Here is a 56,961-nt window from a genome sequence, read left to right as displayed (position 1 = left end):
ATGCCGGCGATCACCTCGGGCAACACGGCGGTGCCGACGATGATGATCGCCGAGAAGGCGGCGGAGATGATCCGCGCGGACCGGCGCGCCTGAGCCTCGACGTTCTGGCCTGTTGCCCCGCGTCCGTGGAGGGGGCGGTGTCGATGGTTCGCTTGCGCTGCAGGAGCAGAGCCGAGTCTCAAACGCAAAGACCCCGGCGATGCCCTATCGCCGGGGTCTTTTGCGCGGGGGCGAGATCTGCTCTCGCCCCGTGTGCGGCTGCTTCAGACGATGCTGCCAAGCTTCATGGCGACGCCCATGTCGCCGGCAACCTTGATCTTGCCGGTCATGAAGGCGGTGGTCGGATTGAGGTTGCCGGCAAGCAGCTCGGCGAGATTGGCCTGCGAGATCGAGATCGTGCAATCGGCGTCCTTGTCCTCGTTGGAGACGCTCGCCCCCTCCACATAAATCACCCCGGCATCGCCGCAGTTGAACTTCACGCTGTCGGAAATGCCGCCGCCGGCCACCTTGCCGCGAATGGTCTGCGTCAGTTCGTCCATCGTCATGCTGTATCCTCCTGTCGACGGTTCGTCCGGTGCCTGCACACAAGCATGACGCTTACGTAATCGTCAAGATGTAACGAGAGACTGGAACCTCTCCGCTGCCGCCGAGCGGTCTGATCGTTCAGTGATTGTCGCGCGGCAGCCCCTTGGTGGCGGCGATGTCACGATAGTTGACGGCCGGCTTCAGGACCATGCCCCTGTCGAACTGGTCGACGATGCCGCGCTGAATCTCCTGCCAGGGGGTCTGGTGCTCGGGAAAGGCAAAGCCGCCAGATGCGGCAAGCTCCGCCCGTCGCCGCTCCAGTTCCGTCTCGTCGATGAGGATATCGGCGGTGCATTTGCGCAGGTCGATGCGCACGCGGTCGCCGGTTTTCAGCAACGCGAGGCCGCCGCCGGCCGCCGCTTCCGGCGAGGCATTGAGGATCGAGGCCGAACCGGAGGTGCCCGATTGCCGCCCGTCGCCGATGCAGGGCATCGCGTGGATGCCGCGCTTGATGAGGGCTGCGGGCGGCTGCATGTTCACCACCTCGGCGCCGCCCGGATAGCCGATCGGGCCGGTGCCGCGGATGAACAGCAGGCAATGCTCGTCGATCTGAAGATCCGGATCGTCGATGCGGCGGTGATAGTCCTCGGGTCCCTCGAAGACGATCGCCCGCCCCTCGAAGGCGTCGGGATCGTCGGGATTGGAGAGATAGCGGTCGCGGAACTCCTTCGAGATCACGCTGGTCTTCATGATCGCGCTGTCGAAGAGGTTGCCCTTCAGGTTCAGGAAGCCCGCCTTGTCGACCAGCGGATCGCTTACCGGCCGGATGACCCGCGTATCGAGGTTCTCCGCCTCACGGCAGTTGTCGCCGAGGCTCTTGCCGTTGACGGTCAGCGCCTGCGGGTGTGGCAGGCGGTTCGCCTTCATCAACTCGCCGATGACCGCCGGCACGCCGCCGGCATGGTGATAATCCTCGCCGAGATACTCGCCGGCCGGCTGCATGTTGACGATCAGCGGAACGTCGTGGCCGAGCCGCTGCCAGTCGTCATTGTCGAGCGGCACGCCGAGATGCCGGGCAATGGCGTTCAGGTGGATCGGCGCGTTGGTCGAACCGCCGATGGCCGAGTTGACGACGATGGCGTTCTCGAAGGCTTCGCGGGTCATGATGTCGGCGGGCTTCAGGTCCTCCCAGACCATGTCGACGATCCTGAGGCCCGTCTGGTAGGCGAGTTGTGCGCGCTCGCGATAGGTGGCGGGAATGGCCGCCCCGCCGGGAAGCTGCATGCCGAGGGCCTCGGCCAGCGAGTTCATCGTCGTCGCCGTGCCCATCGTGTTGCAGTAGCCGACGGAGGGGGCCGAGGAGGCGACGAGGTCCATGAAGCCGGCATAGTCGATCTCGCCGGCCGCCAGCATCTCTCGCGCTTTCCAGACGATGGTGCCGGAGCCGGTCCGCTCGCCCCGGTGCCAGCCATTGAGCATCGGCCCGACCGACAGCGCGATGGCCGGAATGTTGACGGTCGCCGCCGCCATCAGGCAGGCGGGGGTGGTCTTGTCGCAGCCAATGGTCAGCACCACGCCGTCGATCGGATAGCCGTAGAGCAGTTCGACGAGGCCGAGATAGGCGAGGTTGCGGTCGAGCGAGGCGGTCGGCCGCTTGCCGGTCTCCTGGATCGGGTGCACCGGAAACTCGAAACAGATGCCGCCGGCCTCGCGGATGCCTTCGCGCACCCGCTTGGCCAGTTCGATGTGGTGGCGGTTGCAGGGCGACAGGTCGGATCCCGTCTGGGCAATTCCGATGATCGGCTTGCCGGACTGCAATTCCTCCCGCGTCAGCCCGTAGTTCAGGTAGCGCTCGATATAGAGCGCCGTCATGCCCGGATCGTCCGGATTGTCGAACCAGGCGCGGGAACGAAGGGTCTTGGGATCTCTGGTTCTCATGCCGGTCTCCGGTGGCGTGTGGCTACCTATTTGTAATACAATAATCGCCGGATCAATGCCGAGCCCGATGTTTTCAGCCGTCTTTTGCCCGCCAGCGGCGCAACAGCGCGGCATTGGTCACCACCGAGACCGAGGACAGGGCCATCGCCGCACCGGCCAGCGCCGGCGTGAGCAGGCCGAACGCCGCCAGCGGAATGCCGACGACATTGTAGATGAAGGCCCAGAACAGGTTCTGGCGGATCTTGCGGACCGTGGCACGCGAGATGTCGATGGCGTCGGCGACGAGATCCGGGCGGGCGCGCATCAAGGTGACGCCGGCGGTTTCCATCGCCACTTCCGTGCCGCTGCCCATGGCGATGCCGACGCTGGCTGCGGCAAGGGCGGGGGCGTCGTTGACACCGTCGCCGACCATGGCGACGGTGCGGCCCTTGCCCGTCAGTTCGGCGACCGTCTCGGCCTTGCCTTCGGGAGCCACGCCGGCAATGACCCGGGCGATGCCGGCTTCCGCCGCGACCGCTTTTGCAACGGCTTCCGTGTCGCCGGTGAGCATCACCGTTTCGATCTTCATGTCGGCGAGCCGGCGCAGCGCGGTCGGCGTCTCGGCACGCAGGGTGTCGGCCATGGCGATCACGCCGACCGCCCGGCCGGCAATGGCAATGCCGGCGCAGGTCTTTCCCTGGGCCTCGAACTCCCGGAAAATCTGCTGCACGAGGAAGGTGTCGACCGCGTGAGTCTCGAGCAGCCGGCGATTGCCGATGAGGACCTGTTCGCCGGCAATGTCTGCGACGATTCCCTGGCCCGCGATGGCGCGGAACTGTCCGGGACGCGCAAGCTGGTGGCCGCGCTCGCGGGCGGCCGCGACGATGGCCCCGGCCAAAGGATGCTCGCTCGGCAACTGGGCGCTGGCGGCGATCAGCAGCAGTCGATCCGGATTGCCGTCGAAGGGGCGAATGTCGGTGACGGCCGGAGTGCCGCGGGTCAGGGTTCCGGTCTTGTCGAAGACGACGGTGTCGACGGAGTGCGCGGTCTCCAGAGCCTCGATGTCGCGGATCAGGATGCCGGCGCGGGCCGCCGCCCCGGTGCCGGCGACCAGCGCCGTCGGCGTGGCAAGGCCGAGCGCGCAGGGGCATGCGATCACAAGAACCGCCACGGTGGCGCCGATGGTTGCGTCAAGCCCCGCGCCCGAGACCCACCAGGCGGCGAAGGTTGCGAGCGCCACGACGACGACGATCGGCACGAACACCGCCGACACCTGGTCCACCAGCTTCTGGACGGGGGCCTTGGAGCTCTGCGCGTTCTCGACGAGGCGAATGATCGCCGCGAGTTTGCTGTCGCCGGCGACGGCGGTCACTTCCACGGTGAGCCCGCCGGACCCGTTGATCGTGCCGCCGATCACCTGGTCGCCGGGCGTCTTCGCCACCGGCAGGCTTTCACCGGTCAGCAACGCCTCGTCCACCTCGCTTGCTCCCTCGCGGACTGTCCCGTCGACAGGCACGCGCTCGCCCGGACGCACGAGGATGGTGTCGCCGGGAAACAGGCTCTCGACGGCAACGGTTTCGATGTCCTGGCCGGAAATAAGATGGGCGACCTGGGGCTTCAGCTCGCTCAAGGCGCGGATGGCGGCAGTGGTCGTGCGCTTGGCGCGCATTTCCAGCAGCTTGCCGAACAGGATCAGCGTCAGGATGACCGCCGAGGCCTCGAAATAGAGATGGCCGGGTTCCTGCGGCCAGGCCAGCACGGTCAGGATCAGGCTGTAGCCATAGGCGGCGGTGGTTCCCAGAACGACGAGGACGTCCATATTCGCACCGCCGCCGGCAAGGGCTTTCCACGCCCCGACATAGAAGCGGCGGCCGACAAGGACCTGCACGAAACCGGCCAGGATCGCCTGAGCCCAGGCCGGCGGCATCAGCATCATGCCGAAGGGTGCTGCCGCCATCGAGGCGACCATGGGGGCGGACATCAGCGCGGAGAAGACCAGAAGCAGCAGGGTGCGCCGTTCGTCGCGGCGGGTGCGGGCGTCGGTCTCGTCCTGCCGGCGCTTCTCGTCCTGCCAGCCGGTCGAGCGCTCGCTGGCTGAATAGCCCGTCGCTTCGATGGCGGAGACGATGTCACCGGTGGACACGCTGCCATCCGTCTCGATCACCGCGGTTTCGAGCGGCAGGTTGACCGAGGCGCGCAGGATGCCGGGCTTGCGCCGCAGCACCTTCTCGACGCGGGCGGAGCAGGCGGCGCAGGTCATGCCGCCGATGTCGAGATGGACAAGGGCACGGGTGTCGGTCGCTGGCGCGGCGGCCATCGGGGCGATGTCGGGGGCGGCCTGGGTCATCCGCGTGTCTCCGTTGCGGGCGCCCGACCGCTGGGAGGGCGGCGGCGCCGATGATCTCGACACCGGGTATAGGCCTTCCGGTCGCTGGAAGGTCAAGGGGGCGTCAGGTGCGCCCTTCCTCGACCGCATGGCATGCCACGCCGGTACTGCCGATCTCCCGCAACAGCGGCAGATCCCGCTTGCAGCGGTCATTGGCCAAAGGGCAGCGGGGATGGAAGGCGCAGCCGCTCGGCGGATTGATCGGGTTGGGAATCTCGCCTTCCACCGGGCGCCGGGGCGTGCCCGTCATCTCCAGGTCCGGGATCGCGGCCAGCAGCATCCGGGTGTAGGGGTGGCGCGGATTGCGGAAGAGCTCCCGGCTCTCCGCCACCTCGACCAGGCGGCCGAGATACATGACGCCGATGCGCCTGGCCATGTGGCGGACGACGGCGAGATCGTGACTGATGAACAGGTAGGTCAGTCCGAACTCGTCCTGCAGGTCGCGCATCAGGTTGAGGATCTGCGCCTGCACGGAGACGTCCAGCGCCGAGGTCGGCTCGTCGCAGACGAGGAACTCCGGCTTCGAGGCGAGCGCGCGGGCGATACAGATGCGCTGGCGTTGCCCGCCGGAAAACTCGTGCGGATACTTGGCGCCGTCGCGCGGATGCAGGCGCACCAGCTCGAGAAGTTCGCCGACGCGGGCCGCAATCGCGTCCTCGGAGCTTTCCAGGCGGAAGGCGCGGATCGGCTCGGCGATGATCCGGTCGACGCGCCAGCGCGGGTTGAGGCTGGCATAGGGGTCCTGGAAGATCATCTGGATGCGCCGCCGCAACTCGCGCATCTCCTGCCCCGCCTGGTGGCGGGACCGCATGTCGACGCCGTCGATGCGGATCTCGCCGGCGCTCGCCTCCAGAAGGCCCACCACCATCTTCGCGACCGTCGACTTGCCCGATCCGGATTCGCCGACGAGCGCGAATGTCTCGCCCTTGGAGATGGAGAAGGAGATATCCTGCGCGGCTTTCAGAAAGGCCCTGGGCGAGCGCTCCAGCACCCGGTTCAGCCAGGGCTTGGAGACATCGAAGGTGCGCGACAGGGAGCGGACCTCGACGACGGGACCCGTGTCCGCCACGGCGGGCTGCGCGGCTGTGCTCATCGGCTTGCCTCTTCGCTCTCGAGCAGTTTCCAGCAGGCGGCCTGGCTTTCGCCGGCCGGAATGAGGTCAGGCCGCTCCACCCGGCAGCGGTCCATGGTCAGCGCGCAGCGCGGGTTGAAGGCGCAGCCGGTGGGAATGGAATCGAGCCGCGGCATCGAACCTGGGATCTGCGTCAGCCGGTCGTGATCGCCGGTGAGCGAGGGAATCGCGCCCATCAGGCCGATCGTGTACGGGTGGCTCGGCGACTTGATGACGTCCCTGACCGGCCCGATCTCGGCAATGCGGCCGGAATACATCACCGCCACCCGGTCGGCGGTCTCGGCGATGACGCCCATGTCGTGGGTGATCAGCATCACCGCCGTGCCGTGATCGCGGCAGACGCGCTGCAACAGGCGGATGATCTGCGACTGCACCGACACGTCGAGCGCGGTGGTCGGCTCGTCCGCGATCACCAGTTCCGGCTCGGCGCACAGGGCAAGGGCGATCACGACGCGCTGGCGCATGCCGCCGGAGAACTGGTGCGGATAGGCGGACAGGCGCTGTCCGGCCGCCGGGATTCCGACTTCCTCCAGCAGCGCCACTGCCCGGTCCCGCGCCTGCCGCTCGGAGACCGGCAGATGCGTCATGATCGTCTCGATGATCTGGTCGCCGATGGTGAAGAGCGGATTGAGGCTGGTCAGCGGGTCCTGGAACACCATGCCGATGCGCTTGCCGCGCAGCTTTCGCATCGCCGCCGGCGGCAGATTGTCGATACGCTCGCCCTTCAGGCGGATCTCGCCGCCGGCGATGCGGCCAGGCGGCTCGAGCAGGCCGATCACCGCGGTTCCGGTGAGCGACTTGCCCGCGCCGGATTCGCCGACGACGCCCAGCACCTCGCCTTCGCGCAGGTCGAAGGAGATGCCGTCGATCGCCGTCAGCACGCCGCGGCGGGACGGGAATTCGACCCTGAGGTCTTTCACGGAAAGGAGGGGTTGTCCGGTCATGATCCGCCGTCTTCGTCCGTGTTGATGTCAGCGCAGCTTCGGGTTCAAGGCATCGCGCAACCAGTCGCCGAGCAGGTTCACCGCCAGCACCAGGATGGCGAGCGCGCAGCCGGGGAACATGGCGATCCACCATTCGCCCGAGAACAGGAAATCGTTGCCAATGCGCACCAGCGTCCCCAGCGAGGGCTGGGTGGGCGGAATGCCGACGCCGAGGAAAGACAGCGTCGCCTCGGTAATGACGGCAAGACCCAGGTTGATCGTCGCGATCACCAGCACCGGCCCGATGACGTTGGGCAGCACGTGGCGGATCATGATCAGGAAGGGCGGGATGCCGATCAGCCTTGCGGCCTGGACGTATTCCCTGTTGCGCTCCACCAGCGTCGAGCCGCGCACGGTGCGGGCGAACTGCACCCAGAAGGACAGCGCGATCGAAAAGACCAGGATCCAGAAGGCATAGCGTTCCCGGTCGAGATTGCCGACGAGGGCGCGGGCGACGCCGTCGACCAGCAGGGCGATCAGGATGGCGGGGAAGGTGAGCTGGACCTCGGCGATGCGCATGATGATGGCATCGACCTTGCCGCCGACATAGCCGGCGATCAGGCCGAGCAACACGCCGACGACGGCGGCGAAGAATACCGACAGGAAACCGACGGCGAGCGAGATGCGGGCACCGTAGAGGATACCGGAAAAGACGTCGCGGCCCTGGTCGTCGGTGCCGAGCAGATAGCTCGGATCATGATACTCCATGCCGATCGGCGGCAGCCGCGCATCGAGGATCGAGATGGTGGCAAGGTCGAAGGGATTGTGCGGAGCAAGCCAGGGAGCGAAGGCGGCACCGATGATGAAAAGAAGCGTGATGAACGCCGACAGCACGGTCACCTTCGACCGCCAGAAGGAGTGGAAGATGTCGCTGTCGAGGACGCGGGCGATCCGGCCGGGAGCGGCCGGCTCTTGCCTGTCAGGCGTCTTGTCGGTGACGGTGGTCATCGTCGCCTCCTAATGGGCTGCACGCTCGACCCGCAGGCGCGGGTCGACGCGGAAATAGAGCAGATCGACGATCAGGTTGATGGTCACGAACAGGAAGGCGATCAGCATGAGGTAGGCCGCCATGATCGGGATATCGACATTCTGCACCGCCTGCAGGAACAGCAGGCCCATGCCCGGCCACTGGAACACCGTCTCGGTGATGATGGCGAAGGCGATGATCGAGCCGAGCTGCAGGCCGGTGATGGTAATCACCGGAACCAGCGTGTTCTTCAGCGCATGGCGGAAATTGATGCTGCGCTCCCGCAGGCCGCGTGCCCGGGCGAACTTGATGTAGTCCGTGCGGATCACCTCGAGCATTTCGGAACGGACGAGCCGCATGATCAGCGTCATCTGGAACAGGCCAAGGGTGATGGCCGGCAGGATCAGCGCCTTGATGCCGCTCCAGGTCAGAAGGCCGGTCGACCACCAGCCCAGTTGCACGACCCCGCCGCGCCCGAAACTCGGCAGCCATTGCAGGGTGACCGCGAAGACGAAGATCAGCAGGATGCCGATGAAGAAGGTCGGCAGCGAGATGCCGATCAGCGAGATCGACAGGAACAGCTTGGACAGCCAACTGTCGCGATGCAGGCCGGTATAGACGCCCATCGGGATGCCGACGAGCAGGGCAAGGACCGCTGAGACGAAGGACAGCTCCAGGGTCGCCGGCAGGCGGCGCCCGATCAGTTCGGCCACCGGCTGGCGAAACTGGTAGGAGGTGCCGAAATCGAACCGGGCGGCCTTGGTGATGAAGCGGCCGAACTGAACGAGGACCGGGTCGTTGAGGCCGAGACGCTCCCGCAGCGCCTCGCGCTGCTCGGGTGTCGTCTCGACGCCGACCATCTGGTTGACAGGGTCGCCGACGAAGCGGAACAGGGTGAACGAGATCAGGGCCACGACAAGCATGACCAAGACGGCCTGCAGGAGGCGGCGGATGGTGAAGGCGAGCATGGGGCCTCTGCGTCAGGTGCCTCGGCCTTTGGCCGTCGGTTCCGGTTTGGCTACGGCGATGGACCCGGTCAGCCGGGCCGATCCCGTGCGCCATCGGTCGGGTTTACCGAAAAAGCTGCAGCCCGGAACAAGGGTCCGGGCTGCAGGACTGGCGGAGGCCGATGCTACTTCTTCACGACCCAGCGGTAGTGGAACTGATCGTCCGCGCGCTGTACGACGTCCACATTCTCGGCAACACCCCAGGCCAGGGCCTGCTGGTGCAGCGGGATGTGGGACACATCCTCGTGGACGATCGTATAGGCCTGGGCGATCAGCTCGTCGCGCGTGGTCGGGTCGTTCTCGACCAGGATCTGGGCCGACAACTCGTCCACCTTCGGATTGCAGTATCCGCCAAGGTTGAAGGGACCACCCTTGCCCTTGTCGTCGCGGCAACCGGTGATGTTGGTCAGCACGTTCCAACTGTCGAAGGAGCCGGGCGTCCAGCCGAGCAGGTAGAACGAGGTATCATAGCCGCCGGAGGCGAGCACCTTGGCGAAATACTGTGCCTTCGGCTGGGCGTTCAGCTCGACCTTGATGCCGACGCGGGCGAGGAAGGAGGCAACCGCCTGGCAGATCGCCTCATCGTTGACGTAGCGGTCGTTCGGGCAGTCCATGCCGACGGAGAAGCCGTCCGCATAGCCGGCCTCGGCAAGCAGGGCCTTGGAGGCTTCCGGGTCATAGGGATGGCGCGTGAACTCGCTCGCGCGCGAGTACTGGAACGGCGAGATGAGCAGGGCCGACGGGGTCGACAGGCCGCGCATGACCTTGTCGCGGATCGCGTCCATGTCGATGGCCTGGTAGAAGGCCTTGCGCACCCGCACGTCCTGGAACGGGTTCTTGCCCTTCACGCTGGAATAGAGCAGCTCGTCGCGCTTCTGGTCGAAGCCGAGGAAGATCGTGCGCAGTTCCGGCCCGGTCAGCGCCTTGGTCTGCGGGCTGTCCTCGACGCGCTTGATGTCCTGCACCGGGATCGGGAACACCATGTCGAGCTCGCCGGACAGGAGAGCCGCAACGCGGGTCGCGTCGGATCCGATCGGCGTGAACTCGACCTTCTCGATGTTGCCGGCGACCTTGTCCCACCAGTCTTCGTTCTTCTCGAAGGTGGTTCTCACGCCCGGCTCGTGGCTGACCAGCTTGTAGGAACCGGTGCCGTTGGCGTGCAGCGAGGCATGGTTCGGGGTCGTGTCGGAGGCCGAGGTGACCTTGGTCGCGTTGTTCTCCTCGGTCCACTCCTTGTCCATGATGTACCAGGTGTCCCATTCGTAGTGGAGAATGGGATTCGGCCCGGTCAGCACGAAGTCGACGGTGTGGTCGTCGACCTTCTCGACCTTCACGTCGGCGCCGATGCGGGTGGTGAGGTCGGAGCCTTCCGAGCGCACGCGCTCGGCGGAGAAGACCACGTCGTCGGCCGTGAAGTCATTGCCGTTGTGGAACTTGACGCCCTTGCGCAGATAGAAGCGCCAGCGGGTCGGTTCGAGAACCTCCCAGCGCTCGGCGAGAGCCGGTTCGATGGTGAGGTCGGGCGCCCGCCGGGTCAGTCCCTCGTAGACATTGCCGAGCGTGCCGAGCGTGAATGTCTCGTTCAGCGAGTAGGGATCGAGCTGGTTCAAGGTGCCCTGGAAGGCATAGCGGAGTGTCTCCGCCGACGCGGCCGTCCCCATCAGCGATGCGATGAGCGCTGCCGTCGCGAGTGTCGTTTTGATGCGCATGGTCCCCTCATGACTTTGTCGTTTTGTCGGATGCCCCGTTTATCGGATGCCCTGTCTGTGGACCGGTGCATCCGGTCCTATCCGACAGACCGCGTTGATGCGGTTCACAAGCCTGCATCTAAGCAATGTCGAAAGCGACAGTCCAGCACGCGCTGGGCGCGAAAGAGAGGAATTGCGGAAGTCGCGACGGAAGCACCATCCCGAGCCCGCGCCATTCCTTGTGCAAGGCTTGCCGCGCACCCCTTGCACAAGCATCGGGCGCCTGTGGATGACCTGAACGTTCGCAGGCAGCCCTGTCCAGGTTGCCCTAACGGCACATGTCGGCGATGAGCCGCGACACGAATCCGTCCGCTGCGACGATCTCCGCCGTCTCGATGTATTCGTCGGGCTGATGGGCCTGGTCGATCGAACCGGGACCGCAGACGACCGCGGAAATGCCGCGTTCCTGAAACTGTCCGGCCTCGGTGCCATAGACCACCATGTGCCGGCCGTTATCGCCGGTAAGCCGGCGGGCAAGCGCTTCGGCCGGCCCGTCCTGCTCCTCGCTGAGGGCGGGAGCGTAGGCGAGCTTCTCGACGATCACCCCCGTGTCGGCGTGGACGGCGCGCATGCCCGGCTCGACCTCGGTGCGGATGAAGGTCTCCAGCCGTTCGAGCCAGGCTTCCAGCGTGTCTCCGGGGACAGTGCGGATGTCGCAGAAGAAGGAGCAGGAGCGCGAGACGATATTGGCTGCCGTGCCGCCCTCGATCACGCCGCAATGCAGGGTCGTGAAAGGCGGGTCCATGGCAAGGGCCGGATCGGCGGCCCGCTGATTCTCGCGGGTGCGGTCATCGAGCCAGGAGATGATGCGGGCGGCATTGGCGATGGCCGAGACGCCGCGGTCCCACTGGCTGGAGTGAACCGAGTGGCCGCGCACGGTCACACGGATGACCGCTGTTCCCTTATGCGCGGTGATAACGCGCATGTTGCTGGGTTCGCCGACCACGACCATCGACGGCTTGGGGCCGGAGCGCAGCATCGAATCGATCATCGGAGGTGCGCCGATGCAGCCCACTTCCTCGTCGTAGGACAGGGCGATGTGGATGGGACGGGTCAACGGTGCGGCGACCATCTGCGGCACGGCTGCCAGTGCCACGGCGGCGAAGCCCTTCATGTCGCAGGTGCCGCGGCCATAGAGTCGGCCATCGGCCTCGCGCAGGACGAACGGGTCGCTGCTCCAGGCCTGTCCTTCGACAGGTACGACGTCGGTGTGGGCGGACAGCGCCACGCCCCCGTCCTTGTGCGGGCCGATCACGGCGTGCAGCGCGGCCTTGGTGCCGGTGGCGTCGGGCACGCGCCGCGCGGCGATGCCGTGCTCCGCCAGATAGGTTTCGACGAAATCGATGAGATCGAGATTGCTGTTGGAGGAGACTGTCGGAAAGGCAACGAGACGGGCAAGCATTTCCTGGGAAGAATACTGTCGCGACATGGGGGAGACCTGATTCAGGCGGGAGGGGAGCTGTGTCCGGTCAGAGTATCGACCAGGCAGGCCGGCGGGTCGAGAGCGAAAACGTCGAGCGGTTCGCGCCGCCCCCTGACCGCGATCTCGGTTTTCCCGGCAATGTTGCAGGTGTAGCCGGCGGCCTCCAGCACGGCGCTCGAGACGACGAGGCTGTGTCCCAGTTCTTTCGTCGCCGTCTCCAGCCGGCTTGCGATGTTGACGACGTCGCCAAGCGCGGTGATCCGGGCGCTGGCACCGTTGCCGCTTACCGCGCCGATGCGCCCCAGGATCACCGCGCCGGCATGCAGGCCCATCCCGACCCTGAGCGGCGCGTTCAGTTGCGGGCCCAGTTCGACGTTGAGGCGCTCCATGGTTTCGGCGATGGCGTTTGTCGCTGCGAGCGCGTTGCGACAGCCGGCCTGCAGCCCGTCCTTCATGCCGAAGATCGCCATGACACCGTCGCCGATGAACTTGTCGACATAGCCGCCGCAGGCTTCGACCGCCTTGGCGGTCTCGCCGAGATAACGGTTGAGGAGGAAGACGACGTCGTAGGAAAGCCGGTGCTCGGCAAGGCCGGTGAAATTCCGCAGGTCGACGAACAGGATCGCCGCCGGCTGTTCGACGCCCCAGTGATAGGCATCGCCGTCCGATCCGGCGACGCGTGCTGCGCCGCTTGCCGGTACCAGGGGCTGAACCTTGAGGGGCGCTTGCGGCCGAACCTGGCACGCAAGGCGAATGTCCTCGCCTGCGCTGATGCGGGCGAGCACCTTCGCTTCGGTCGCGGACGGGGCGGGCAACGTGTCGAGGCCGTCGAGAATGCGGGTCCGGCAGGTCGAGCAGCGGGCGCGGCCACCGCAGACATCGGCATGGGGGATGCCGTTCATCTTGCTGATTTCCAGCAGGGTCGGACCGGGGGCGACCCTCACCAGCCGGTCGCCCGGATAGGTGATCTCGATGGTCTTGCGCGGGCGGCGCAGCAGCGCGCGAACCGCAATGGCGACGAGGGCCATCGCGACCAGTGCATAGAAGCCGTTGCGCAGCGCGGCGATCAGCGGATCCGACCAGACGGCCATCTCCGGCGTCAGAGGAAAGGGCGGGTTTTCTGTCAGGCGAAGACGTCGGGCCGCGTCGATCCAGCCCCAGGAGGCGAGAACGGGGACGAGCAGGGCGACGGCGAACAGGACGGGCTTGAATGGACCGTAGCCCGGCTTCGGGCGCAGCCAGAAATGCAGACCGATCATGCCGTGCAGCCAGACCAGCAGCATCAGCAGGGTCTGGTTGAAGACGAGGCCGGGCCACAGGACGCTGAGCACGTTGCGGTAGCTGTCCTCATAGCCGAATCGGTGGGCCAGACCGGCGGTGCCGATGGCATGGGGAATGAGCAGGAAGGGGATCGCCAGTCCCAGCAGCAATTGCGCCCATTGCCAGGGCGGCAGGCGCAGGCTCCGCCGGCGGGCGGTCTTCCACAGGGCGAGGGCGACATGCACAAGAAGGGCGGAGAGCAGCAGGATTTCGCCGGGCGGGCTGCGCCAGAGGGCTATGAAAACCAGTCGTCCGGCCTCCATCGCCTCGAGCGACCAGATGCCGAGCATGTGATTGAGAAAGTGGCTGAACGCGAAGGCGAGCAGAACAAGGCCGCTGGCCAGCCGCAGCCCCTGCCGGATTCCCTGCCCGTCCGCGGATGCGGGCGTCTTTCTCTGTGCCATCCAAGCCGCCGTCCGCTCGTCCCGCATCTTGCGGGAAGGTCACGTCTCAGGGAGCCCGGCCTTGACGCTGCAAGTGCCGGTCGCCCATCCTGCGGCGACCCTTGGCGATCTCTCGCCAACCCCTCCTGTCAGGAACCCTGACCATGGCCGCCATGCTCTACGGTATAGCCAATTGCGACACGGTGAAGAAGGCTCGCCGGTTTCTCGACGAGAACGGCCTTGCCTACACCTTTCACGACTACAAGAAGGCCGGTATCGACGAAGGCCTGTTGCGGTCGTTCTTCCAGGCCTTCGGACGGGAAGCGGTGGTCAACACGCGCGGAACCACCTGGCGCAAGCTGCCCGACGAGACGAAAGCTCGAGCCGCCGGCGACGCCGGAGCGCTCGCCGTGCTGCTGGACCATCCGTCCGCGATCAAGCGGCCGATCTATCACGATGGCGACCGCTGGCTGATCGGCTTCGATCCCGCGTCCTGGTCGACGCTGCGCTGAAGTTCGCCTCAGGCTTCGCCATCCGGCGTCCACAGCCGGCCGAGATCGAAGGCGTGCATGTCTTTCAGCAATTCGACGAAACCGCGCGCGGCATGGTCGAGCGAGGCCTCGCCCTTGGCGGCCGTGGCGGCTGAAGCGTTTCCGACCGTTCCGGCCGGGTTGAGGTCCTGCGCCTTCCAGCCGAACTGGGCCGGCCCATGGCCGCGCAGGTGCTTGAACTCGCGCAGGAAGTCGAGCTGGGTCGAGCGGAAGTCTTCTGCCTTGCGCATATGCACCAGATCCGGGCGCAGATAGAGCATCAGCGATGTCTCGATATCGCCGCCATGGATGCCATAGGTGAACTCCTCGTCCGGGAAGACACCGTGCGGCTGGCCGAAGCGCGACCAGCCGGTCGCGGTGACCAGCATGTCGTGCTTCACCCGGAGTTCGCGCGCGACGATGTCGATCAGCGGCACGTTGCCGCCATGCGAGGTGACGAGGACCAACTTGCGCACGCCGGCGCGGAACACGCTTTCGCCGATCTCGACCCAGGCACGGGTCGCCGTCTCCCAGGACAGCGTCAGCGTGCCCGGCGAGGAGATGTGCTCGTTGGACTTGCCGATGGCCTGAACGGGGAGGAACGTCGCCGGCACGTCGCGCGGCAGCAGTTCCAGCACGCGCGAGATCTGGCCTTCGGCAATGCAGGTGTCGGTGAAGACCGGCAGGTGCGGGCCGTGCTGCTCGATCGCCGCCACGGGCAGCACCGCGATCCACGACGAAGTGTCGGCATTGGCGAAGTCGAAGGCGGTCATCTCGTGCCAGAAGCGGCGGGGCAGGTCGGTCATGTCGTGCAGCTCTCGTTGGCGTGGCGGTCCTTGCCGCATGGAAGGGCCGAAGGCGGGGAGACCGGTCGCATCGCCCGGCCTCCTGTCATGTGGGCCCTGCGGGCCGGTCGTCAAAGCGCTTCGAGGAAGCGTTTCGCCGCGGCGCCGTGCTCGGCGCGCAGGCGTTCGATATCGATATGGACGGGACGGCCGTCGACCACCTTCCAGTCGCCGGCGACCATCACCCGGCTCGCCGTATGGGCGCCGCACAGAATCAGCGCGGCGAGCGGATCGCCGGCGCCGGAAAAACGCAACTCGTCCAGCCGGTAGAAGGCAAGATCGGCCTGCTTGCCGACGGCAATGGCACCGAGGTCCTTGCGCCCGAGGCAGCGGGCCGAGCCTTCGGTCGCCCAGCGATAGGTGTCGAAATGGGTCACCGACGCCGCGTCATAGGTCAGCCGGTTGATCATCAAGGCGTGGCGCAGGCTTTCCATCAGGTTGGAATTGTCGTTGGAGGCCGAGCCGTCGACGCCGAGGCCGACCGGGCAGCCGGCGGCTTCCAGCTCCTTCGTCCGGCACTGGCCGGAGGCCAGCGTCATGTTGGAGGTCGGGCAGTGGCACACGCCGACGCAGGCATGGCCGAGGCGCCGCACCTCGTCGTCGTTGAAATGGATGCCATGCGCCAGCCAGACGCGCTCGTTGAGCCAGCCGCATTCCTCCAGATAGTCGACGGGCCGGCACTGGAAGTGGTGCAGGCAGTAATCGTCTTCGTCGATGGTCTCGCCGAGATGCGTGTGCAGGCGGCAGTCGAAGCGCTCGGCCAGCGTCACGCTCTCACGCATCAGCCGCTTGGTGACGGTGAAGGGCGCGCAAGGGGCAAGCGCCACCTGGATCATCGCGCCCTCGGACGTGTCGTGATAGCGCGACAGGACCCGTTCGCAGTCGGCAAGGATGGTGTCCTCGTCCTGCACGACCGTGTCGGGCGGCAGGCCGCCGTCCTTCTGGCTGAGGTTCATCGAGCCGCGCGTCACCGTCATGCGGATGCCGAGACGGGTGGCCTCCTCCACCTGGATGTCCATGGCGTTCTCGAGGCCGGCCGGGAAGAGATAGTGATGGTCTGAGGCGGCGGTGCAGCCCGACATCAGCAGCTCGGTCAGGGCAAGGCGGGTGCCGAGCCGGAAGGTCTCCGGCGTGACGTTCCTGGCCCAGATCGGGTAGAGCGCCTGGAGCCAGGGGAACAGTTCCTTGTTGATGGCGCTGGGATGGGCGCGCGTCAGCGTCTGGAAGAAGTGGTGATGGGTGTTGATCAGCCCGGGAATGACCACTTCTGACGAGGCGTCATGGGTCTCGTCCACCGGGCTTGACGGCTCCCTGCCGGCCGGTACGAGTTCGGTGATCCGGCCGCTTTCCACCACGATGCCGCGGGCGGCGTTGTCGGCAAGGATGGCGAGCGGGTCCTTGATCCACATGCGCATGAATGTGCGTCCTGTTGTCGGGTCGACCTGCAGGCTTGGATAGCGGCCCGAAGCCGCCCGAGTTCCGCACAGGGAAAGGGTTGCGTGATTGGCGCCGGCCGAGAGTACCGTCCGGCGCAATTGCAAGCCTAGCAGAGGCGGCGAAGAGCCGGCAACGGGCTCCTGCTGCCGGCCTCGCGAATCACCGCTCGGGTGCGGCGGCGATCACTTCCACCTCGACAACGAATTCGGGTCTGGCGAATCCGGAGACGATCATCAGCGTCGAGGCGGGCGGGGGCGAACCGGTGAACTCGTCGCGCGTCTTCATGTAGCCGGCAAGGTGCTCGCGGCCCGTTACATAGGCGTTGATCCGCACCATGTCGGAAAAGCCCATGCCGGCAGCCGCCAGGATGCGGCCGATATTCTCGAAGCACAGGCGGGTCTGGCCTTCCACATCGGCCGGCACGGCGCCTTGCGAATCGATGCCGAGCTGACCGGAGCAGACGACCAGCCGGCGGCCCGCCGGGACTTCCACCGCGTGACTGTAGCGGGCAAAGGGCGGGGCCATGTCGGGCGGTGTGATTGCTCTGGTCATGGGACCTCCTGGAGTTAGGCGGGGGCATCAGCCCTGTGCGAAGGCACCGGGCGGCTGCGCGCGTGGCTGGACAGGCATCCTAGCCGCGGCACATTCCCAACGGAAATGCACCTTCGGATGTCATGCCGGGAAGCCCTGCCCATGATGAAATTTCCGGCGAAGGGGCTGGCCGCAATGCCGCTTTTTTGTGCGCGCAAGCTGGGTTAGTGTCTGCTGTCGATGCCATGACGCGCCGCTTGCGGCGTTTGCCCTGGTTGATTTTGCGACTGTCCTTTCGGCGAAGGCTCCAAAAACGGTTCCGGCCCCTAAAGGATTGTCAAAATCGGCTGGTATCTCAAGGGGCGTGGCACGTCGATTGCTGTGCTTTGAGGAGATGGCTGCAATTTGAGCGTGGCTGATCCTCGATGGCCGATCATACTCGGTCAGCTCAGGCGGATCCCGCTCGCGGGGCGGGGATCGCCGAAAAAAGAACGGGACGGTGGCCCGACGCAGGCCGACGCGAACTTGGACCATTTCTGGAGGCGAACAGCATCATGCGGACAGTATCGAAGAGCGCCCTGCTTGGAGGGGCGGCACTTGCGCTTGTTTCGGTTTCGACGGGCGGGTCGCTTGCCCAGGAGGCGGTGACGTTCGGCACCAACTGGCTGGCCCAGGCCGAGCATGGTGGCTACTACCAGGCCGTTGCCGACGGCACCTATAAGGCCTGCGGCCTCGACGTCACCATCGTGACCGGCGGACCGCAGGTGAACAACCGGGCGCTCATGCTCGCCGGCAAGATCGACTTCCTGATGGGCGGCAACATGCTGCAGGCGTTCTTCGCCTTGCGCGAGGGCATTCCGATCGTCGTGGTGGCCGCGGACTTCCAGAAGGAGCCGCAGATCATCCTGACGCATCCCGGCAAGTACGAGAGCTTCGAGGCAATGGCCGGTACGGCGCCGCTGCTGATCGGCGACAACGGCTTTGCCTCTTACTATCAGTGGATGATCTCCGAATACGGCTTCACCGTCGAGCAGCGGCGTCCCTACACGTTCAACCCGGCGCCGTTCCTTGCCGACCCGGCGGCCGGCCAGCAGGGCTATGTCACCTCCGAACCCTTCGCCGTCGAGCGCGAGGGCGGTTTCGCTCCCGACATCTATCTGATCGCCGACTACGGCTTCAGCACCTATGCCACCACCGTCGAGACCATGGCCGACACGGTCGCCAACCGTCCGGAGGTGGTGAAGTGCTTCGTCGAAGGGTCGGCGATCGGCTGGTACAACTATCTGTACGGCGACAATTCGGCGGCCAACGAGGCGATCAAGGCCGACAACCCGGAAATGTCCGACGAGCAGATTGCCTTCTCCATCGACAAGATGAAGGAGTTCGGCATCGTCGATTCCGGCGATACCGAGACGCTGGGCATCGGCGCCATGACCGACGAGCGGATGACCGATTTCTACGACAAGATGGTCAAGGCAGGTGTGATCGAGGACGGCCTCGACATCAAGAAGACCTACACGCTCGACTTCGTGAACAAGGGCGTCGGCCTCGACATCAAGAAGACGCTGACGGGGAACTGACCAGCCTTGTCCACTCACGGAATGATCCGGCCGGCGCGGCCGGCAGTGTCGGGGGGCGCGCGATGAGCGCCTCCTCTTCAGCGCCCGCGGGGAGGGAGACCTCCCCGCGGACACCGATCGTCTCGCTGCAGCGGGTGTCGAAGACCTTCGCCAATGCCACGGTGGCGTTGAAGGACATGACGCTGGACATCAACAGCGGCGAGTTCGTCAGCCTGCTGGGCCCCTCCGGCTGCGGCAAGTCGACGGCCCTGCGCATTATCGCGGGACTTTCCAGCCCGACGGCGGGGCGGCTGCTGTGGCCGGACGAACGGCCGGGCGCGCGCGACCACGCCATCAGCTTCGTGTTCCAGGAGCCGACCCTGATGCCCTGGGCGACGGTGTTCGACAACGTTCACCTGCCGCTCAAGCTGAAGGGCAGTTCGGCCGAGACCTCCCGCACCGCCGTCATGGAGGCGCTGGAGATGGTCGGGCTGGAGAGGTTCGCCAGGAGCTACCCGCGCGAACTGTCCGGGGGCATGAAGATGCGGGTCTCCATCGCGCGGGCGCTGGTGACCAAGCCGCGCCTGCTGCTGATGGACGAGCCTTTCGCGGCGCTCGACGAGATCACCCGCTTCCGCCTCAACAACGACCTGCTGCGCCTGTGGGAGGAGTTCGGCTGGACGGTGATCTTCGTGACCCATTCGGTGTTCGAGAGCGTCTATCTCTCCAACCGGATCGTGGTCATGGCGGCGCGGCCCGGGCGGGTCGTGGCCGACCTTGCCGTGGATGCGCCCTATCCGCGGGACGAAACCTTCCGCACCTCGCATGTCTATTCGGACCATTGCCGGAATGCGTCCGAGGCGCTGCAGGCGGCGATGGCAAGCGAAGACGACGATCACCATTGATCGGTGGGTCCGGAGTGCCCGTGCCTTCCGAGTTTCCTGCCGTACAGCCAGAGGACCGACCGCATGACGGCCAACCTGGACACGACTGCAAGCCGGAACGGAGCCGCGATGCCGACGGCCGACCCCGCGGAACTCGCCAAAGCCCGCCGCGAGCGGATCGACCGCACCGCGCGCTGGCTGCTGCCGGTCGTGGTCATGGTCGCCACCATTGCCCTGTGGCAGTGGTATGTCGTCGCCTACAAGGTGCCCCACTACATCCTGCCGGGCCCCGACCGGGTGGTGCAGGCGCTGGTCGCGGACTGGTCGACCCTTTGGCCGGCCCTCCTGATCACCATCGCGATCACGCTCGGGGCGCTGGTTATCGCCACCATCGGCGGCGTCGGGCTCGCGGTGCTCTTCGCCCAGTCGAAATGGGTTGAGATGTCCTTCTTTCCCTATGCGGTGATCCTGCAGGTGACGCCCGTGATCGTCATCGCGCCGCTGATCTTCATCTATGTCCCCTCGAAGATCGCCGGATTGCTGATCTGCGCCTGGATCGTTGCGTTCTTCCCGATCCTGTCGAACACGACGCTCGGCCTGAACTCCGCCGACCACAACCTGCGCAACCTGTTCCAGCTCTACGGCGCCACCCGCTGGCAGACGCTGCGCTATCTGCGCCTGCCCTCGGCGCTGCCCTATTTCCTCGGCGGCCTCAAGATCGCCGGCGGCCTGTCGCTGATCGGTGCCATCGTCGCGGAGTTCGTCGCAGGTACCGGCGGCCTCGGCTCCGGCCTTGCGTTCAAGATCCTCGAGGCGAGCTACCGGCTGAACATTCCGCGCATGTTCGCCGCGATCCTGCTGATCTCGGTCACCGGCATCATCATCTTCGCCAGCCTGAGCGTGCTGTCGCACCTCCTGCTGCGCCACTGGCACGAGAGCGCGATCAAGCGGGACACCTGATGCAATGACCCATGCCATGCCAGACGTTCCAGCAACCGGCAGGGTCCTGCTGGCCAATGCGACCCTGCCGAGCGCCGTCACCGGCGGCACGCTCAACCATCTCGGCGACGGCCTCGGCCGGGCCGACATCCAGATCGAGCATGGCGAGGTCACGGCCATCGCGCCGCCGGGCCTGTTGACAAGCCGCGAGGGGCTGGCGGTCGTCGATCTCGACGGCGGCCTGGTGCTGCCCGGTTTCGTCGACATGCATACCCATCTCGACAAGGGGCATATCTGGCCGCGCCGGCCCAATCCGGACGGGACCTTCGCCGGCGCACTCGAAGCGGTGAAGACGGACCGGCCGGCATGCTGGACGGCGGCGGATCTGCGCCGGCGCATGGAGTTCGCCCTGCGCTGCGCCCATGCCCATGGCACGGTGATGATCCGCACGCATCTCGACAGCATTCCGCCGCAGGAGGAGATCAGTTGGCCGCTCTTCGCCGAAATCCGGCAGGAGTGGGTGGATCGGATCGAACTGCAGGCCTCGGCCCTTTACGGCGTCGAGAGCCTGCTGATGCCCGGATTTCTCGATCAGATCGCCGATACGGTGTTGAAGACCGGCGGCACGCTCGGCGCGGTCACCTATATGGTCGAAGGGCTGGAGGGGCATATCGATGCGCTGTTCCGCGCCGCGGCCGAGCGCGGGCTCGACCTTGATTTCCATGTGGACGAGACGGCGGACCCGGAGGCGCGCTCGCTTGCGATGATCGCCGAGGGCGCGCTGCGCAACCGCTTCGAGGGACGGATCGTCTGCGGTCACTGCTGCTCGCTGGCGCGCCAGCCGGAGGACGAGGTCGACCGCACGCTCGATCTGGTGGCCGAGGCCGGGATCGGCGTCGTGTCGCTGCCGCTCTGCAACATGTATCTGATGGACCGTCAGGCCGGACGCACCCCGCGTTGGCGCGGCGTGACGCTGCTGCATGAAATGAAGGCGCGGGGCATTCCCGTCGCCGTCGCCTCCGACAACACGCGCGATCCGTTCTATGCCTATGGCGATCTCGACATGGTCGAGGTGTTCACGCAGGCGATCCGCACCCTGCATCTCGATCACCCGTCGGGAGACTGGATCCGCACGGTGACGACGACGCCCGCAAGCCTGCTCGGCGACCCGACGCGCGGGCGGATCGACGCGGGCCTGCCCGCCGATCTGGTCCTGTTCCGGGCGAGGACCTGGAACGAACTCTGCGCCCGTCCGTCCGGTCCGCGCCAGGTCCTGCGGGCGGGCATTGCCCTTGACCGGACGCTGCCCGACTATCGAGACCTCGACGATCTGATGGAGCCTTGACGCATGTATGACATCGCCGCGCTGAAGGCCGCCCTTGACGGGATGGCGATCGAGGACAATCCGCAGATCGTGCGGCAGAAGAGCCGTGATTTCTTCTGGTACTCGCCGGTGCTGAAGCGCCAACTGGAGGACGTCACCGCCGATATCGTCGTCAGCGCCCGCAGCGAAGCGGACGTGATCCGCGTCCTGAAGGCCTGCTATGAACTCGACATTCCGGTGACGACGCGCGGCGCCGGAACCGGCAATTACGGTCAGGCGATGCCGCTCTCCGGCGGCGTGGTGCTGAGCCTTGCCGAGATGAACGCCGTTCTGGAGACCGGCCGTGGCTTCGTGCGCGCCGAAGCGGGCGCGATCATGTCGGCCATCGATGACGCCGTGCGCCCGACGGGGCAGGAGTTGCGGATCCACCCCTCCACCTACCGGACGGCAACGATCGGCGGCTTCATTGCCGGCGGCTCCGGCGGCATCGGCTCGATCAACTGGGGCGGACTCCGGGATTTCGGCAACATCCTCTCGCTGAAGGTCGTGACGATGGAGGCGGAGCCGCGGGTGCTGACGCTCTCCGGCGCCGACCTGCACAAGGTCAGCCATGCCTATGGCACCAACGGCATCATCACCGAGGTGAGCGTGCCGCTGACCGCCGCCTATGACTGGGTCGACGTGCTGGTCGGCTTCGACGATTTCGCGGGCGCGGCGCGCTATGCCAATGCGCTGGCCAATCAGGACGGCATCCTGACCAAGGAAATCGCTCCCATCGCGGCGCCGCTGCCGCACGATTATTTCCTGCGGCACCGCAAGTTCCTGCGCTCCGACCAGTCGGTTTGTGCCGTGATGGTGGCGCCCTTCGCGATGGATGCCTTCGATGCCTTCACCCGGCGCCAGACCGGCGCGGGGATCCTCTACCGCTCGGATCTGGCGAGCGGGGAGGAGAGCAAGGGGCTGCCGCCGGTCTACGAACTGACCTGGAACCACACGACCTTGCGCGGCCTCAGGGTGGATCCGACGATCACCTATCTGCAGGTGCTCTACCCCTTCCCCGATCATGTGCAAAAGGCGGTGAAGCTTTCGCAGATGCTCGGCGACGAGGTGCCGGCGCATCTGGAATTCGTGCGCTTCGACGGCAAGATCACCTGCTTCGGCCTGCCGGTGGTGCGCTATACGACCGAGGAGCGGCTCAACGAGATCATCCGCATCCACGAGGATCTCGGCTGTCCGATCTTCAATCCGCACCGCTACACGCTGGAAGAGGGCGGGATGAAGCAGACCGACGCGGTGCAGCTTGCCTTCAAGGGGGAAGCGGATCCGAAGGGGCTGCTCAATCCGGGCAAGATGATCGCCTGGGAGAACCCGGATTTCGACTTCTCGGCCGAGCAGACCTTCCTGTTCCCCGGCCTGGCGCGATAGGCCGGATCGCATGCGCGTGCTGCTGATCCATGCGCATCCGGTGGAGGAGAGCTTCTCCGCCGCGCTGAAGGACGAGGCCTTGCGGGTGCTCGTGGCCGCCGGCCATTCGGTCGAGGTCTGCGATCTTTACGCAAACGGCTTCGATCCGGTCCTTAGCCGCGAGGAGCGGCTTTCCTATCACGATCTCGATCGCAACCGGGAACCGGTCGCGGACTATGTCGCTCAGGTGCTGCGGGCGGAGGCGATCATTCTCGTCTATCCGGTCTGGAATTTCGGCTTTCCGGCGATCCTGAAAGGGTATTTCGACCGGGTGTTCCTTCCGGGGGTCTCGTTCCGGATGCGGGAGGGCAAGGTGGTGCCCAACCTCCAGCACGTGCGCAGGCTTGTCGCGATCACCACCTATGGCGGCAGCCGGCTGCGGGCTTTCCTGGTCGGCGATCCGCCGCGCAAGCTGGTCTGCCGGGTGCTGCGTGCCCTGATCGCGCCGACCGGGCGGCTCTCCTATCTTGCGCTCTACGATATGAACAGGATCGACGCGGCCGGACGCTCGGCTTTCGTCGCACGCGTGACGGCGCAACTCGAGAGGCTTTGATGCGCGTTCTTGTGATCTTCAGCCACCCCGCATCGGACAGTTTCTCGGCGGCATTGTGCAAGACGGCCATGGAAACGCTCAACGCTGCCGGCCACGAGACGCGCCTTACCGACCTTTATGAGCAGGGCTTCGATCCCGTGATGCACGCGGGCGAATGGCGGCGCTATGCCGATCCGGCCGTGAACCGGGATCCGGTTGCCGATCATGTCGACGACCTGTTGTGGGCGGAGGCGCTGCTGTTCATCTATCCGACCTGGTGGTACGGCCTGCCGGCGATGCTGAAGGGCTATCTCGACCGGGTCTGGATCCCGCATGTGACGTTCGATATTCCCACCGAAACCAGCGGGACGCGGCCGCGCATGCAGCACATCCGCAAGATCGCCGTGGTGACGACCTGCGGCGCCTCCTGGCTGATCTCGAAGCTTGTGGGCGAGCCGGGCCGCAAGACGGTTTTGCGCGGCATTCGGCTTCTGTGCCACCCGCTGTGCCGGGTCCGGTATCTCGCCCATTACAAGATGGATACGTCCACTGCGGAGAGCCGCGCGCGCTATCTGGCAAAAGTGAAACGCTCGCTTGCGAGCTGGTAAGCCGTCTTGGGAGCCGGCGCGCCGCTCCGGGCGATGGCACAGGTTGCTCGCCTTCGGACAATTCCTCTTTGATTCCCCACCGTTCAGGTCGCATTATGCAGGCGTGTGCCGTGCACCCGCTGCCCCGCATGCCGGGCAGGAACACGAGTTTCGTTCGCTGTCATCAAGCTTTCATTTGCCGGCATTAGAAGGCGAAACATGGCGTTCAATTACAAAAAGAGCGTGACGTTTCGCCTGGCGCAAACCGCCAAGGCCCATCGTTCGCGCGCAGGCATCCACCTCTCCCGGATCGGTCTTCATCCGGGCCAGGAAGCTGTGCTCAAGATCCTGTCCGAAAACGACGGACAGACCATGAGCCAGCTCGCGGCCGTGCTTTCGGTGCAGCCGCCGACGGTCACCAAGATGGTGACCCGGCTCTCGGCTCAGGGTTTCCTGCGCCGGGCGGCCTCGGAAACCGACGGGCGTCTTGCCCGCGTCTTCCTCACGGACGAGGGCAGGGCGCTGGTCGAGACGGTCGATCGGTCGTGGAAGCGGCTGGAACGGGAGGCGCTTGCCGGCCTCGACGAGAAAGACCGCAAGAAGCTGCGCAAGCTGCTTCGGCAGGTGGAAAAGAACCTCGGCTCGCGCACGGTCGAAGAGGTCGACCTGGAACTCGACGAAGTCGACTGACGTGCCTGCCGGATTGGTGTGGTTGCTCCTGTCGTCTCCGCCGGAGACGACTAGCGGTCGTTCGGGCATCCGCCTCGCCGATCTGCGCCTGCCGGTCGGCCGGGTTGCTCTCAGCGCATAGCCGGTGTGCAATTCCGCGACATGACAAGTCGCAAGATTCCCTGATCTAGTCTAATTAATAGGACAAATGCACGATTCCGGTCGTGATCGATGGAGTGCGCCGACCGACGGCCCCTGTCGACAGGCGAGTGAGGGCACATCTTGGATTCCTTGCAGCGGGCGGCCAGCGGCTGGGCCCGGCTCATCCCCGAGCGTTTCGTCGGCATCGCGCTGATCTGTTTCGCCTTTCTGTGTTTCTCCTGCCTCGACACGACGGCCAAGTATCTCGGCCAGTTTCTGCCGACGGAGCAGGTCGTGTGGATGCGTTTCATGACGCATATCCTCTATGGCGTCCTGCTGTTCCGCCTTTGGCGGATGCCGCAGGTGCTGCATACGCGCCGTTGGGGACTGCAGATCCTGCGAGCCCTGTGCCTGCTTGGATCGACCGCCTTCAACTTCTTCGCGATCCGCTACATGCAATTGGCCGAGACGGTGTCGATCATGTTCGCAGCGCCGTTCGTGGTGACGGCGCTGGCCGGGCCGCTGCTCAACGAATGGGCCGGCCTGCGCCGCTGGATCGCGATCATCGTCGGGTTTATCGGCGTCCTGGTGGTCACCCGTCCGGGCTTCGGCGAGATGCACTGGGCAGCGCTGCTGTCGGTCTGCTCGATGCTCTGCTACGCGATCTACGTGCTGACGACGCGCATGCTGACCCAGACCGATTCGCCCGTCGGCATGCTGATGATCTCGGCCATTGTCGCAGCCGCGGCGATCTCGCCCTTCGGCATTTCCGCCTGGCAGACCCCGTCGAGCGTCTGGCACTGGGTGTTGCTGCTGTCGACCGGCGCCCTTGGCGGCATCGGCCATTTCGCTCTGATCCGGGCGCATATGCTGGCGCCCGCCCCGGTGCTGGCGCCTTTCATGTACACGCAGATCCTCTGGATGGTCGCGCTCGGCTATCTCGTCTTCGCCGACGTTCCGACCGTCTACACGGTGACCGGCGCATCCATCGTCACCGCCTCCGGCCTCTACATCCTCTATCGCGAGCGCAAGATCTCCCGTGCCGAGGTCGCCGCCGAGGCGGCCTCGCAGGGGCGGGGGTAGGACATCTTGTGCGGCGACCGGCGATGGGTAATCCTTCAATCGATTAAGGTCGCCGTTCGGCGGCCCGAACCGAGGGGCGGAGCGTGAGCGACAGATCTTCGGGACGCCGGGGCCGCCCGAGCGTAACGGCGGCAGTGGTGCCGGCCGGTGAGGACAGCGGCAGCGCGATTCTGCCCGCCCCCGCGCGTACACTGGTGCGGCGAATCACACTGGGCGACATGGCGGCGGAGCTGAAGGTGTCGACGGCGACGGTCTCGCTGGCCCTGCGCAATTCGCCGCTGGTTGCCTCCGAGACGCGCGAACGCATCAAGGCGCATGCCCGCAGCGTCGGCTATATCTACAACCGCTCGGCTGCTGCCCTGCGCACGGCGCGCTCCAACATGGTCGGGATTGCGGTTCACGACATCCTCAATCCCTATTTCGCCGAAGTCTTCCGGGCGCTGGAGGATGAACTCGGGCGCGAGCAGCAGGTCGTGCTGATCTGCAATCATCGCGACGACGTGCGCCGCCAGCGCGGCTTTGTCGACAGCCTGCTGCAACACCGTATCGACGGGCTGGTGCTGTGCGCGTCCGTCGACACCACCGCCGCCGAGATCAACCAGTTGGTGGAGACCGGCATTCCGGTGACGCTGATCTGCCGCGACGTCGAGGGCGCGCGTGCGCCGGTGGTGCGCGGCGACGACGTTGCCGGCGGGCGGATGCTGACCGAGCACCTGATCGCGCAAGGCCACGAGCGCATCGCCATGGTCGGCGGCAGGCGGCGCAGTTCGGCCGGGCGCGACCGCAATCTCGGCTGGCGACAGGCGCTGGAGGAGGTCGGGCTCGATCCGGCGGCGCAGGTCGACATTCCCGAACTGATGACCCAGGCGGAGGGCCGCGAGGCGGTGCCGGCGCTGCTTGCCGCCCGTCCGCAGCCGACCGCCGTGTTCGGTTTCAACGATCTGATCGCCTTCGGCCTTACGGCGGCGCTGAAGCGAAGCGGCGTCGAGCCGGGCACGGGCATGGCGATCGGCGGGTATGACGATACTGATGGCGCCGCCGGCGGCTCGCCGTCGCTGACATCGGTGTGCAACAACCCGGCCCGGATCGGCCGCGAGGCCGCCGGCCTGATCCTGCGCCAGATCGGCGGGGAGACGGTCGGCGACGAGCGCCGCCTGATCGAACCGAGCCTCACCGTCCGCGAGAGCACGCCGCCACCGCGCGGGGGCCGGTCCGGCTGACCATATCCACCATCCGTCACATGCAATCTGACAGGGAGAGAGACACAATGGCGCTGGCCGAAATCCTCATGCTCGGGCGGATGCTGCCGCTCGTGGAGACGAGCCTCGACAGGCACTTCACCGTCCACCGGGTGGCGGCGGGCGATGTCGCGGACCTGCCGGAGGATCTCTGCGCCCGGGTGCAGGCGGTGGCGGGCGGGGCACATGTGCCCGTCAATGCCGCGCTGATCGACCGCCTGCCGGCGCTGGAGATCGTCGCCAATTTCGGTGTTGGCTACGATTCCGTCGACGCTCGCCATTGCGCGACGAAGGGCATCTGCGTCACCAATACCCCCGATGTGCTGAGCGAGGAGGTTGCCGATACGGCGATGGCGCTGCTGCTGATGGCGGCGCGCGAACTGCCGGCGGCCGAGCGCTATCTGCGCGCCGGCCAATGGGTCGCGAAGGGTCCCTATCCGCTGACCCGCGCCACGCTGCGCGGGCGCAAGCTCGGCATCCTCGGCCTTGGCCGCATCGGCAAGGCGATTGCCGTGCGGGCCGAGGCGTTCGGGCTCGAGATCCACTATCACGGGCGCTCGCGCCAGCCGGACGTTGCCTATCACTATCACGAGACGCTGCTGGGCATGGCCGAAGCCTGCGACACGTTGATGGTCGTGGCGCCCGGCGGCGCCGCAACGCGGGGCATCGTCAACGCCGAGGTGCTGAAGGCGCTGGGCTCCGAGGGCATCGTCGTGAACATCGGCCGCGGCACGGTCATCGACGAGCCGGCGCTGGTCGCGGCCCTGCAGGATGGCACCATCCTGTCTGCCGGCCTCGACGTGTTCGAGGACGAGCCGCGGGTGCCGCAGGCGCTCATCGACATGGAGCATGTCGTCCTGCTGCCGCATGTCGGATCTGCCTCGCAGCACACCCGCAACGCCATGGGGCAACTCGTCGTCGACAACCTTCTGTCCTGGTTCCGGGACGGCAAGCCGGTTACGCCCGTCGCCGAGACGCCTTTCGCCAGAAAGGTTTAATCAAGCTTAACGAAGCGTTAATCGGTTCAGTCGATCCTGTTCGTGTCGTGGTCGGGTGTGGTGGTCCGGATGGTACCGGTTTCCCCTCCGCGCCCCGGCTCTCCCGGATGCGCCACTTGCGCAAGGTCAGGAACAGGATCGGGATCATGGCGCTTTACATGCAACGGATCGGCGTTCTCGTCGCCGTCACGCTGTTCTCGCTGGTGTTCTTCGGCACCGGCCTGACGGGCGCGCAGCCGGTCGAGGCGCGCGTCGCCGGACAATGGCAGCTCATCGACGAGGTGTCGGGTGCGGTGTGCCGGCTTCATCTCAAGGCGGAGGAGGCAGGTGGCGCGTTTCCGCGCGATGCCTTCCGGGCCGACATGACCTCCTGCACGAGCCCGGTCGGGGGCGAGCTGCCGCAGCTTGGCTGGCGTGTGCCGCCGGAGGGCGGCATCGAGTTCGTCCTTGCCAATGGCAGCGTGCTCGCCGCCTTCGATGTGGGGGAGAGCGAGGGGCTCGCCTCGGTGGCGCCGACCGGCGCCTTCCTGCTGCTGGTGCCCGAGCGGGCAGTGGCGCTGTCGGCGCTCATTCCGACAGCGCATTGATCCGGCTCGCCTGGAGCTTTACCTGGCTCCGTTCGACAGGAACTCGTCCATGCGCTTCAGCGCGCGGGCGATGTTTTCGGCCGAATTGGCGTAGGACAGGCGGATATAGCCCTCGCCAAGAATGCCGAAATCCGGTCCGCCGATCGTGGCAACACCGGTTTCCTCCAGCAGGGCGCTGGCCAGCGGCTTCGCCTTCCAGCCGGTCGCGGAAATGTTGGGGAAGGCATAGAAGGCGCCCATCGGCGTGCGTGCGCTGACGCCGGGAAGGGCGTTCAGCCCGTCCACCACCAGCTTCCGGCGCTTGTCGAACTCGCGCATCATCTCGGCGACCGCGTCCTGGGGCCCTTGGAGCGCTGCAAGCCCGGCATATTGCGCGGGTGCGTTGACGCAGGACCAGCAGTTGACCGCCAGCTTGCGCGCCTTGTCGATCAGCGCCTGTGGCCACACCGCATAGCCCATCCGCCAGCCGGTCATGGCATAGGTCTTCGACCAGCCGTCGAGCAGGATCAGCCGGTCGCGGATCGCATCGAATTCCAGCAGCGAGGTGTGGACCGCCCCGTCATAGGTCATCTGGCCGTAGATCTCGTCCGACAGGATGGCAATGTCGGGCCGGTCCGCGAGCCCGGCCACCAGCCTCTCGATCTCGGCACGCGGCGTCACGCCGCCGGTCGGGTTGGCGGGCGAGTTGAGGATGATCAGCCGGGTCTTCGGCGTCAGCAGGCCGAGCGTTTCCTCGGCCGAGAAGGCGAAATCGTTCTCTTCGCGGATCGGCACCGGCACCGGCGTCGCGCCGGTGAACTCGATCATCGAACGATAGATCGGGAAGCCGGGATCGGGGTAGAGGATCTCGGCGCCCGGCTCGCCGAACATCAGGATCGCCATGAACATGGTGACCTTGCCGCCCGGCACGACGACGATCCTGTCGGGGTCGACCGCGACACCGGTGCGCTTCTCGACATCGGCGGCGACGGCTTCGCGCAGGGGCAGGATGCCGGTCGCCGGCGTATAGCCGTGATGGCCGTCGCGCAGCGCCTTCACCGCGGCTTCGACAATATGGTCCGGCGTGCGGAAATCGGGTTGGCCGATGCCCAGATTGATGATGTCCTTGCCCGTGCGGGCGAGTTCGGTGGCGCGCGCCAGCACGGCGAAGGCGTTTTCCTCGCCGATCCTGTTGAAGCCTTCGATGGTTTTCAGCATGGGTCCTCCCGGTGCCGCGCGGCAATATCGCCACGTGGCATGGTCATGATAGGTTTGTCGGGGTCCTTGATATCGTGGGCTCTGCCCTCGTGGAAGGGGATTGGCGGCGGGCAGGGTCGACCGTCTCATGGGATTTTCGGAGTTATAAGTGAGCAACGTCGCGCATCTGGACACACCCGTCGGCCTGCTCGAAATCGAGGCGGAGCGCGATGCGATTGTGCGTGTCGGCTGGGGGCGTCGGCGCGATCCCTCGCCGACGCCGCTGCTGGAGGAGGCGCTGGATCAGCTTCGCCGGTATTTCGGCGGCAGTCTGACACGGTTCGACCTGCCGCTGGCGCCGGCCGGCAACGATTTCCAGCAGGCGGTGTTTCGCGAGCTATTGGCCATTCCCTATGGCGAGACGCGCAGCTATGGCGATCTGGCGGCCCGGCTGTCCACCTATGGACAGCCGGTCGGCCAGGCCTGCGGTGCCAACCCGATCCCGGTGATCATTCCCTGCCACCGGGTGCTGTCGGCCAGCGGGCTCGGCGGCTATTCGGGCGAGGGCGGCAGCGAGACCAAGATCGCTCTTCTCAAACTCGAGGGCGGGTTTCCCTTCCTCCTCTAGCCGTCTGCGGAGCGGTGTTGCGCGCCGCGCTTTGCCAAGGCGCGGAAAATTCGCTACTGCGATGGACAACGCATCCCATATTCACGGGAACGCACGGCAGGCGATCCTCGCCGGGCCGCGCCCACGTCAGACACAGGCAAGCCCATGACCCTATCCCAGGACAGCAAGATCCCCGTCACCGTATTGACGGGCTATCTCGGCGCCGGCAAGACGACGCTGCTCAACCGCATTCTCAGCGAGAACCACGGCACCCGCTATGCGGTGATCGTCAACGAGTTCGGCGAGATCGGCATCGACAACGAGTTGCTCGTCGAATCCGACGAGGAAATCTTCGAGATGAACAACGGCTGCATCTGCTGCACCGTGCGCGGCGACCTGATCCGCACCGTCGAGAACCTGATGAAGCGCAAGGGCAGCTTCGACGCCATCGTGGTCGAGACCACCGGCGTTGCCGATCCGGCCCCGGTCGCGCAGACCTTCTTCATGGACGAGGATGTGCGCGCCAAGGCCAAGCTCGACGCGGTCGTCACCGTCGTCGACTGCCGCCATGTGCTGCAGCGACTGGCCGACACGGAGGAGGCCGAGGACCAGATCGCCTTTGCCGACGTCATCCTGCTCAACAAGACCGACCTGGTGACCGCCGACGAGTTGAAGGCGGTGGAGAGCCGCATCCAGTCGATCAACCCGTATGCCAAGCTGATCCGCAGCGAGCGCTGCGCGGTGCCCCTGGACGAGGTGCTGAACCGGGGCGCCTTCGACCTGGAGCGGATCCTGTCGCTCGATCCGCATTTCCTGGAGGAGGCGGAGCACACGCACGAATGCGGGCCGGACTGCGACCACGACCATCACCATCACGACGGCCACGACCATCACCATGACCACGATCACGGCCATGGTCATCACCACCATCATCACGACCATGACGCGCCGCATTCGGTGAAGAGCGTGTCGATGACGGCGGGCGAACTCGATCCACAGGTCTTCTTCCGCTGGATCGGCGACATGACCCAGGTCAACGGGCCGAACATCCTGCGCCTCAAGGGCATCATCGCCTTCAAGGACGACCCGCAGCGTTATGTGGTGCAGGGCGTCCACATGATCCTGGAAGGCGACCATCAGCGCGACTGGAAGGACGGGGAGCCCCGCACCAGCCGCTTGGTGGTAATCGGTCGAGAGCTCGATTTCGATGCGCTCGAGATCGCCTTCAAGGCCTGCGAGGCCTGAGCGACATGGTCTCGGTCGCTCCGCTTGACCTGAGCGGTTTCGTCGTGGCGGCTGCCTTCCTCAAGGGGCAGCCGGCCTTTGCCTCCGGCGACGGTGCGGTGCTCCTGCTGACGGATGCAGGCGAGCGTCGCATTCGCCTCCATGACGGCGGCTTGCTCGTCGCCTGCCGGACGCTGGAGGGCGATGCGCTGCTCTCCGGCGGTGACGACGGCACGGTGCGCCGGCTCGGCGCCGATGGCACTGTCGAGACGCTCGCCGAGATGCCGCGCAAATGGATCGACCTGCTTGCCGCCGGGCCGCAGGGCAGCCTCGCCTTCGGCTCGGGACGCAGTGCCATGGTTCGGCAGGCCGACGGCAGCGTGAAGGACTTTTCGCAAGCCCGCGCAGTCGGCGGGCTCGCCTTCGCGCCCAAGGGACTGCGGCTCGCCATCGCCCGATATGACGGGGCGACGCTGCAATTCGTCAACACCGCCGCCGCACCTCAGCAGCTTGAGTGGAAGGGCGCGCACAAGGACGTCACATTCTCGCCGGACGGAAAGTATCTGGTGACGACCATGCAGGAGAACGCGCTGCATGGCTGGCGCCTCTCCGACGGGCAGGACATGCGGATGACCGGATATCCCGGAAAGGTCCGTTCGATGAGCTGGTCGGCCAAGGGACGGTATCTTGCGACCTCCGGCGCCAATGCTGCGATCCTGTGGCCCTTCTTCGGCAAGAGCGGGCCGATGGGCCAGCAGCCGCTGCAACTTGGGGCTCGTGGCGACCAGATGGTGACGCGGGTCGCCTGCCATCCGGATGAGGATGTGGTGGCGATCGGCTATCAGGACGGGCTGGTGCTCTTTGCCCGGTTCTCCGACGGCGAGGAGTTGCTGGCCCGGCGACCGGGGGCGGGGGCGGTGAGCGCGCTCGCCTGGGACGACGGCGGCACGCGGCTTGCCTTCGGCACGGAGGCGGGAGAAGCGGGATTGATCTCGCTTTAGGCGCAACGCAAGGGAGGGTCGGGAGATGATCGCTCGCACCATGGCGCTGGCCGCCGCGCTTCTTGGCGGCGTCACCACGTCCCAGCTTCCCGAGTTTGCCCAGCAATACCGCCAGCGTCTTGGCGGGGCCATCGATGCCCTGACCCAGGTGGTCGAGGAGTTTCGCGCCGACGCCGCGGCTCATGGCCTGACGGTGGGCGAGGCCATCGACAGGCTGGAGGGCTCCGCCGACCGGCTCGTCGCTGCCCAGGGCGAGCGGGCGCAGCGGGCACTTGACCGTCTCGATGGACTGAGGCGGCAGCAGGACGCCTTTCGCGAGGCGGGGCCGTTCGGCCGGCTCGTCGTGATGGCCCGCGATCTCGATCCGCAGATTGCCAGCCGCGCCTTCGAGGATTTCGAGCCGGCGGTGCCGGCGACGATAGAGGGCGCGGTGGCCGCCGGTGGCGGTTTCCTGTCGGTGCTGTTCGGCGCCGGCCTCATCGGCCGGGCGGCGCGGCGGTTTCGCCGCCGGCGGAATGCCTGACGCAAGCGCGCGGGCTGAAGAGGGGACAGCATGGACACGCTCAGCCGGATGCGCTGCTTCCTGAAGGTGGTGGATGCGGGCGGTTTTTCCGCTGCCGCGCGCGAACTCGGCCGCTCCAAGGCGCTGGTCTCGAAATATGTCGGCGAGCTGGAGGACGAACTTGGCGCAAGGCTGCTCAACCGCACCACCCGCCAGATCTCGATGACCGAGGTCGGCCACGCCTTCTACAAGGAGGCGAGCGATATCCTCACCCGCATCGACGACCTCAAGGCCTCTATCCAGAACACCCATCAGGAAGCCCGAGGCACCTTGCGGATCTCGGCCCCGCGCTCGATGGGCGACGATTTCCTCAATCCGGCGATCATGGCCTTTCTCGCCGCCGAGCCGCAGATTTCAGTCGACCTGCGGCTTGAAGACCGCTTCGTCGATCTTGTCGAGGAAGGGTTCGATGCGGCGATCCGGGTGGCGGAACTGACCGATTCCAGCCTGATCGCTCGCAAGCTTGCGCCGTTTCGCGGCGTGGTCTGCGCCTCGCCGGAGGCGATTGCCCGGTTCGGCCGACCGCAGCACCCGCAGGACCTGGCGAACCTGCCCTGCATCATCGACAACAATTACCGGTTCCGGAACAACTGGCAGTTCCAGGTGGAGGGGGGGCGCATCAGCGTGCCGGTGAAGGGACGGGTGGAGGTCAACAGCGCAGAGGCAGCGCGCGCCGCGGCCGTCGCCGGTCTCGGCTTTCTGCGCATTCCCTATATCTTCGTGCACCGCGAGCTAGCGGACAGGCGCCTCGAACCGCTGCTGGAGGGGTTCCATCCGGAGGGGCAGGCGATCTATGTCGTCTACCCGCATCGGCGGCACCTGTCGGGCAAGGTGCGCGCCTTCGTCGATTTCATCGGCGAGTGGTTCGCCGAGCGGCGGCGGCAGGGCGAGGTCTGCTGAACCCGCGCCTGCTCGCCGACAGCCGCTGCGCTCAGGCGGCGGCCAGCCGCTCCTCGGCCAGCGTGTCGGCCACCGTCTGCGTCGGCAGCGACAGGCGTTCGGCCCGCCCGAAGATACGCGTCAGCGTCTCGTCGATCGCCTCGACCTTCTGGCGAACCAGTGCATCGTCGCCGCCGGGCGTTGCCAGCGCGATGGAGATCACGCCGCCGGCATTGATGGCATAGTCCGGCGCATAGAGGATGCCGCGCTGGCGCAGGGCTTCGTCATGGCGTTCTTCGGCGAGCTGGTTGTTGGCGGCTCCCGCGACGATCCCGGCCCGGATCTGCGGGATCGTGTCGTCGTTGAGCCCGGCGCCAAGAGCACAGGGGGCGAAGACGTCGACCTCGGCTGCATGGGCGTGATCGGCATCAATTGCCTCGGCGCCGAAGCGGGCAACGGCGTCTTCCAGGGTCGGCGTGTGGATGTCGGCGAGCACGAGACGCGCACCGGCACGGTGCAACTGTCCGGCGAGATCCATGCCGACATGGCCGAGGCCCTGGACGCAGACCCTGCGCCCCTCCAGGCTGTCGGAGCCGAAGCGGTGGCGCAGGGCCGCGCGGATGCCGCAGAAGACGCCGAGTGCGGTGTAGGGCGAGGGGTCGCCGAGTCCGGTTGCGCGGGTGCCGCGCACATGTTGGGTGCGGGTGGCGACGATTTCCATGTCGGGGGCGCTGATGCCGACATCCTCGGCGGTGACGTAGGTTCCGCCCAATCGGTCGACCTGGGCACCGAACGCGGCGAGCAGGTCCGGCGTCTTGGCGCTGCGCGCATCGCCGATGATCACGGCCTTGCCGCCGCCGAGGTCGAGCCCGGCGAGCGCGTTCTTGTAGGTCATGCCGCGCGACAGGCGCAGCGCGTCGGTCAGCGCCTCGGCGCTGTTGGCATAGGCCCACATGCGGCAGCCGCCGAGCGCCGGGCCGAGGCGGGTGTCGTGGACGGCGATGATGGTGAACAGGCCGCTCGCGCGGTCATGGCCGAACACGACCTGCTCGTGGCCGCGAAATTCCGGATGATCGAACATGCCGTCCTCCATCGACTGAAGCTTCCGGCTGATCACGGGGGCGTTCATGACATGTCTCCTCGTGCCTCTCGGGGCACTGCGCATGGATGTCGACCGGGGCACATTGCCTCACCATGGGAGGCGGGGCCGCAGGACATCGTTCCTCTCTCCATGAGGAAAATATAGGCATCCTCTGCGGAAATTCGGTTCTTTCTGTTCGCGTCCAGACTTAAAAAAACACGTTTTCATCCTTATCACCCGTAGTGTTGGGAAATTTCGTCTCGCTTGCCTCCCAGGGGGGCGATGTCTCCGCGCGCCGCGCATGCCGGAAGATCCGATGGGGCTGGTTGGGGACGCTGCCTTGCTGTCGCCGCGAAGTTTGCCAATATCGGCGTCACGGATTCGAAGATGAGGAGTGCCTCGGCGCATGTGGAAGGCCGGAATGTTTGCCGCGGCCCTGACGGTCGGCCTTGCTGGCGCGGCCGGTGCTCACCCGCATGTCTTCGTCGAGTCGCGCGCTGAAGTGGTCTTCGATGAGGCCGGACGCCTGTCGGCAGTCCGCCATATCTGGCAGTTCGACGAAGCTTTCACCGCGTTCGCGGTGCAGGGGCTCGATGAGAACGGCGACGGCGAATTGTCCCGAGAGGAACTGCAGCCGCTTGCCGAGGTCAATGTGGAGTCGCTTGCCGAATACGACTTCTTCACGTTCCTGCACCACAACGGCACCGACATCGCTTTCGAGCCGCCGCACGAATATTGGCTCGATTTCTACGGCGGCCGGCTGACGCTGTTCTTCACCCTGCCGTTGCGCGAGCCGCGAGTGGTGGACGCTTCGACGGTTGAGCTCGACGTGTTCGACCCGGCCTATTTCGTTGCCTTCGAGATGACGCCGGAGACGCCCTTCGTGCTGGTCGGGGCCCCGCAGACCTGCACGCTCGATTTCTCGCCGCCGCCGGATCTCGATCCTCAGACGGCGACCATGCTCGCCGCAATCCCGCAGAGCGAGCGGCAGTTGCCACCAGATCTGATGCAGATCACCGAGACCCTCTCCAACTCGGCGAGGATCGGCTGCAAATGAGGCATTTCCCGTGAAACTGTCGATGATCCGCAGCGCCCTGCCGGCCTCCTCGCCCGTGCCGCTCGCCCTTGCGCCGCTCGCCCTGGCGCTGGTCTGCCTTGCGCTGGCAGCCGGGCCGGCGGTCGCCGCGCCCTCGCCCTTCGGTGTTGGCCTCGTTGAACCGTCCTACGCGCCGGGAGGCATTCTCTCGGGTGTTTTCGGCTGGATCGCCCAGCAGCAAAAGGCCTTCTATACCTCGCTGACGGCGGCGATCAAGGCGATGAAGGAGGACGGCAGCGCCGCTTGGTGGCTGATGGGGCTTTCCTTCCTCTATGGCGTCTTCCATGCCGCAGGACCGGGACACGGCAAGGCGGTGATCTCGTCCTATGTCCTTGCCAATGGCGAGACCCTGCGGCGCGGCATTCTGCTCTCCTTCGCGTCGGCTTTCGCCCAGGCGGTGACGGCGGTGGCGGTGATCGGCATTGCGTCCGTGTTGCTGCGGATGACGGCGATCGCCATCACCGAGACGACCCGCTGGTTCGAGGTGGGATCCTATGCGGTGGTCGCGCTGCTCGGTGTCTATCTCGTCTGGCGCAAGATCCTGCGGCCACTGCTGACGCCGCGGCGACCGGTGGCGCTGGGCGCGCAGGCGGTGGTCGCCTGCGCCCACGATCACGATTACGGTCACGATCATGGGCATTCGCACACCCACAATCACGGTCATGATCACGGCCACAGCCACAGCCACGGGCATCATCATGCCCATGCTCATGCTGACGGGTACGGGCACGGCCATGCGCATGCCCATCCTCACACGCATTCGCATGAGATGGGGGAGGTGTGCGGCAGTTGCGGCCATGTGCATGCGCCGCCGCCGTCGATGCTGACAGGGGAGTTCTCCCTGACGCGGGCCTGGTCGGTGATCGTGGCCATCGGTCTGCGGCCGTGCACCGGCGCCCTGGTGGTGCTGGTCTTCGCGATCTCGCAGGGTCTTGCCCTTGCGGGCGTCGCGGCGACCTTCGCCATGGCGGTGGGCACGGGCCTGACGGTGTCGCTGCTGGCGGTGATGGCGGTGGTCGCCAAGGAAGTGGCCCTGCGCAGCGTCGGAGGTCGCGCCGCCGCCCGCCTGCATGCCGGGATCGAGGGGTTCGCCGCCCTCGTCGTGCTCCTGCTCGGAACCTCGCTGTTGATTGCGGCTGTCGGCTGGGGCGGCTGACGCCCGCCTTCGTTCCGTGGAACGTTCAGGCCTTGCCGCCGGCACCGGCCGTCGCTGCGCGCCGCCGCGCCGTCACCTGCTCCCGGTGGATGACATAGAGACCGGAGCCGGTCGTGAGCAGGATGCCGAGCGAGGCCAGCGTGTTGGGCAGGTCGGCGAAGATGAGCCAGCCGATCAGCGTCGCGAAGGGGATCTCCAGATACTGCATGGGGGCCAGCGTCGCCGCCGGAGCAAGCCGCAGCGACCAGGTCATCAGCAGGTGAGCGACGGTTCCCAGAACGCCGACGGCCGCAAGCAGCCACATGTCCCGACTTTCCAGCGCAACGAAGTCCAGTCCGGGCAGGCCGGCGCTCGAAAACACCAGCCAGGCGCTTCCCAGGATGAAGGTGGCGATGAGGCCGCTGACTGCTTGCAGGCTGATCGGGTCGGTGGCCTTGGCGATGCTGCGTGTCACCATCATGAACAGGGCGAAAGCAACGGCGACGCCGAGCGGCAGCAGGGCCGGGGCGCCGACGGCGGCGTAGTTGGGCTGGATCACCAGAAGGGCACCAGCAAAGCCGACGATGCACGCCATCAGCCGATAGGGGCCGACCTGCTCGCCGAGGACGAACCGGCCAAGCAGGAGCATCAGGAACGGCATCACGAAGGCGATCGCGATGGCGTCGGCCAGCGGCAGGAACCGCAGCGAAGCAAACATCGCGGCGATGCCGAGAATGTGCAGGATGGTGCGCAGGACGGTCAGTTGCAGCAGGCGCAAAGGCATGCGCAGGCTGCCGCGCGCGAGCCAGACCACCGGGATCAGCAAGGCGGCCTGCAGCGCGAAGCGGACCAGAAGCAACTGCCCGAGCGGCACCGTCTCGCCGAGAACCTTGGCGACGGCGTCCCCGAGCGGGGCGAGAATGCAGAAACCGGTCATGAGCAGCATGCCGCTCAGAGGCCTGTCGTGGGTCATGGTCGCACAGTAAGCCGCGGCGCAGCCCAAGGGAAGCGCAGGGGTTGTATCCGGTTGTATATAATCGGCAAATTTGCCGATGCCAAGCGCGGGCAGTCCTGACCTAGCCCGACGGATTTGGCAAGCGGAGATCGCAAGAGGGCGGACGCGGGTGTGAAATGTCAGGCCGGGGGAACCGGCTCCCCGTCCCGTCCGAGCTCGATCGGCTCGCCGTGCGGCGTTGCGGCGGCGGCGCGCAGCCATGCCTCTTGCCGGGCGTCGATCCGCTCGTGCGAAGTCAGCGCCTTGCGCGTGATCATCGTCTCGAGCGCCACCAGCCAATGCTCGTAATAGCTGTCGCCGCAGTCCGGATCGCCGCGCGACTGGGCCTCGCGGATCGCTTGCGACAGGGTCTGCGCCCATTCGCTCCAGGTGAACACGCCGCGCCCGTTGAGTTCCACGGCCAGCGCGAAGGCGCGGGCTTCCCAGGGCTCGCGGAACACCGGCTCGCCGTCTTTCTGAGGCAGGTTGTCCAGCGGCGGCAGCGGCGTTTGTCCGCCCGACGTCGTTTCAGAGGGCTTCAAGATAGGGCTCCCACAGGTCGATGCGGACCTTGAGGGACGGATCTGTGCCTTCTCCCCAAAGTTCGGGTCCGTCAAAGACGACGCCGTAAAGCCAGGCGGGCTGTTCGCCCTTGCCGGCTGCATTGGTGTCGGGGAAGACGTGGATGCCATGCACGGCCTCGATCACGCCGGCGCGCCCACGGCAGTAGCGCGGGATGCGGGTATGGCCGGTGGGGTGCATGTTGCGGGCACGCACGCGGTCGCCGACGGCAAACCTCGCCGGCCGATCCCCCTCGCGCTCGCTCGGGCCGCCCCGGGCGAGAACCGGTGCCACATCGGCGGCGGCGAGCACACGCTTCACCGGGCGGCTGTGGCGCAGGCTGTGGCCGGCGGCGATCTCGTCGGGTCCGACAAGGTCGCGTTCCGCGAGCAGCCTTTCCAGCCCGGACAGCCAGATCTGATAGTAGCTCGAGGCGAGGTAACGGGCCGGGTCCATGCTCTCGCGGGCATGGCGGGACATGTCGATGTTCCATTCGCCGGTCGCGCCCATCGCCAGCGTCAGCGCGAAGGCGCGCGGTTCCCAGTCCGCATGGAAGAGGGGCTTGACCGGCTCGGGCACCACCGCGCCGAACCCCATCATGCCGCCCAGGTCCTGTGCGCCGTTCATCCTGCCTGTGCCTCCAGCTCTGCGGGCGTGAGCGCAAGCCCGGTGCCGATCATGCTGTCGCGGGTGACGAGGCGCGCCAGTTCCTCTTCGCTCCAGCCGACGGTGCCTTCGGGCCGGCGCGGCAGCACCAGGTAGCGGATTTCGGCGGTGGAGTCCCAGACGCGGATCTGCGTGTCGCCCGGCAGTTCGACACCGAAGTCCGCCAGCACGCCGCGCGGGTCGCGAACCGCCTTGGCACGGTAGGGAGCGGACTTGTACCAGACCGGCGGCAGGCCGAGCACCGGCCACGGATAGCAGGAGCACAGGGTACAGACGACCATGTTGTGTTCGCTGGCCGTGTTCTCCACCGCCACCATGTGTTCGCCCTGCCGGCCGATATAGCCCAGCGAATGGATGGCGCCCGTGGCATCGCGCATCAGCCAGGCGTGAAACTCGGGATCGCTCCACGCCTTCGCCACCACACGGGCGCCGTTATGCGGACCGACCTGCGTCTCGTAGGTCTCGATCAGCACATCGAGGGCGGCCGGGTCGACATAGCCCTTCTCGATCAGGATCGATTCCAGGGCTCGCACGCGGGCATCGATCTGCGAAAGGTGCGAGCCGTGATCATGGCCGTGCCCATGCCCGTGGTCATGCTCGCCGTGATGGTGGCCATGATGGCCGTTGCCGCCCGTCATCCTGCTGGACCTTTCCGTGTATCCTGTCCCGCCCTTCGGCGGTGTTATTCGGCCGCCTGCCGGGCGCCCTGGGTCTCCCGCAGCGCCGCGCCGAAGGCGGCGAACAGGCGCGAGGAGGCGGCGTCGCTGCCGACCCAGTATTCCGGGTGCCACTGGGTGGCGATGGCGAAGGAGGACGCCGCGTCGATCGAGACGGCCTCGATGGTGCCGTCGTCGGCGGTCGCTTCGATGGTGAGGCCGGGCGCAAGCCGGCCGATCGCTTGGCGGTGCAGCGAATTGACGTCGATGCGGGCGTCGCCAAGGATCGCCGCAAGCTTGCCCTGCGGCACGATCTCGACATGATGGGCAAGGGCGAAGCGGGCGTCCTGGGTCTCCCCTTCCGGGGCGCGGTGGTCGCGCCGCCCGGTCATCTCCTGCACCTCGCTGACCAAGGTGCCGCCGAGCGCCACGTTGAGCTCCTGCAATCCGCGGCAGATGGCGAAGACCGGCAGGCCTCGGGCGATGGCACGGCGGATCAGCGGCAGCGTCGTGGTGTCGCGGCGCCTGTCGAAGGGACCGTCCTGTTCGCGGGCCTCGGCGCCGTAGAAGACAGGGTGGACGTTGGAGCGCGAGCCGGTCAGCAGCACTCCGTCGACCCGGTCCAGCACCGCGTCGAGGTCGATCGCCGGGCCCATGGACGGCAGCAGCAGCGGCATCGCGCCGGCGCCCTGCACCAGCGCTTCCAGATAGGTGGACGGGGCGGCGTGCCAGGCATAGCCTTCGACTTCCTTGACGTCGCAACTGACAAGAACAACGGGGGCAGACATTTGGGGGCTCCTGAAAGGGCTCCTGGGGGGATCCGGTCGCGGTCGGGTTGCACAGGGACGGGAAGACGAGACCGCGGCCCGAACGGTCGCGCCCGCATCGACTGCGGGCTCGACTGGGAGATTAGCGGAAGGCGCTGGCTTGTCCACCATCCGGCGAGATCTCCCGTCCGCGGCGGGGCGCGATTGGTCCGCACCCGCGGGCGCCGCGAAAATTCGCACCCGCATGCCGGCCGGCCTTGTGTCCCAAGGGCATATGCGGTTTATATCGCTCTCAAAGTGCCTTTAGGAGAAGGGCACTTGGCAACGTCGGGCGGCATTGGCTGCCGACACCGGTTCGAGAATCGATCGTTCGTGAGATCGTTCAGCGGGCAGTCGAGATCTCGATCAAATCCCAAGGGAGGGACTGCATGGATCGCCGTTCATTCATCACGAAGGCCGGCCTCGCCGGCGTTGGCGTGGGTGCCGCCACGCTCGCCGCTCCGGCCATTGCGCAGGGCAACCAGACCTGGCGCATGGTCACCACCTGGCCGAAGAACTTTCCCGGCCTCGGCGTCGGCGCGCAGCGCCTTGCCGACCGCATCACCGCCGCGTCCGGCGGCCGGCTGACCGTGCAGGTCTACTCGGCCGGCGAACTGGTCCCGCCGCTGCAGTCGCTCGACGCGGTGATCGACGGGTCGGCCGAGATGTCGCATGGCGCCGCCTATTACTGGCAGAACAAGAGCCAGGCGCTGTCCTTCTTCACCGGCGTTCCCTATGGCATGACCTCGCGCGAACTCGCCGCCTGGGTGCGCTATATGGGCGGCCAGGAAATCTGGGACGAGATCTACGACCAGTTCGGCGTGCAGGGCTTCCTCTCCGGCGACACCGGCACCCAGGCGGGCGGCTGGTTCCGCAACGAACTGACGAGCCTTGAGTCCGTCAAGGGCCTGCGCTTCCGGACCCCGGGTCTCGGCGGCCGCGTGTGGGAGAAGCTCGGCGCCACCGTCACCAACATGGCGGCGGGCGAGATCTTCCAGGCGCTGCAGTCGGGCACGCTGGACGCGGCCGAGTTCGTCGGCCCCTACAACGACCTGGCGCTCGGTTTCTACCAGATCTGCAAGAACTACTACTTCCCGAGCTTCATCGAGCCGGGTCTTGCAACGGAACTGGTCGTCTCCAAGGCGAAGTACCAGGCCCTGCCGAGCGACCTGCAGGCCATCGTCCGCGACGTCTGCCAGGCCGAATACGACCAGGTCGCCTCGGACTTCTATGCCAACGATCCGCGCGCGCTGAAGACGCTGGTCGAGCAGCATGGGGTGCAGGTGCGCGAGTTCCCGGCCGACATCATGGAAGCCGGCGCCAACGCGGCGATCGAGATCCTCGAAGGCCTGCGCAACTCCGACGACGCTCTCGTCAAGAAGACGACCGAGAGCTTCATCGAGTCGCTCAACATCATGCGCACCCGCACCGAAGGCACCGACGGCGCCTTCATCCAGGCGCGCAAGACCTACTTCAAGATCTGACGGTCATCGACCGGCTCCGGTCGGTCCCCGAAAATGCAAACCCCGGCCTTTCGGCCGGGGTTTTTTGTTGCAAGGTTCCGGGTCCCGCCTCACTCGGCATGGGGGCGCGACGCCGGTATCGCCCCCGGCGCGGCGGCAGGATCACCGATAGATCGCCCGCGGCAGCCAGGTGGCGATCTCCGGGAAGGCGAACAGGATGGCGATGGCCAGAACCTGCAGGCCGACGAAGGGCAGCACGCCCCTGTAGATCATTGTCGTCGACACGGAGTGTGGGGCGACACCGCGCAGGTAGAACAGCGCGAAGCCGAAGGGCGGCGTCAGGAACGAGGTCTGCAGGTTGACGCCGACAATGATGCCGAGCCAGACCGGGTCGACATCGAGGGCAAGCAGGATCGGCGCGGTGATCGGGATCACGATGAAGATGATCTCGAACGTATCGAGGATGAAGCCCAGCAGGAACATGATGAACATCACCACCGCCACGGCCATCAGCGTGCCGCCGGGCAGGTTCGCCAGGAATTCGTGTACCAGATTGTCGCCGCCCATCAGGCGGAAGACGATCGAGAACACTGCCGCGCCGAACAGGATGATGAACACCATGCAGGTGATCGTCGCCGTGGCGATGGCGGTCTCCCGCAGGATCGAGAAGGACAGGCGCCAGCGCAGGGCGGCGAGCACCAGCGCGCCGACCGCGCCCACGGAGGCCGCTTCGGTCGGTGTGGCGATGCCGCCGAGGATCGAACCGAGCACGGCCATGATCAGCAGCAGCGGCGGCAGCAGCGCGGTCAGCACCTCGCGGAAGAGATGCGCCTTCTCTTCCGGCGGGACGGGCGTTGCCGGGCAGGATTCCGGATCGGTGATCGCCTTGAACACGGTCCAGGCGAGATAGAGGCCGACCAGCATCAGGCCGGGCAGGAGAGCGCCGGCGAAGAGATCGCCGACCGAGACCGGTGCCGGTGCGAAATTGCCCTTCGACATCTGGACCTGGGCGTTGATGCCCGACAGCATGTCGCCCATGAAGATCAGCACCGTCGACGGCGGGATGATCTGGCCGAGCGTGCCGGAAGCGCAGATGACGCCGCTGGCAAGCCGCGGGTCGTATTTCGCGCGCAGCATCGCCGGCAGCGAGATCAGGCCCATGGTGACAACGGTGGCGCCGACGACGCCGGTCGAGGCGGCCAGCAGCGCGCCGACGACGATGACCGACATGCCGAGGCCGCCGCGCAGGTTGCCGAACAGCTTGCCCATGGTCAGCAGCAGTTGCTCGGCGATCTTCGAGCGCTCCAGCATCACGCCCATGAAGATGAACAGCGGCACGGCGACCAGCACCTCGTTGGTCATGTAGCCGATATAGCGGTTGGCGAGGCTGCCGAGATTGGACGGGTCGAAGACGCCGAGCCACATGCCGACAAGACCGAACATCAGCGACACGCCGGCAAGCGTGAAGGCGACCGGAAAGCCGAGCAGCAGGAAGCCGATGATGCCGAAGAACATGAGCCCGGACAGGAGCTCGCCGATAAGAACCGGAGTCATCAGGCTTCAGCCTCCCCCTTGGACGCGGCAACGGACTCGTAGCGCAGATGCGGCGGCAGCAGGTCTTCTCGGCCCGCCAGCACCAGCACGGCACGGGCCGCCATTGCCAGGCCCTGCAGGGCAAGCAGCGCGGCAAAGCCGATGATGAAGGATTTCAGGATGAACAGTCCCGGCATGCCGCCGAAATTGGCCGAGGCCTCGCTGAGGCGCCAGGAACGCGCGACGAAGGTCCAGCTATAGTTGGTTACCACATAGGTGAAAGGCAGCAGGAACAGGAACACGCCGAGCAGATCGACCATCGCCTTGCGGCGCACGGTGGCCGGCCGGTAGAAGATGTCGACGCGAACGTGGTCGTTGCGCAGCAGGGCGAAGCCGGCGACGGCGGTGAACATGGCGCCGTTCAGCCAGACATAGAGATCCTGCATCCAGACAAAGCTGGTGGAGAAGACGTAGCGTTGCACCACCACTGTGAAGCAGACGACGACGATGGCCAGCGACAGCCAGGAAAACACGTTTCCGACCAGCGCGTTGAGCCCGCTGATGACGCGGACGATGAGGGCGAGCGCGCGCACCGGCTCACTCACCGTCGCGCGTTTGGCGGCGCGCGTTCTCGAGTTTCATCACGGACCCTCTCCGGTGGTTTCCCCTGCGGGATGCTGGCGTGTTCGCCATTCCAGCCCGCTTCCCCATATGACGATGGGCGTTTGCTTAGCAGTTTTGCAGCCGATGCAAAAGCAATGCTGCACCTGTCGCGGGCAAAATCGTCGGAGGGGAGGGAGACGGCGAGACCGCGCTCCCCGGACGTCGCGGCATGTGCGGTCTTGCCCGGCTTCCGGCCCGCCTGCAGGGCGGGCCAATCGCAAGATCACCTTGCGGAAGCGGCGGAATTCAATTGACGGCGCCGGGGGTTGGGAAAGAACCTTGGCGGAGCGGGCGCGCGTGAGGGCATCCGCAGGGAGGGAGTTTACATGGCACGCAACACGGTCTCGCTCGATGACAAGTATGACCTTGCGAAAGAGCGCATCTTCATCTCCGGCACCCAGGCCCTGATCCGCCTGGTGCTGATGCAGAAGGAGCGGGACCGCCGCGCCGGGCTCAACACCGCCGGCTATGTCACCGGCTATCGCGGCTCGCCGCTCGGGGCGCTCGACCAGCAATTCCAGAAGGCCGCGCGCTTGCTCGCGCCGCAGGACGTGGTGTTCTCGCCGGGGATCAACGAGGACCTTGCCGCCACCGCGCTGTGGGGCACCCAGCAGGCGGAAATGCGCGGCGAGGGCCGTTATGACGGCGTCTTCGGCATCTGGTACGGCAAGGGGCCGGGCGTCGACCGGTCGGGCGATGCCTTCCGCCACGCCAATCTCGCCGGCACCTCGCGTCATGGCGGCGTGCTGGCGCTGATGGGCGACGACCACACCTGCGAGAGCTCGACCACGGCACATCAGTCGGAATTCGCACTGGTCGATGCGATGATGCCGATCCTCAATCCGGCCGGGGCGCAGGAGATCCTGGATTTCGGCCTCTATGGCTGGGCGCTGTCGCGCTATGCCGGCATCTGGGCCGGCCTCAAGCTGGTCAAGGACAATGTCGAATCGACCGCGACCATCGACGGGCGGCTCGACCGGGTCCTGCCGGTCCTTCCTGATTTCCCCTTCCCGCCGGACGGCGTGCATATCCGTCCGTCCGATCATCCGTTGGTGCAGGAGGCGCGCCTGCACGAGGTCAAGCTGCCGGCGGCGAAAGCCTTCATCGCCGCCAATCCGCTGGACAAGGTGGTGCTGTCGGGCGGCCGTCAGCCGGTGGTCGGCATCGTCTCCACCGGCAAGAGCTACCTCGACGTAGTCGAGGCGCTCGACTTGCTCGGCATCGACGAGGTGGCGGCGGCCGATCTCGGCGTCGCCTTCCTGAAGATCGGTTGCCCCTGGCCCTTGTCGCCGGGTCGGCTACGCGATTTTGCAAAGGGTCTCGAGCTGTTGATCGTGGTGGAGGAAAAGCGCGGGCTGATCGAACCGCAGGTCAAGGAGATCCTCTACGGCATGACCGACGCCCCGACGGTGATCGGCAAGGCCGACGAGGACGGTGCCGTGCTGTTCCGCGCGCCCGGCGCGCTGGAGCCGATCCAGATCGCCCGCGAGATCGGTCGCCGGGTGGCTCGGCGGCGCGCCTCCGACGCGCTCTCGGCGCGTCTTGCGGATGTCGAGGAACGCGCCCTGAGGCTGGCGGCGACGCGGGACGTGGCCGTGCGCAGCCCGTATTTCTGCGCCGGCTGCCCGCACAATTCCTCGACACGGGTTCCCGAAGGCAGCCGCGCCTATGCCGGCATCGGCTGCCATTACATGGTCCAGTGGATGGACCGGAACACGGAAGGCTACACCCAGATGGGCGGCGAGGGCGCCAACTGGGTCGGCGAGGCGCATTTCTCGCGCACCGGCCATGTCTTCCAGAATCTCGGCGACGGCACCTACAACCATTCCGGTGCCCTGGCGATCCGCGCGGCCAAGGCGGCCGGCGTCAACATCACCTACAAGATCCTCTACAACGACGCGGTGGCGATGACCGGCGGCCAGGCTCATGACGGCGGTCTGCGCGTCGACGAGATCGCCCGGCAGGTTGCGGCGGAAGGGGCGCGGCGTGTCGTCATCGTGACGGACGAGCCGGGCAAGTATCCGCCGGCGACTGCCTGGCCGTCCGGCACAGCCATCCATCACCGCGACGAGTTGATCGAGGTGGAGCGCGAACTGGCCCGCGAGCCCGGCCTCACCGTCCTCATCTACGACCAGACCTGTGCGGCCGAAAAGCGGCGCCGGCGCAAGCGCGGCCTCTTTCCCGATCCCGACGAGCGGGTGGTGGTCAACGAACTGGTCTGCGAGGGCTGCGGCGATTGCGGCGTCCAGTCCAACTGCGTCGCCATCCAGCCGGTGGAGACCGAGTGGGGCCGCAAGCGGATGATCGACCAGTCATCCTGCAACAAGGACTTCTCCTGCGTGAAGGGGTTCTGCCCCTCCTTCGTCAGCGTGCGCGGCGGCGTGCTGAAGGGCCGCGCGGTGATGCCGCCGCCGCCGCCGCAGGTGGCCGAGCCGCAGATCGCGCCGCTTACCGGCACCCATTCGGTGATGATCACTGGCGTTGGGGGCACCGGCGTCGTCACCATCGGCGCGGTGATCGGCATGGCCGCGCATCTCGACGGGCTTGGCTGCGGCATCATCGACATGGCTGGCCTCGCCCAAAAGGGCGGCGCGGTGATCAGCCATCTCAAGCTGGCGCCGCGGCCCGAGGAGATCTCGGCGATCCGCGTCGGGCCTGGCACGGCGGATCTCGTGCTCGGCTGCGACATCGTCGTCGCCGGATCGGCGAAGATCCTCTCGGCGATGACGCCGGGCCGCAGCTTCGCGGTGGTCAACACCCACGAGACGCTGCCGGGCGACTTTGCCCGCAACCCCGATTTCAGCCTTCCCGGCCGGCGGCTGGTCGCGGCGCTCAGCGAGGCGGCGGGGCGTGACCGCGCCCGTTTCATCGATGCGACCGCGCTCGCCACCGAACTCTTCGGCGATGCCATCGCCGCCAACATGTTCCTGCTCGGCTTCGGCTGGCAGCTCGGCGCCCTGCCGCTGACCCGCGAGGCGCTTGAGGAGGCGATCCGGCTCAACAAGGTGTCGGTGGAGATGAACCTTGCCGCCTTCGCCTGGGGCCGGGTCGCGGCGGTGGATCCGGACGCGGTGGTGCGGGCGGCGAAGACCCGTCCCGACCGGCTCGAGCACCGACGCCTGTCGGACAGCGTCGAGGAGATGATCGAGCGGCGCGCCGCCTTCCTCGCCGACTATCAGGATGCGGCCTATGCGGCGCGATACCGTGACCGCGTCGCACGGCTGTCGCAGGCTGCGAGCCGCCTCGGCGCGCCCGGCGAGGAAATCCGCGAGACGGCGGTGCGCGAGCTCTTCCGGCTGATGGCGATCAAGGACGAGTACGAGGTTGCCCGCCTGTTTATCGGGGAGAGTTTCGCGCGGCAACTGTCGGAGACCTTCGAGAGTTTCCAGAAGCTGGAGTTCCATCTGGCGCCGCCGCTGCTGTCGCGCACCGACAAGCGCACGGGCCGTCCGGCCAAGCGCCGCTTCGGACCCTGGATGATGCCGGCCTTCCGCCTGCTTGCCCGGATGAAGGGCCTGCGCGGTGGTGCGTTCGATGTGTTCGGCCGCACGCAGGAGCGGCGGCGTGAGCGCCGCTTGCGCGACGACTATGAGCGGATCGTCGACGAGGTGGCGGGTTCGCTGGAGGCCGGCAATGCGACGGCGGCGCTGGCGCTGCTCGCCTTCCCGCGCTCGATCCGCGGCTTCGGCCCGGTGCGGGAAGCCTCGATGCGCGAGGCCGAGGCGCGACTGCCCGAGTTGCTTGCGGCGTTTCGCGAGGGACGCGGCGCCCGGCTCGCGGCGGAGTAGGGGACGGGCGCTCAGCCCGTGACCCACTCCACCTGCGCGGTCAGCATGTAGCCGGAGCCGTAGACGGTGCGGATCAGGGTCGGTGTGTCGGGGCGGGTCAGCTTCTTGCGGATGCGCGAGATGCGCACGTCGATCGCCCGGTCGAGCGTGTCGTCGCGCCCGCCATGTTCCAGCAGGTAGTCCCGGCTGAGCACGCGGCGGGGGGCCTTCAGCAGCGCCGTCAGGATCGCGGCTTCACCGGTCGACAGGAACGTCTCCTCGCCGTCCGGATCGACGAGGCGATGGCTTTGCGGCTCGAACCGCCAATTCTCGAAACGAGCGAATTCCCGCGGCGCTCGCTCGCCGCTCTCGCTGCTGCCCGTTGCCGCCGCCGGTGCGGCCCGGCGCAGCAAGGAGCGCACCCGGGCGACGATCTCGCGCGGATCGAACGGCTTCACCACATAGTCGTCGGCGCCGAATTCCAGTCCCATGATCCGGTCGGAGGCATGGGCGCGGGCGGAGAGCACGAGGATCGGCACGGGCCCGCGCGCGCGGATCCGGTTGATCATCTCCATTCCGTCCATGTCCGGCAGGCCGAGGTCGAGGATGATCGCCGCCGGCATGCACTGGCCGATGCCGATCAGGGCCGCGTCGGCGGTCGCGAAGACCTCCGTGCGGAACCGGTAGGCGGAGAGCGTTTGCGCCAGCAGGGCTCGGATCTCCGCCTCGTCCTCGATGATGAAGACGAGCGGGTCCGCACCGATGGCCGCGTCTCTGCCCTGGATCGGGTCGGGATGGTTCATGAAGCAAGCATCTCGTTGATGGTCCGGGCAAGCAGGCGGCTGGAAAACGGTTTCGGCAGCACCGGGCAGTCAGGAGCCTGGACATCCTGCGTCGGACCCTGACGGTAACCGGTCATCAGCGCGACCGGAAGACCTGGCCGCTGTTTTCTCAGCTCGGCGACCAGCGCGATCCCGTTGGTCTGGCCCGGCATGACGATGTCGCTGAGCACCGCGCGGATGTCCTCCACGTCGCGGACGAGGTCGAGCGCGTCGTCCGTGCTGCCCGTCACCAGCACCGAGTAGCCGAGCGCGCAGAGCTGGTCGCGGACGACGTCGGCAACATCGGCGTCATCCTCCACCAGGAGTACCAGTTCGCCATTGCCATTGGCGGCCGGTTCGCCCTCCGTGCTGTCGTGGGGGCCGGGTTGGGCGTCGATCATCGGGAAGGCGAGGCGGATGGTGGTGCCGACGCCGGGGGTGCTGTCGATCAGGATGCCGCCGCCGCTGCGCCGCACGCAGCCATAGACCGTGGGCAGGCCGAGGCCGCTTCCCGTGCCGAAGGGCTTGGTGGAGAAGAACGGGTCGAAGGCTTGGCGGCGCACTTCCTCGCTCATGCCTTCGCCATCGTCGCGCACTTCCAGCAGCGCGTGCAGTCCCGGCAAGACGCCGAAGCGGTCGGCCTCGGCCCCGGTGAGATCGGAGCAGGTCAGCGAGATGGCGATGGTGCCGCCAGCGGGCATGGCGTCGCGGGCATTGAGCACCAGGTTGACCAGCGCGTTCTCGAACTCCGCCGGATCGACACGGACGACTGCGTCGCAGGCGGCGAGATCGAGGACGAGGTCGACCGACTTCGGCAGCGAGCCGGCGAGCAGGCCCTCGATATTCGCCGTCAGCGGGGCGAGCCGCAGGGGCCGCACGTCCAGGGCATCACCCCTGGCGAAGGCGAGCAGGCGCCGTGTCAGGTCGGCGCCGCGCTGGGCCGCCTGATGGATCGGGTCGAGATGCATGGCAAGATCGGGCATGGCCGGAATGTCGACCTTGCGCCTCAGCGCCAGCACATTGCCGATGATGATCGTCAGCAGGTTGTTGAAGTCATGGGCGAGCCCGCCGGTGAGCTGACCGACCGCCTCCATGCGCTGGGCCTGGGCGAGCGCGGCCTCGCTGCGCTTCTGCTCGGTCGCATCCAGCGACAGCACGAAGCAGCCGAGCACCCGCCCGTCCAGCGTGCGGTCGGGGATCAGCGTCGAGCGCATGTGGGCGACCATGCCGTTCTGCCGGGTGCGGGAATATTCGTAGGAGACCGCCTGTCCCTGGAACGCCTTCTCGATATGTGGCTCCAGCCGGCCGTAAAGGTCGGGGCCGAGCACGTCGCCGACATGGCGGCCGGCGATGGATTCCACTGTCTGGTCGAACCACTTGGCATAGCGGCGGTTGGCGAAGCGGTAGATCGGGCCGGGGCTGATATAGGCGACGAGCGCGGGAATGTTCTCCGTGACGAGGCGCAGCCAGTCCTCGCTCTGGCGCAGTTGATGGGTTCGCTCGGCGACGGTGCGCTCCAGCGAGGCCTGGTGCTGCCGCTCGCGGGTGATGTCGGTATAGGTGGTGACGAAGCCGCCTTCCGGGAGCGGCGCGCCGGTGACCATCACCACCTGCCCGTCGGGGCGCACCCGCTCGAAGGAATGCGGCTCGAACAGCCTGGCCCGCTCGACCCGGCGGGCGACGATCTCGGCGACGTCGCCGGGACCGTATTCACCGCGCGCCGCGTTCACCTCCAGAAAGGCGGACAGATGCGTGCCGCGGCGGGCGAGGTGCCAGGGAAACTCCAGCATGGAGAACAACTGCCGGTTCCACGCGACCAGCCGCAGGTCCGCGTCGAAGACGGAGAACCCCTGGTTGATGTGGTCGAGCGCCGCCTGCAGCAGGTCGAGCCGCTCGCGATAGAGGTCGCGGCGTGTCATGGGGCGAGTTTATCCCGCCTTTTGCACCTGTCGATATCGTCTCTCGTCGACAGTGCGCTCCGTCTCGATGAAACAATTCGTTGCAATTGGCACATACTGGCGCAACGCTGCGGCCCTAGCGTGGTCTTCAAGCGAAATTCCGCGTCAACCCGCAGCAGATCTCCAACAAGAGAGAAGGGGTTGTCGCCGCAGGGCCTTGTCGGCTCGGCAACGCTGAAACGAACGACCCCGAATAACGGGGCGTCCAAAGGGGAAGAAACGCATGGCAGGGTCGCCCGTCGTCGAGCGCCTCGACGAGGACACCTTTCCGAAGATTCTCCTGCGCAATGCCCGTGTCTTCGCCGACCGGCCGTCGATGCGCGAGAAGGATCTCGGAATCTGGCAGACTTGGACATGGTCGCAGGTGCTGGAGGAAATCCGCGCCGTCTCGATCGGTCTCCAGGATATCGGCTTCGGGCCCGGCGACAAGATCGCCATCATCGGCGCCAACCGGCCAAGGCTCTACTGGTCGATGGTGGCGGCGCAGTCGCTTGGCGGCATTCCGGTGCCGCTCTACGCGGACTCCGTCGCCGAGGAAATGGCCTATGTTCTGGAGCACGCGGAGGTGCGCTTCGCCTGCGTCGAGGACCAGGAACAGGTCGACAAGCTCCTGTCGATGTCGGAGCAACTGCCCAAGCTGGAGCATGTCGTCTATGACGATCCGCGCGGCCTGCGCGACTATGACCACACCCGGCTTCATTCCTTCGAACAGTTGCAGGTGAACGGCCGCGCCGCGCTTGCCGCCGATCCGGCGCGCGAAAAGGCCTGGCTCGACGGCATCGCCGCGACCAAGGGGGCCGACCTTGCGGTGATGCTCTACACCTCCGGCACCACCGGCCGGCCGAAGGGCGTGATGCTGTCTTTCGACAATCTCGTCATCTCGGCACGCAACGGCAATGCCTTCGACAGGCTGAACGAGACCGAGGAGACCATCGCCTATCTGCCGATGGCCTGGATCGGCGATCACGTCTTCTCCCTCGCCCAGGCCTATCTCGCCGGCTATTGCGTCAACTGTCCGGAGAACCTGGAAACCGTCCTGTCGGACCGGCGCGAGATCGCCCCGACCTATTTCTTCGCTCCGCCGCGCGTCTTCGAGGGTCTGCTGACCCACATCATGGTCCGCATGGAAGATGCCGGGCGGATCAAGAAGAGGATGTTCGACAGCTTCATGGCGCTGGCGCGCCGGGTCGGCGAGCCGATCCTCAACGGCGAGAAGGTGTCGCTGGCCGACCGGCTGCTTTACGGGCTCGGCGAGCTGCTGGTCTACGGGCCCTTGAAGAACCAGATGGGCTTTACCCGGCTGCGCGTCGGCTACACCGCCGGCGAGGCGATCGGCCCGGAGATCTTCCGCTTCTACCGCTCGCTCGGTCTCAACCTGAAGCAGCTCTACGGCCAGACCGAAGCCAGCGTCTACATCACCATGCAGCCGGACGGCGAGATCTATGGCGACACGGTCGGCACGCCGGCGCCGGACGTGGAGATCAGGATCGCCGAGAGCGGTGAGGTGCTCTATCGCTCGCCGGGCGTCTTCGTCGGCTATTACAAGAACGAGGAGGCGACCCGCACCACCAAGACCGAGGACGGCTGGGTGCTGACGGGCGACGCGGGCTTCATCGCCGACAACGGCCACCTGAAGATCATCGACCGCGCCAAGGATGTGGGCAAGCTCACCGATGGCTCGCTGTTCGCGCCGAAATACATCGAGAACAAGCTGAAGTTCTATCCCAACGTGAAGGAAGTCGTGGCCTTCGGCGACGGGCGCGAGTTTTGCGGCGTCTTCGTCAACATCGACCTGACCTCCGTCGGGTCCTGGGCTGAGCGCAACAACGTCAACTACGCCTCCTATCAGGAGCTGGCGGCGCATCCGCAGGTCTACGAGATGATCCGCAAGCATGTCGACGAGGTCAACCGCGACCTTGCCGGCGAGCCGATGATGGCCGGGGCGCAGATCAAGCGCTTCCTGGTGCTGCACAAGGAGCTGGACGCCGACGACGGCGAGCTGACGCGCACACAGAAGGTCCGCCGCTCCTTCATCGCCGACCGCTACGCCCCGCTCATCGAGGCGCTCTACGACGGCTCCACCAGCAAGCATGTGCGCACCGAGGTCACCTTCGAGGACGGCCGCAAGGGCGCCATCGAGGCGACCGTCGAGATCCGCGACATGCAGACCTATCCGGCCGCGGGCAGCGGCATGAAGGAGGCGGCGGAATGAACGCCTTTGTCGATCCCGCCGGCATGTCCGGGCATTCAGGCCTTGCCAGGGGCGAAGTCCTTCTGCGCGTCGACAACGTCTCGTTGTCCTTCGGCGGCGTGAAGGCGATCACCAACATCTCCTTCGACATCCTCAAGGGCGAGGTGCGAGCGATCATCGGTCCGAACGGCGCCGGCAAGACGTCGATGCTCAACGTCATCAACGGCTTCTACCATCCCCAGGAGGGGACGATCACCTGGCGCGGCCAGGTCCGGCGCAAGATGAGGCCCTACGAGGCGGCAAGCCACGGTATCGCCCGCACGTTCCAGAACGTGGCGCTGTTCAAGGGCATGACCACGCTCGACAACATCATGACCGGCCGCGGTCTGAAGATGAGGAAGAACTTCTTCTGGCAGTGCCTGCATTGGGGGCCGGCCTTGAAGGAGGAAAACGAACATCGCCGCAAGGTCGAGGAGATCATCGACTTCCTCGAGATCCAGGCGATCCGCAAGACGCCGGTCGGCCGGCTTCCCTACGGACTGCAGAAGCGGGTGGAACTCGCGCGTGCGCTGGCGATGGAGCCGGAGCTCCTGCTGCTCGACGAGCCGATGGCGGGCATGAACCTGGAGGAGAAGGAGGACATGAGCCGCTTCATCCTCGACGTGAACCAGCAGTTCGGCACGACGATCGCGCTGATCGAGCACGACATGGGCGTGGTGATGGACCTGTCCGACCGCGTCGTGGTGCTCGATTACGGCCGCAAGATCGCCGACGGGCCTCCCGAGGAGGTGCAGTCGAACCAGAATGTGATCGACGCCTATCTCGGCGTTCCGCACGGCAATTGAGGGTCCGGGGATGGCGATTTTCATCGAGACAGTCCTGTCCGGCCTGATGGCCGGCGTGATGTACGCGCTGGTCGCGCTCGGCTTCGTGCTGATCTTCAAGGCGTCCGGCATCTTCAACTTCGCCCAGGGCGTCATGTGCCTGTTCGCGGCGCTGACCTTCGCCGGGATCATGGAGAAGACCTCCGTGCCGTGGCCCATCGCCTTCGTCCTCACCGTGGCGGTGATGGTGGGCGTTGCCTGGGCGGTGGAACGCTTCGTCCTGCGCCACCTGGTGAACCAGGAACCGATCATCCTGTTCATGGCGACGATCGGCCTCGCCTATGTGCTGGAAGGGGTCGGCGATATTATCTGGGGCTCGGACGTCAAGGTGATCAACATCGGCCTGCCGTCCGGCGCGGTCGACGTTCTGCTCGACAATTTCGACATCTATCTCGACAAGCTGGAGGTCTTCGCGGCCTTGATCGCCGCCGTGCTGGTCGGCTTCCTGGCGGTGTTCTTCCAGAAGACGCGGATCGGCCGGGCGTTGCGCGCCGTTGCCGACGATCACCAGGCGGCGCTGTCTGTCGGCATCTCGCTGCAGACGATCTGGGTGATCGTCTGGTCGGTGGCCGGCTTCGTCGCGCTGGTCGCCGGCATCATGTGGGGTGCCAAGTCCGGCGTGCAGTTCTCCCTGTCGCTGATCGCGCTGAAAGCCCTGCCGGTGCTCATTCTCGGCGGTTTCACCTCGATCCCCGGCGCCATCGTCGGCGGCCTGATCATCGGCGTCGGCGAGAAGCTCGCCGAGATCTATGTCGGGCCGATGGTCGGCGGCGCGATCGAGAACTGGTTCGCCTACATGCTGGCGCTGGCTTTCCTGCTGTTCCGGCCGCAGGGGCTGTTCGGCGAAAAGATCATCGAGCGCGTCTGACGCAGGGCTCCCCGACAGAAGGGTTCAATCGCAATGCTCTATCGTGAAGCCGGTCAGTTCAAGTCGAGCTACGCCGCCGACCAGGCCATCTTTCCGATCGCCCAGGATCGCTGGGCGGTCTGGGCCTTCCTCGCCGTCGCCTTCCTCGTCGTGCCGTTCTTCGTCAACGACTACTGGACCAACGCCATCCTGCTGCCGCTGCTGATCTACGGCATGGCGGCGCTGGGGCTGAACATCCTGGTCGGCTATTGCGGCCAGATCTCGCTCGGCACCGGCGGCTTCATGGCGGTCGGCGCCTATGCCTCCTACAAGCTGATGACCTCCTTCCCGGAGCTCAACATGATCGTGGTGGTGCTGCTGTCGGGCGGCATCACGGCAGCGGTCGGCGTGATGTTCGGCCTGCCGTCGCTGCGCATCAAGGGCTTCTATCTGGCGGTGGCGACGCTCGCCGCCCAGTTCTTCCTGGTCTGGCTCTTCAACAAGGTCGGCTGGTTCTACAACTATTCGGCCACCGGACAGATCAACGCGCCCGATCGCTTCCTCTTCGGCTTCCAGTTGACAGGCGCTTCGGCGCAGCCCTGGGTCAAGTACCTGTTCTGCCTGACCTTGCTGACCGTCTTCGCCCTGATCGCGAAGAACCTCGTGCGCGGGCGCATCGGTCGCAACTGGATGGCGATCCGCGACATGGACATCGCCGCCGAACTGATCGGCGTCAGGCCGCTGATGACCAAGCTTTCGGCCTTCGCCGTCTCGTCCTTCTATATCGGAATGGCCGGCTCGCTGCTGTTCGCGGTCTATCTCGGCGCCGTCGAGGTGGGCGAATCCTTCGGCATCAACGTCTCCTTCCTGGTGCTGTTCATGGTGATCATCGGCGGCCTCGGCTCGATCGTCGGATCGTTCATGGGCGCGGCCTTCCTGGTGCTGATGCCGATCCTCCTGAAAAACTTCATGGTCGACGGTCTCGGGCTGATGCCGGTGACGGCCAAGCATGTGGAAATCCTGTTGATGGGTCTGCTCATCATCTTCTTCCTGATCGTCGAGCCGCATGGCCTTGCCCGGCTCTGGCAGATCACCAAGGAGAAGTTGCGGATGTGGCCCTTCCCCTACTGAGGCAGCGCACAGACAAGACAATTCGCGCTGTCCAGATGACTGCCCAATGTCCTGTTCCAAGGGAGGAAACGACATGAAACTGAAGCACCTGACGGCAGGCCTCGCCGCGCTCGCGATCGC

The 56,961-nt window shown here is 66.4% G+C and carries 52 protein-coding genes (2 of these 52 cut by a window edge); 28 read left to right on the top strand and 24 right to left on the bottom strand.

The window, feature by feature from the left end; translation table 11 throughout:
* On the top strand, positions 1–93 hold the final stretch of the coding sequence (locus P2PM1_RS01450; protein ID WP_186397902.1) for a GMC family oxidoreductase. It extends 1,515 nt beyond the left edge of the window; the window shows 93 of its 1,608 coding nt (coding positions 1,516–1,608); its start codon lies beyond the left edge, outside the window; it ends in the stop codon at positions 91–93.
* Positions 94–263: 170 nt separating this feature from the next.
* Here P2PM1_RS01450 and P2PM1_RS01445 read toward each other — a convergent pair whose 3' ends face one another.
* From P2PM1_RS01445 to P2PM1_RS01400, 10 genes are all read right to left on the bottom strand, one after another.
* Positions 264–545, bottom strand: coding sequence for an SCP2 sterol-binding domain-containing protein (locus P2PM1_RS01445; RefSeq protein ID WP_186390275.1), 282 nt, complete (start codon positions 543–545; stop codon positions 264–266).
* Between the two features lie 118 nt (positions 546–663).
* Entirely contained in the window at positions 664–2,463 is a 1,800-nt protein-coding gene (locus P2PM1_RS01440; RefSeq protein WP_186397901.1) for an IlvD/Edd family dehydratase, read from the bottom strand.
* A 73-nt stretch (positions 2,464–2,536) separates the two neighbouring features.
* The gene (locus tag P2PM1_RS01435; protein ID WP_208985158.1) at positions 2,537–4,789 is read right to left on the bottom strand and encodes a cation-translocating P-type ATPase; all 2,253 of its coding nucleotides are present in this window, start codon (positions 4,787–4,789) and stop codon (positions 2,537–2,539) included.
* A 103-nt stretch (positions 4,790–4,892) separates the two neighbouring features.
* Entirely contained in the window at positions 4,893–5,921 is a 1,029-nt protein-coding gene (locus P2PM1_RS01430; protein WP_186390277.1) for an ABC transporter ATP-binding protein, read from the bottom strand.
* A complete protein-coding gene (locus P2PM1_RS01425) occupies positions 5,918–6,904 on the bottom strand; it encodes an ABC transporter ATP-binding protein (RefSeq protein WP_186390278.1) in 987 nt (328 codons plus the stop codon). The genes P2PM1_RS01430 and P2PM1_RS01425 overlap by 4 nt, the downstream gene beginning before the upstream one ends.
* Before the next feature lie 27 nt (positions 6,905–6,931).
* A complete protein-coding gene (locus P2PM1_RS01420; protein ID WP_186397900.1) occupies positions 6,932–7,891 on the bottom strand; it encodes an ABC transporter permease in 960 nt (319 codons plus the stop codon).
* 9 nt (positions 7,892–7,900) lie between these two features.
* Positions 7,901–8,878, bottom strand: coding sequence for an ABC transporter permease (locus P2PM1_RS01415; RefSeq protein ID WP_186390280.1), 978 nt, complete (start codon positions 8,876–8,878; stop codon positions 7,901–7,903).
* A 164-nt stretch (positions 8,879–9,042) separates the two neighbouring features.
* Positions 9,043–10,626 carry an ABC transporter substrate-binding protein gene (locus tag P2PM1_RS01410; RefSeq protein ID WP_186390281.1) on the bottom strand — a complete coding sequence of 528 codons (1,584 nt, stop codon included), beginning with the start codon at positions 10,624–10,626 and terminating at the stop codon, positions 9,043–9,045.
* Positions 10,627–10,933: 307 nt separating this feature from the next.
* Complete coding sequence (argE, locus tag P2PM1_RS01405) at positions 10,934–12,094, bottom strand: acetylornithine deacetylase (protein WP_186397899.1); 1,161 nt, start codon at positions 12,092–12,094, stop codon at positions 10,934–10,936.
* Between the two features lie 14 nt (positions 12,095–12,108).
* Entirely contained in the window at positions 12,109–13,812 is a 1,704-nt protein-coding gene (locus tag P2PM1_RS01400; protein WP_208985157.1) for an adenylate/guanylate cyclase domain-containing protein, read from the bottom strand.
* 143 nt (positions 13,813–13,955) lie between these two features.
* On the opposite strand from P2PM1_RS01400, the gene P2PM1_RS01395 reads away from it, so the two are divergent.
* Complete coding sequence (locus tag P2PM1_RS01395) at positions 13,956–14,303, top strand: ArsC family reductase (RefSeq protein WP_208985156.1); 348 nt, start codon at positions 13,956–13,958, stop codon at positions 14,301–14,303.
* Positions 14,304–14,311: 8 nt separating this feature from the next.
* Here the strand turns inward: P2PM1_RS01395 and P2PM1_RS01390 are convergent, their stop codons facing one another.
* The 3 genes from P2PM1_RS01390 to P2PM1_RS01380 form a co-directional block, all read right to left on the bottom strand.
* A complete protein-coding gene (locus tag P2PM1_RS01390) occupies positions 14,312–15,127 on the bottom strand; it encodes a creatininase family protein (RefSeq protein WP_186390283.1) in 816 nt (271 codons plus the stop codon).
* 110 nt (positions 15,128–15,237) lie between these two features.
* Entirely contained in the window at positions 15,238–16,581 is a 1,344-nt protein-coding gene (locus P2PM1_RS01385) for an 8-oxoguanine deaminase (RefSeq protein WP_186397898.1), read from the bottom strand.
* Between the two features lie 181 nt (positions 16,582–16,762).
* Complete coding sequence (locus P2PM1_RS01380; protein WP_186397897.1) at positions 16,763–17,155, bottom strand: RidA family protein; 393 nt, start codon at positions 17,153–17,155, stop codon at positions 16,763–16,765.
* A gap of 533 nt (positions 17,156–17,688) precedes the next feature.
* On the opposite strand from P2PM1_RS01380, the gene P2PM1_RS01375 reads away from it, so the two are divergent.
* The 12 genes from P2PM1_RS01375 (at position 17,689) to P2PM1_RS01320 (ending at position 29,139) form a co-directional block, all read left to right on the top strand.
* A complete protein-coding gene (locus P2PM1_RS01375) occupies positions 17,689–18,714 on the top strand; it encodes an ABC transporter substrate-binding protein (RefSeq protein ID WP_186397896.1) in 1,026 nt (341 codons plus the stop codon).
* A gap of 62 nt (positions 18,715–18,776) precedes the next feature.
* Positions 18,777–19,598: an ABC transporter ATP-binding protein gene (locus P2PM1_RS01370; RefSeq protein ID WP_186390287.1), complete on the top strand. Its 822-nt coding sequence runs from the start codon at positions 18,777–18,779 to the stop codon at positions 19,596–19,598.
* Positions 19,599–19,661: 63 nt separating this feature from the next.
* A complete protein-coding gene (locus P2PM1_RS01365; RefSeq protein WP_244293223.1) occupies positions 19,662–20,537 on the top strand; it encodes an ABC transporter permease in 876 nt (291 codons plus the stop codon).
* 4 nt (positions 20,538–20,541) lie between these two features.
* On the top strand, positions 20,542–21,861 hold the full coding sequence (locus P2PM1_RS01360; RefSeq protein ID WP_186394633.1) for a cytosine deaminase: 1,320 nt from the start codon (positions 20,542–20,544) through the stop codon (positions 21,859–21,861).
* Positions 21,862–21,864: 3 nt separating this feature from the next.
* The gene (locus P2PM1_RS01355; RefSeq protein WP_186397895.1) at positions 21,865–23,265 is read left to right on the top strand and encodes an FAD-binding oxidoreductase; all 1,401 of its coding nucleotides are present in this window, start codon (positions 21,865–21,867) and stop codon (positions 23,263–23,265) included.
* 10 nt (positions 23,266–23,275) lie between these two features.
* Entirely contained in the window at positions 23,276–23,857 is a 582-nt protein-coding gene (locus tag P2PM1_RS01350; RefSeq protein WP_186394635.1) for an NAD(P)H-dependent oxidoreductase, read from the top strand.
* Positions 23,857–24,444, top strand: a complete 588-nt coding sequence (locus P2PM1_RS01345) for an NAD(P)H-dependent oxidoreductase (RefSeq protein ID WP_186397894.1) — start codon at positions 23,857–23,859, stop codon at positions 24,442–24,444. The genes P2PM1_RS01350 and P2PM1_RS01345 overlap by 1 nt, the downstream gene beginning before the upstream one ends.
* Before the next feature lie 198 nt (positions 24,445–24,642).
* Positions 24,643–25,113 carry a MarR family winged helix-turn-helix transcriptional regulator gene (locus tag P2PM1_RS01340; RefSeq protein ID WP_186394637.1) on the top strand — a complete coding sequence of 157 codons (471 nt, stop codon included), beginning with the start codon at positions 24,643–24,645 and terminating at the stop codon, positions 25,111–25,113.
* Positions 25,114–25,374: 261 nt separating this feature from the next.
* Positions 25,375–26,316: a DMT family transporter gene (locus P2PM1_RS01335; protein WP_186390293.1), complete on the top strand. Its 942-nt coding sequence runs from the start codon at positions 25,375–25,377 to the stop codon at positions 26,314–26,316.
* Between the two features lie 83 nt (positions 26,317–26,399).
* Complete coding sequence (locus P2PM1_RS01330; RefSeq protein WP_208985155.1) at positions 26,400–27,536, top strand: LacI family DNA-binding transcriptional regulator; 1,137 nt, start codon at positions 26,400–26,402, stop codon at positions 27,534–27,536.
* A 47-nt stretch (positions 27,537–27,583) separates the two neighbouring features.
* Positions 27,584–28,552: a 2-hydroxyacid dehydrogenase gene (locus P2PM1_RS01325; protein WP_186390294.1), complete on the top strand. Its 969-nt coding sequence runs from the start codon at positions 27,584–27,586 to the stop codon at positions 28,550–28,552.
* 146 nt (positions 28,553–28,698) lie between these two features.
* The gene (locus P2PM1_RS01320; protein ID WP_186397893.1) at positions 28,699–29,139 is read left to right on the top strand and encodes an AprI/Inh family metalloprotease inhibitor; all 441 of its coding nucleotides are present in this window, start codon (positions 28,699–28,701) and stop codon (positions 29,137–29,139) included.
* Positions 29,140–29,157: 18 nt separating this feature from the next.
* Here P2PM1_RS01320 and P2PM1_RS01315 read toward each other — a convergent pair whose 3' ends face one another.
* Complete coding sequence (locus P2PM1_RS01315) at positions 29,158–30,336, bottom strand: pyridoxal phosphate-dependent aminotransferase (protein ID WP_186397892.1); 1,179 nt, start codon at positions 30,334–30,336, stop codon at positions 29,158–29,160.
* 148 nt (positions 30,337–30,484) lie between these two features.
* Between P2PM1_RS01315 and P2PM1_RS01310 the strand changes: the two genes are divergently transcribed.
* From P2PM1_RS01310 to P2PM1_RS01290, 5 genes are all read left to right on the top strand, one after another.
* The gene (locus P2PM1_RS01310; protein WP_186397891.1) at positions 30,485–30,943 is read left to right on the top strand and encodes a methylated-DNA--[protein]-cysteine S-methyltransferase; all 459 of its coding nucleotides are present in this window, start codon (positions 30,485–30,487) and stop codon (positions 30,941–30,943) included.
* 144 nt (positions 30,944–31,087) lie between these two features.
* Positions 31,088–32,167, top strand: a complete 1,080-nt coding sequence (locus P2PM1_RS01305) for a GTP-binding protein (RefSeq protein WP_186397890.1) — start codon at positions 31,088–31,090, stop codon at positions 32,165–32,167.
* Between the two features lie 5 nt (positions 32,168–32,172).
* The gene (locus P2PM1_RS01300; RefSeq protein ID WP_186390299.1) at positions 32,173–33,147 is read left to right on the top strand and encodes a WD40 repeat domain-containing protein; all 975 of its coding nucleotides are present in this window, start codon (positions 32,173–32,175) and stop codon (positions 33,145–33,147) included.
* Positions 33,148–33,172: 25 nt separating this feature from the next.
* Positions 33,173–33,670, top strand: a complete 498-nt coding sequence (locus tag P2PM1_RS01295) for a DUF2937 family protein (protein ID WP_208984416.1) — start codon at positions 33,173–33,175, stop codon at positions 33,668–33,670.
* A 30-nt stretch (positions 33,671–33,700) separates the two neighbouring features.
* Positions 33,701–34,609, top strand: coding sequence for a LysR family transcriptional regulator (locus tag P2PM1_RS01290; RefSeq protein WP_186390300.1), 909 nt, complete (start codon positions 33,701–33,703; stop codon positions 34,607–34,609).
* Positions 34,610–34,640: 31 nt separating this feature from the next.
* On the opposite strand, the gene P2PM1_RS01285 is transcribed toward P2PM1_RS01290, so the two are convergent.
* Positions 34,641–35,717 (bottom strand): Glu/Leu/Phe/Val dehydrogenase dimerization domain-containing protein, encoded by a 1,077-nt coding sequence (locus P2PM1_RS01285; protein ID WP_244301381.1) that lies wholly within the window; start codon positions 35,715–35,717, stop codon positions 34,641–34,643.
* Positions 35,718–36,090: 373 nt separating this feature from the next.
* Between P2PM1_RS01285 and P2PM1_RS01280 the strand changes: the two genes are divergently transcribed.
* Both P2PM1_RS01280 and P2PM1_RS01275 read left to right on the top strand, forming a co-directional pair.
* Positions 36,091–36,726 carry a DUF1007 family protein gene (locus P2PM1_RS01280; RefSeq protein ID WP_186397889.1) on the top strand — a complete coding sequence of 212 codons (636 nt, stop codon included), beginning with the start codon at positions 36,091–36,093 and terminating at the stop codon, positions 36,724–36,726.
* Positions 36,727–36,736: 10 nt separating this feature from the next.
* Positions 36,737–37,921, top strand: a complete 1,185-nt coding sequence (locus tag P2PM1_RS01275) for a nickel/cobalt transporter (protein WP_244301380.1) — start codon at positions 36,737–36,739, stop codon at positions 37,919–37,921.
* Positions 37,922–37,946: 25 nt separating this feature from the next.
* Here P2PM1_RS01275 and P2PM1_RS01270 read toward each other — a convergent pair whose 3' ends face one another.
* The 5 genes from P2PM1_RS01270 to P2PM1_RS01250 all read right to left on the bottom strand — a co-directional run bounded on the left by P2PM1_RS01270 (position 37,947) and on the right by P2PM1_RS01250 (position 41,565).
* Complete coding sequence (locus P2PM1_RS01270) at positions 37,947–38,873, bottom strand: DMT family transporter (protein ID WP_186390302.1); 927 nt, start codon at positions 38,871–38,873, stop codon at positions 37,947–37,949.
* Between the two features lie 161 nt (positions 38,874–39,034).
* Positions 39,035–39,436 carry a nitrile hydratase accessory protein gene (locus tag P2PM1_RS01265; RefSeq protein ID WP_244301379.1) on the bottom strand — a complete coding sequence of 134 codons (402 nt, stop codon included), beginning with the start codon at positions 39,434–39,436 and terminating at the stop codon, positions 39,035–39,037.
* Entirely contained in the window at positions 39,423–40,082 is a 660-nt protein-coding gene (gene nthB / locus P2PM1_RS01260) for a nitrile hydratase subunit beta (protein ID WP_186394647.1), read from the bottom strand. The genes P2PM1_RS01265 and nthB overlap by 14 nt, the downstream gene beginning before the upstream one ends.
* Positions 40,079–40,759 carry a nitrile hydratase subunit alpha gene (nthA, locus tag P2PM1_RS01255; RefSeq protein WP_186390304.1) on the bottom strand — a complete coding sequence of 227 codons (681 nt, stop codon included), beginning with the start codon at positions 40,757–40,759 and terminating at the stop codon, positions 40,079–40,081. The genes nthB and nthA overlap by 4 nt, the downstream gene beginning before the upstream one ends.
* A 44-nt stretch (positions 40,760–40,803) precedes the next feature.
* Positions 40,804–41,565, bottom strand: a complete 762-nt coding sequence (locus P2PM1_RS01250) for a gamma-glutamyl-gamma-aminobutyrate hydrolase family protein (RefSeq protein WP_186390305.1) — start codon at positions 41,563–41,565, stop codon at positions 40,804–40,806.
* Between the two features lie 407 nt (positions 41,566–41,972).
* Here P2PM1_RS01250 and P2PM1_RS01245 point away from each other — a divergent pair, with 407 nt between their 5' ends.
* Positions 41,973–43,067, top strand: coding sequence for a TRAP transporter substrate-binding protein (locus tag P2PM1_RS01245; RefSeq protein ID WP_186390306.1), 1,095 nt, complete (start codon positions 41,973–41,975; stop codon positions 43,065–43,067).
* Between the two features lie 141 nt (positions 43,068–43,208).
* On the opposite strand, the gene P2PM1_RS01240 is transcribed toward P2PM1_RS01245, so the two are convergent.
* Both P2PM1_RS01240 and P2PM1_RS01235 read right to left on the bottom strand, forming a co-directional pair.
* Positions 43,209–44,600, bottom strand: a complete 1,392-nt coding sequence (locus P2PM1_RS01240; protein WP_186390307.1) for a TRAP transporter large permease subunit — start codon at positions 44,598–44,600, stop codon at positions 43,209–43,211.
* Positions 44,600–45,184: a TRAP transporter small permease subunit gene (locus P2PM1_RS01235; protein WP_244293228.1), complete on the bottom strand. Its 585-nt coding sequence runs from the start codon at positions 45,182–45,184 to the stop codon at positions 44,600–44,602. Before P2PM1_RS01235 ends, P2PM1_RS01240 begins: the two co-directional genes overlap by 1 nt.
* A gap of 384 nt (positions 45,185–45,568) precedes the next feature.
* Here P2PM1_RS01235 and P2PM1_RS01230 point away from each other — a divergent pair, with 384 nt between their 5' ends.
* Complete coding sequence (locus P2PM1_RS01230; RefSeq protein WP_186397888.1) at positions 45,569–49,030, top strand: indolepyruvate ferredoxin oxidoreductase family protein; 3,462 nt, start codon at positions 45,569–45,571, stop codon at positions 49,028–49,030.
* Positions 49,031–49,041: 11 nt separating this feature from the next.
* Here P2PM1_RS01230 and P2PM1_RS01225 read toward each other — a convergent pair whose 3' ends face one another.
* Together P2PM1_RS01225 and P2PM1_RS01220 are read right to left on the bottom strand one after the other, a co-directional pair.
* Positions 49,042–49,812, bottom strand: a complete 771-nt coding sequence (locus P2PM1_RS01225) for a response regulator transcription factor (RefSeq protein ID WP_186394652.1) — start codon at positions 49,810–49,812, stop codon at positions 49,042–49,044.
* Positions 49,809–51,749 (bottom strand): PAS-domain containing protein, encoded by a 1,941-nt coding sequence (locus tag P2PM1_RS01220; protein WP_186390310.1) that lies wholly within the window; start codon positions 51,747–51,749, stop codon positions 49,809–49,811. The genes P2PM1_RS01225 and P2PM1_RS01220 overlap by 4 nt, the downstream gene beginning before the upstream one ends.
* Before the next feature lie 262 nt (positions 51,750–52,011).
* Between P2PM1_RS01220 and P2PM1_RS01215 the strand changes: the two genes are divergently transcribed.
* The 5 genes from P2PM1_RS01215 to P2PM1_RS01195 form a co-directional block, all read left to right on the top strand.
* Entirely contained in the window at positions 52,012–54,000 is a 1,989-nt protein-coding gene (locus P2PM1_RS01215; protein ID WP_186390311.1) for an AMP-binding protein, read from the top strand.
* On the top strand, positions 53,997–54,824 hold the full coding sequence (locus P2PM1_RS01210; RefSeq protein WP_208984418.1) for an ABC transporter ATP-binding protein: 828 nt from the start codon (positions 53,997–53,999) through the stop codon (positions 54,822–54,824). Before P2PM1_RS01215 ends, P2PM1_RS01210 begins: the two co-directional genes overlap by 4 nt.
* A gap of 10 nt (positions 54,825–54,834) precedes the next feature.
* Positions 54,835–55,731 carry a branched-chain amino acid ABC transporter permease gene (locus P2PM1_RS01205; RefSeq protein WP_186390312.1) on the top strand — a complete coding sequence of 299 codons (897 nt, stop codon included), beginning with the start codon at positions 54,835–54,837 and terminating at the stop codon, positions 55,729–55,731.
* Positions 55,732–55,764: 33 nt separating this feature from the next.
* On the top strand, positions 55,765–56,841 hold the full coding sequence (locus P2PM1_RS01200; protein ID WP_186390313.1) for a branched-chain amino acid ABC transporter permease: 1,077 nt from the start codon (positions 55,765–55,767) through the stop codon (positions 56,839–56,841).
* A gap of 73 nt (positions 56,842–56,914) precedes the next feature.
* Positions 56,915–56,961 carry the 5' portion of an ABC transporter substrate-binding protein gene (locus P2PM1_RS01195; RefSeq protein ID WP_186390314.1) on the top strand. The gene runs 1,273 nt beyond the window's last position, so 47 of the gene's 1,320 nt are visible here — the first part of the coding sequence; its start codon is at positions 56,915–56,917; the stop codon falls past the right edge of the window.

The sequence above is a fragment of the Stappia sp. P2PMeth1 genome (assembly GCF_900185735.1).
Classification (GTDB): domain Bacteria; phylum Pseudomonadota; class Alphaproteobacteria; order Rhizobiales; family Stappiaceae; genus Stappia.
The sequence above is the reverse complement of the archived record's forward strand: the minus strand, read 5'-3'. Positions and strand labels throughout refer to the sequence as shown.

Coding starts and splice junctions, on each gene's coding strand:
- P2PM1_RS01445 (WP_186390275.1), bottom strand. CDS start 545: ATGACGATGGACGAACTGACGCAGACCATTCGCGGCAAGGTGGCCGGC.
- P2PM1_RS01440 (WP_186397901.1), bottom strand. CDS start 2,463: ATGAGAACCAGAGATCCCAAGACCCTTCGTTCCCGCGCCTGGTTCGAC.
- P2PM1_RS01435 (WP_208985158.1), bottom strand. CDS start 4,789: ATGACCCAGGCCGCCCCCGACATCGCCCCGATGGCCGCCGCGCCAGCG.
- P2PM1_RS01430 (WP_186390277.1), bottom strand. CDS start 5,921: ATGAGCACAGCCGCGCAGCCCGCCGTGGCGGACACGGGTCCCGTCGTC.
- P2PM1_RS01425 (WP_186390278.1), bottom strand. CDS start 6,904: ATGACCGGACAACCCCTCCTTTCCGTGAAAGACCTCAGGGTCGAATTC.
- P2PM1_RS01420 (WP_186397900.1), bottom strand. CDS start 7,891: ATGACCACCGTCACCGACAAGACGCCTGACAGGCAAGAGCCGGCCGCT.
- P2PM1_RS01415 (WP_186390280.1), bottom strand. CDS start 8,878: ATGCTCGCCTTCACCATCCGCCGCCTCCTGCAGGCCGTCTTGGTCATG.
- P2PM1_RS01410 (WP_186390281.1), bottom strand. CDS start 10,626: ATGCGCATCAAAACGACACTCGCGACGGCAGCGCTCATCGCATCGCTG.
- argE (WP_186397899.1), bottom strand. CDS start 12,094: ATGTCGCGACAGTATTCTTCCCAGGAAATGCTTGCCCGTCTCGTTGCC.
- P2PM1_RS01400 (WP_208985157.1), bottom strand. CDS start 13,812: ATGGCACAGAGAAAGACGCCCGCATCCGCGGACGGGCAGGGAATCCGG.
- P2PM1_RS01395 (WP_208985156.1), top strand. CDS start 13,956: ATGGCCGCCATGCTCTACGGTATAGCCAATTGCGACACGGTGAAGAAG.
- P2PM1_RS01390 (WP_186390283.1), bottom strand. CDS start 15,127: ATGACCGACCTGCCCCGCCGCTTCTGGCACGAGATGACCGCCTTCGAC.
- P2PM1_RS01385 (WP_186397898.1), bottom strand. CDS start 16,581: ATGCGCATGTGGATCAAGGACCCGCTCGCCATCCTTGCCGACAACGCC.
- P2PM1_RS01380 (WP_186397897.1), bottom strand. CDS start 17,155: ATGACCAGAGCAATCACACCGCCCGACATGGCCCCGCCCTTTGCCCGC.
- P2PM1_RS01375 (WP_186397896.1), top strand. CDS start 17,689: ATGCGGACAGTATCGAAGAGCGCCCTGCTTGGAGGGGCGGCACTTGCG.
- P2PM1_RS01370 (WP_186390287.1), top strand. CDS start 18,777: ATGAGCGCCTCCTCTTCAGCGCCCGCGGGGAGGGAGACCTCCCCGCGG.
- P2PM1_RS01365 (WP_244293223.1), top strand. CDS start 19,662: ATGACGGCCAACCTGGACACGACTGCAAGCCGGAACGGAGCCGCGATG.
- P2PM1_RS01360 (WP_186394633.1), top strand. CDS start 20,542: ATGACCCATGCCATGCCAGACGTTCCAGCAACCGGCAGGGTCCTGCTG.
- P2PM1_RS01355 (WP_186397895.1), top strand. CDS start 21,865: ATGTATGACATCGCCGCGCTGAAGGCCGCCCTTGACGGGATGGCGATC.
- P2PM1_RS01350 (WP_186394635.1), top strand. CDS start 23,276: ATGCGCGTGCTGCTGATCCATGCGCATCCGGTGGAGGAGAGCTTCTCC.
- P2PM1_RS01345 (WP_186397894.1), top strand. CDS start 23,857: ATGCGCGTTCTTGTGATCTTCAGCCACCCCGCATCGGACAGTTTCTCG.
- P2PM1_RS01340 (WP_186394637.1), top strand. CDS start 24,643: ATGGCGTTCAATTACAAAAAGAGCGTGACGTTTCGCCTGGCGCAAACC.
- P2PM1_RS01325 (WP_186390294.1), top strand. CDS start 27,584: ATGGCGCTGGCCGAAATCCTCATGCTCGGGCGGATGCTGCCGCTCGTG.
- P2PM1_RS01320 (WP_186397893.1), top strand. CDS start 28,699: ATGGCGCTTTACATGCAACGGATCGGCGTTCTCGTCGCCGTCACGCTG.
- P2PM1_RS01315 (WP_186397892.1), bottom strand. CDS start 30,336: ATGCTGAAAACCATCGAAGGCTTCAACAGGATCGGCGAGGAAAACGCC.
- P2PM1_RS01305 (WP_186397890.1), top strand. CDS start 31,088: ATGACCCTATCCCAGGACAGCAAGATCCCCGTCACCGTATTGACGGGC.
- P2PM1_RS01300 (WP_186390299.1), top strand. CDS start 32,173: ATGGTCTCGGTCGCTCCGCTTGACCTGAGCGGTTTCGTCGTGGCGGCT.
- P2PM1_RS01295 (WP_208984416.1), top strand. CDS start 33,173: ATGATCGCTCGCACCATGGCGCTGGCCGCCGCGCTTCTTGGCGGCGTC.
- P2PM1_RS01290 (WP_186390300.1), top strand. CDS start 33,701: ATGGACACGCTCAGCCGGATGCGCTGCTTCCTGAAGGTGGTGGATGCG.
- P2PM1_RS01285 (WP_244301381.1), bottom strand. CDS start 35,717: ATGAACGCCCCCGTGATCAGCCGGAAGCTTCAGTCGATGGAGGACGGC.
- P2PM1_RS01280 (WP_186397889.1), top strand. CDS start 36,091: ATGTTTGCCGCGGCCCTGACGGTCGGCCTTGCTGGCGCGGCCGGTGCT.
- P2PM1_RS01270 (WP_186390302.1), bottom strand. CDS start 38,873: ATGACCCACGACAGGCCTCTGAGCGGCATGCTGCTCATGACCGGTTTC.
- nthB (WP_186394647.1), bottom strand. CDS start 40,082: ATGAACGGCGCACAGGACCTGGGCGGCATGATGGGGTTCGGCGCGGTG.
- nthA (WP_186390304.1), bottom strand. CDS start 40,759: ATGACGGGCGGCAACGGCCATCATGGCCACCATCACGGCGAGCATGAC.
- P2PM1_RS01250 (WP_186390305.1), bottom strand. CDS start 41,565: ATGTCTGCCCCCGTTGTTCTTGTCAGTTGCGACGTCAAGGAAGTCGAA.
- P2PM1_RS01245 (WP_186390306.1), top strand. CDS start 41,973: ATGGATCGCCGTTCATTCATCACGAAGGCCGGCCTCGCCGGCGTTGGC.
- P2PM1_RS01240 (WP_186390307.1), bottom strand. CDS start 44,600: ATGACTCCGGTTCTTATCGGCGAGCTCCTGTCCGGGCTCATGTTCTTC.
- P2PM1_RS01230 (WP_186397888.1), top strand. CDS start 45,569: ATGGCACGCAACACGGTCTCGCTCGATGACAAGTATGACCTTGCGAAA.
- P2PM1_RS01225 (WP_186394652.1), bottom strand. CDS start 49,812: ATGAACCATCCCGACCCGATCCAGGGCAGAGACGCGGCCATCGGTGCG.
- P2PM1_RS01220 (WP_186390310.1), bottom strand. CDS start 51,749: ATGACACGCCGCGACCTCTATCGCGAGCGGCTCGACCTGCTGCAGGCG.
- P2PM1_RS01215 (WP_186390311.1), top strand. CDS start 52,012: ATGGCAGGGTCGCCCGTCGTCGAGCGCCTCGACGAGGACACCTTTCCG.
- P2PM1_RS01210 (WP_208984418.1), top strand. CDS start 53,997: ATGAACGCCTTTGTCGATCCCGCCGGCATGTCCGGGCATTCAGGCCTT.
- P2PM1_RS01205 (WP_186390312.1), top strand. CDS start 54,835: ATGGCGATTTTCATCGAGACAGTCCTGTCCGGCCTGATGGCCGGCGTG.
- P2PM1_RS01200 (WP_186390313.1), top strand. CDS start 55,765: ATGCTCTATCGTGAAGCCGGTCAGTTCAAGTCGAGCTACGCCGCCGAC.